37 protein-coding genes and 1 pseudogene are annotated in these 44,212 nt (G+C 70.0%); 19 read left to right on the forward strand and 19 right to left on the reverse strand.

Features of this window, described 5'->3' with window-relative positions; all coding sequences use genetic code 11:
• Nucleotides 1-69: 69 nt before the first annotated feature.
• The 5 genes from AB0M73_RS41730 to AB0M73_RS41750 form a co-directional block, all read right to left on the reverse strand.
• Entirely contained in the window at nucleotides 70-1,242 is a 1,173-nt protein-coding gene (locus AB0M73_RS41730; RefSeq protein WP_363903786.1) for an ROK family protein, read from the reverse strand.
• 30 nt (nucleotides 1,243-1,272) lie between these two features.
• Nucleotides 1,273-2,721, reverse strand: coding sequence for an ABC transporter permease (locus AB0M73_RS41735; protein WP_363903789.1), 1,449 nt, complete (start codon nucleotides 2,719-2,721; stop codon nucleotides 1,273-1,275).
• Between the two features lie 20 nt (nucleotides 2,722-2,741).
• A complete protein-coding gene (locus AB0M73_RS41740; protein ID WP_043723458.1) occupies nucleotides 2,742-3,518 on the reverse strand; it encodes an ATP-binding cassette domain-containing protein in 777 nt (258 codons plus the stop codon).
• A gap of 134 nt (nucleotides 3,519-3,652) precedes the next feature.
• A complete protein-coding gene (locus AB0M73_RS41745) occupies nucleotides 3,653-4,771 on the reverse strand; it encodes a substrate-binding domain-containing protein (protein WP_043723456.1) in 1,119 nt (372 codons plus the stop codon).
• A 345-nt stretch (nucleotides 4,772-5,116) separates the two neighbouring features.
• Nucleotides 5,117-6,838 (reverse strand): DEAD/DEAH box helicase, encoded by a 1,722-nt coding sequence (locus AB0M73_RS41750; protein ID WP_363903793.1) that lies wholly within the window; start codon nucleotides 6,836-6,838, stop codon nucleotides 5,117-5,119.
• A gap of 199 nt (nucleotides 6,839-7,037) precedes the next feature.
• Here AB0M73_RS41750 and AB0M73_RS41755 point away from each other — a divergent pair, with 199 nt between their 5' ends.
• Nucleotides 7,038-8,195: a YihY/virulence factor BrkB family protein gene (locus AB0M73_RS41755; protein ID WP_363903796.1), complete on the forward strand. Its 1,158-nt coding sequence runs from the start codon at nucleotides 7,038-7,040 to the stop codon at nucleotides 8,193-8,195.
• Nucleotides 8,196-8,275: 80 nt separating this feature from the next.
• Here the strand turns inward: AB0M73_RS41755 and AB0M73_RS41760 are convergent, their stop codons facing one another.
• Nucleotides 8,276-8,509 carry a DUF3039 domain-containing protein gene (locus AB0M73_RS41760; protein WP_363903879.1) on the reverse strand — a complete coding sequence of 78 codons (234 nt, stop codon included), beginning with the start codon at nucleotides 8,507-8,509 and terminating at the stop codon, nucleotides 8,276-8,278.
• A 54-nt stretch (nucleotides 8,510-8,563) separates the two neighbouring features.
• On the opposite strand from AB0M73_RS41760, the gene AB0M73_RS41765 reads away from it, so the two are divergent.
• A complete protein-coding gene (locus AB0M73_RS41765) occupies nucleotides 8,564-9,508 on the forward strand; it encodes a pseudouridine-5'-phosphate glycosidase (protein WP_363903799.1) in 945 nt (314 codons plus the stop codon).
• On the forward strand, nucleotides 9,505-10,383 hold the full coding sequence (locus tag AB0M73_RS41770) for a sugar kinase (protein ID WP_363903802.1): 879 nt from the start codon (nucleotides 9,505-9,507) through the stop codon (nucleotides 10,381-10,383). Before AB0M73_RS41765 ends, AB0M73_RS41770 begins: the two co-directional genes overlap by 4 nt.
• A gap of 185 nt (nucleotides 10,384-10,568) precedes the next feature.
• On the opposite strand, the gene AB0M73_RS41775 is transcribed toward AB0M73_RS41770, so the two are convergent.
• Nucleotides 10,569-10,937, reverse strand: coding sequence for a DUF3099 domain-containing protein (locus AB0M73_RS41775; protein WP_363903805.1), 369 nt, complete (start codon nucleotides 10,935-10,937; stop codon nucleotides 10,569-10,571).
• 52 nt (nucleotides 10,938-10,989) lie between these two features.
• Between AB0M73_RS41775 and AB0M73_RS41780 the strand changes: the two genes are divergently transcribed.
• The 5 genes from AB0M73_RS41780 (at nucleotide 10,990) to AB0M73_RS41800 (ending at nucleotide 16,267) form a co-directional block, all read left to right on the forward strand.
• Nucleotides 10,990-12,477 (forward strand): methyltransferase, encoded by a 1,488-nt coding sequence (locus AB0M73_RS41780; protein WP_363903882.1) that lies wholly within the window; start codon nucleotides 10,990-10,992, stop codon nucleotides 12,475-12,477.
• Nucleotides 12,474-12,899: a D-aminoacyl-tRNA deacylase gene (gene dtd, locus AB0M73_RS41785; RefSeq protein WP_363903808.1), complete on the forward strand. Its 426-nt coding sequence runs from the start codon at nucleotides 12,474-12,476 to the stop codon at nucleotides 12,897-12,899. The genes AB0M73_RS41780 and dtd overlap by 4 nt, the downstream gene beginning before the upstream one ends.
• Before the next feature lie 170 nt (nucleotides 12,900-13,069).
• Nucleotides 13,070-13,204: a hypothetical protein gene (locus tag AB0M73_RS41790; protein ID WP_255360959.1), complete on the forward strand. Its 135-nt coding sequence runs from the start codon at nucleotides 13,070-13,072 to the stop codon at nucleotides 13,202-13,204.
• 40 nt (nucleotides 13,205-13,244) lie between these two features.
• Nucleotides 13,245-14,213 carry a sigma-70 family RNA polymerase sigma factor gene (locus AB0M73_RS41795; protein ID WP_052395824.1) on the forward strand — a complete coding sequence of 323 codons (969 nt, stop codon included), beginning with the start codon at nucleotides 13,245-13,247 and terminating at the stop codon, nucleotides 14,211-14,213.
• 395 nt (nucleotides 14,214-14,608) lie between these two features.
• Nucleotides 14,609-16,267: a fumarate hydratase gene (locus AB0M73_RS41800; protein WP_363903813.1), complete on the forward strand. Its 1,659-nt coding sequence runs from the start codon at nucleotides 14,609-14,611 to the stop codon at nucleotides 16,265-16,267.
• A 141-nt stretch (nucleotides 16,268-16,408) separates the two neighbouring features.
• On the opposite strand, the gene AB0M73_RS41805 is transcribed toward AB0M73_RS41800, so the two are convergent.
• From AB0M73_RS41805 to AB0M73_RS41815, 3 genes are all read right to left on the reverse strand, one after another.
• On the reverse strand, nucleotides 16,409-16,933 hold the full coding sequence (locus AB0M73_RS41805; RefSeq protein ID WP_363903816.1) for a hypothetical protein: 525 nt from the start codon (nucleotides 16,931-16,933) through the stop codon (nucleotides 16,409-16,411).
• 132 nt (nucleotides 16,934-17,065) lie between these two features.
• Nucleotides 17,066-17,683 carry a hypothetical protein gene (locus tag AB0M73_RS41810; protein WP_363903819.1) on the reverse strand — a complete coding sequence of 206 codons (618 nt, stop codon included), beginning with the start codon at nucleotides 17,681-17,683 and terminating at the stop codon, nucleotides 17,066-17,068.
• Complete coding sequence (locus tag AB0M73_RS41815; RefSeq protein ID WP_363903822.1) at nucleotides 17,680-18,114, reverse strand: hypothetical protein; 435 nt, start codon at nucleotides 18,112-18,114, stop codon at nucleotides 17,680-17,682. Before AB0M73_RS41815 ends, AB0M73_RS41810 begins: the two co-directional genes overlap by 4 nt.
• Nucleotides 18,115-18,200: 86 nt before the next feature.
• Here AB0M73_RS41815 and AB0M73_RS41820 point away from each other — a divergent pair, with 86 nt between their 5' ends.
• Complete coding sequence (locus tag AB0M73_RS41820; protein WP_363903825.1) at nucleotides 18,201-18,674, forward strand: hypothetical protein; 474 nt, start codon at nucleotides 18,201-18,203, stop codon at nucleotides 18,672-18,674.
• On the opposite strand, the gene AB0M73_RS41825 is transcribed toward AB0M73_RS41820, so the two are convergent.
• From AB0M73_RS41825 to AB0M73_RS41840, 4 genes are all read right to left on the reverse strand, one after another.
• Nucleotides 18,663-19,250, reverse strand: a complete 588-nt coding sequence (locus AB0M73_RS41825) for a Uma2 family endonuclease (protein ID WP_363903828.1) — start codon at nucleotides 19,248-19,250, stop codon at nucleotides 18,663-18,665. The genes AB0M73_RS41820 and AB0M73_RS41825 overlap by 12 nt on opposite strands.
• A gap of 220 nt (nucleotides 19,251-19,470) precedes the next feature.
• Nucleotides 19,471-20,607: a hypothetical protein gene (locus tag AB0M73_RS41830; protein WP_363903832.1), complete on the reverse strand. Its 1,137-nt coding sequence runs from the start codon at nucleotides 20,605-20,607 to the stop codon at nucleotides 19,471-19,473.
• The gene (locus AB0M73_RS41835; protein WP_363903835.1) at nucleotides 20,604-21,863 is read right to left on the reverse strand and encodes a glucarate dehydratase family protein; all 1,260 of its coding nucleotides are present in this window, start codon (nucleotides 21,861-21,863) and stop codon (nucleotides 20,604-20,606) included. The genes AB0M73_RS41830 and AB0M73_RS41835 overlap by 4 nt, the downstream gene beginning before the upstream one ends.
• Complete coding sequence (locus AB0M73_RS41840) at nucleotides 21,860-22,765, reverse strand: 5-dehydro-4-deoxyglucarate dehydratase (RefSeq protein WP_363903838.1); 906 nt, start codon at nucleotides 22,763-22,765, stop codon at nucleotides 21,860-21,862. Before AB0M73_RS41840 ends, AB0M73_RS41835 begins: the two co-directional genes overlap by 4 nt.
• Before the next feature lie 405 nt (nucleotides 22,766-23,170).
• On the opposite strand from AB0M73_RS41840, the gene AB0M73_RS41845 reads away from it, so the two are divergent.
• Genes AB0M73_RS41845 through AB0M73_RS41855 form a run of 3 tightly spaced genes read left to right on the forward strand, consistent with a single transcriptional unit; the run spans nucleotide 23,171 to nucleotide 26,312 of the window.
• Nucleotides 23,171-23,962: an IclR family transcriptional regulator gene (locus AB0M73_RS41845; RefSeq protein WP_363903841.1), complete on the forward strand. Its 792-nt coding sequence runs from the start codon at nucleotides 23,171-23,173 to the stop codon at nucleotides 23,960-23,962.
• A 50-nt stretch (nucleotides 23,963-24,012) separates the two neighbouring features.
• Nucleotides 24,013-24,837 (forward strand): NAD(P)-dependent oxidoreductase, encoded by an 825-nt coding sequence (locus AB0M73_RS41850; RefSeq protein ID WP_363903844.1) that lies wholly within the window; start codon nucleotides 24,013-24,015, stop codon nucleotides 24,835-24,837.
• Nucleotides 24,834-26,312: an aldehyde dehydrogenase (NADP(+)) gene (locus AB0M73_RS41855; RefSeq protein ID WP_363903847.1), complete on the forward strand. Its 1,479-nt coding sequence runs from the start codon at nucleotides 24,834-24,836 to the stop codon at nucleotides 26,310-26,312. The genes AB0M73_RS41850 and AB0M73_RS41855 overlap by 4 nt, the downstream gene beginning before the upstream one ends.
• Before the next feature lie 78 nt (nucleotides 26,313-26,390).
• Here the strand turns inward: AB0M73_RS41855 and AB0M73_RS41860 are convergent, their stop codons facing one another.
• Complete coding sequence (locus AB0M73_RS41860) at nucleotides 26,391-27,683, reverse strand: MFS transporter (protein ID WP_363903850.1); 1,293 nt, start codon at nucleotides 27,681-27,683, stop codon at nucleotides 26,391-26,393.
• Between the two features lie 239 nt (nucleotides 27,684-27,922).
• On the opposite strand from AB0M73_RS41860, the gene AB0M73_RS41865 reads away from it, so the two are divergent.
• Complete coding sequence (locus AB0M73_RS41865) at nucleotides 27,923-31,051, forward strand: S8 family peptidase (RefSeq protein WP_363903853.1); 3,129 nt, start codon at nucleotides 27,923-27,925, stop codon at nucleotides 31,049-31,051.
• 96 nt (nucleotides 31,052-31,147) lie between these two features.
• On the forward strand, nucleotides 31,148-32,320 hold the full coding sequence (locus AB0M73_RS41870) for an RtcB family protein (RefSeq protein ID WP_363903885.1): 1,173 nt from the start codon (nucleotides 31,148-31,150) through the stop codon (nucleotides 32,318-32,320).
• Nucleotides 32,321-32,339: 19 nt separating this feature from the next.
• Here the strand turns inward: AB0M73_RS41870 and AB0M73_RS41875 are convergent, their stop codons facing one another.
• Together AB0M73_RS41875 and AB0M73_RS41880 are read right to left on the reverse strand one after the other, a co-directional pair.
• Entirely contained in the window at nucleotides 32,340-32,900 is a 561-nt protein-coding gene (locus tag AB0M73_RS41875; RefSeq protein ID WP_363903856.1) for a histidine phosphatase family protein, read from the reverse strand.
• Nucleotides 32,900-35,320 carry an alkaline phosphatase family protein gene (locus AB0M73_RS41880; protein WP_363903859.1) on the reverse strand — a complete coding sequence of 807 codons (2,421 nt, stop codon included), beginning with the start codon at nucleotides 35,318-35,320 and terminating at the stop codon, nucleotides 32,900-32,902. The genes AB0M73_RS41875 and AB0M73_RS41880 overlap by 1 nt, the downstream gene beginning before the upstream one ends.
• A 212-nt stretch (nucleotides 35,321-35,532) precedes the next feature.
• On the opposite strand from AB0M73_RS41880, the gene AB0M73_RS41885 reads away from it, so the two are divergent.
• Both AB0M73_RS41885 and AB0M73_RS41890 read left to right on the forward strand, forming a co-directional pair.
• Nucleotides 35,533-36,753 carry a glycosyl hydrolase family 8 gene (locus AB0M73_RS41885; protein ID WP_363903862.1) on the forward strand — a complete coding sequence of 407 codons (1,221 nt, stop codon included), beginning with the start codon at nucleotides 35,533-35,535 and terminating at the stop codon, nucleotides 36,751-36,753.
• 96 nt (nucleotides 36,754-36,849) lie between these two features.
• The gene (locus tag AB0M73_RS41890) at nucleotides 36,850-37,728 is read left to right on the forward strand and encodes an aminoglycoside phosphotransferase family protein (protein WP_363903865.1); all 879 of its coding nucleotides are present in this window, start codon (nucleotides 36,850-36,852) and stop codon (nucleotides 37,726-37,728) included.
• A 2-nt stretch (nucleotides 37,729-37,730) separates the two neighbouring features.
• Here the strand turns inward: AB0M73_RS41890 and AB0M73_RS41895 are convergent, their stop codons facing one another.
• A complete protein-coding gene (locus AB0M73_RS41895) occupies nucleotides 37,731-40,130 on the reverse strand; it encodes an alpha-L-rhamnosidase C-terminal domain-containing protein (protein ID WP_363903868.1) in 2,400 nt (799 codons plus the stop codon).
• Between the two features lie 184 nt (nucleotides 40,131-40,314).
• Nucleotides 40,315-41,790, reverse strand: coding sequence for a pyridoxal-dependent decarboxylase (locus tag AB0M73_RS41900; protein WP_363903870.1), 1,476 nt, complete (start codon nucleotides 41,788-41,790; stop codon nucleotides 40,315-40,317).
• A 106-nt stretch (nucleotides 41,791-41,896) separates the two neighbouring features.
• Between AB0M73_RS41900 and AB0M73_RS41905 the strand changes: the two genes are divergently transcribed.
• From AB0M73_RS41905 to AB0M73_RS41915, 3 genes and pseudogenes are all read left to right on the forward strand, one after another.
• On the forward strand, nucleotides 41,897-42,346 hold the full coding sequence (locus AB0M73_RS41905; protein ID WP_363903873.1) for an Lrp/AsnC family transcriptional regulator: 450 nt from the start codon (nucleotides 41,897-41,899) through the stop codon (nucleotides 42,344-42,346).
• Between the two features lie 110 nt (nucleotides 42,347-42,456).
• The gene (locus AB0M73_RS41910) at nucleotides 42,457-43,785 is read left to right on the forward strand and encodes a glycoside hydrolase family 27 protein (RefSeq protein WP_363903876.1); all 1,329 of its coding nucleotides are present in this window, start codon (nucleotides 42,457-42,459) and stop codon (nucleotides 43,783-43,785) included.
• A gap of 205 nt (nucleotides 43,786-43,990) precedes the next feature.
• Nucleotides 43,991-44,212: pseudogene (locus tag AB0M73_RS41915) on the forward strand (chitinase); the annotation flags it as partial.

The raw sequence follows: 44,212 nt of genomic DNA on the forward strand, positions 1-44,212 counted from the left end.
TGCAGGGAAGGACGCCTTACCCTCGTTGAACGCGGGTAAGGCGTCCTTCCCTGCATCACATCGAGCGGCTCAGCCGGACAGGGCCTGTTGGAAGGCCAGCTCGGCGGCGCCGATGATCTTGGCTTCCTTGCCCAGCGGGGAGGCCACGATCCGGATCCCGCCGACGGCCCGGCTGACCAGGCTGCGTTCCCGCACGGTTTCGGCGGCCTCGTCGACGACCGCGTCGGGCAGCGCGGCCAGTAAATCGCCCAGCACGACCAGCTGCGGCCCGAGCAGGTTGACCACGTTGATCAGCCCGAGCCCCAGCCAGTCGGTGAACTCCCGCATCCGGGCCAACGCGACCTGCGGCTCCTCGCCGGCCAGCGAACGGAGCTCGCCGACCACGGCCTCCCGGGGCGACCCCTCGGGCAGCCCCAGCGCCCGGCACAGGGCGTCCTCGCCGATCTCGGTCTCCCAGCAGCCCTGGCACCCGCAGTAGCAGGGCCGGCCGCCGGGCCGAACCACCATGTGCCCCAGCTCGCCGACGTAGCCGCCGCTGCCCCGCAGCGCGGCCCGCTCGGAGATGACCCCGCCGCCGACCCCGACGTCGACCGACACGAACACCATGTCGGCGGCCTCGGTGGCGATGCCGCGAGTGTGCTCGGCCAGCGCCCCCAGCTCGGCGTCGTTGCCGACCAGGACCGGCCGGTTCAGGGCGGCGGACAGCCGCTCCCCCACCGGCACGCCCTCCCAGTGCAGGTTGGGCGCCTCGTGCACGTAGCCGTCACGACGGACGACACCCGGCACGGACACACCGACCCCGACGGGCTCGGAGCCGATCCGCTCGGCCAGCCGCCGGCCGGCCGCGCCGATCTTGGCCAGCAGGTCGTCCGGCGACCCGGAGCCGCGCGGCAGCGTCCAGCCCCGGGTGCCGAGCACCTCGCCGCCGAAGCCGACGGCCGCCACGGTGGTCTGCTCGACGCCGACGTCGACGGCGAGCACCCACAGCGACCGCGGCTGCGGCAGCACCAGCAGGGACGGCCGGCCGGCGCCGGTGCGCTTGACCGAGACCTGCTCGACCACCACCCCGGCCTCGGCCAGCCCGTCCACCAGCGCCTTGATCGTGCTGCGGTTGAGCCCCAACTCGGCGGCCAGTTCCGCCCTGGTGCACGGGCCGCCGACGTGCAGCCTGCGCAGCAGGGCGGTCCGGTTGTGCCTGCGGACCTCGTCGGGACGTGTACCCGCGGTTGGCGGACCGCTCACCGCACACCCCCTCGTGCCCCTGTGGGACGGCTAGTGACCGGTCGCCTTGGCCCGCCGACGGGACAGCGCGTCGACGCTGGCCGCCAGCAGCAGGACCGCACCGGTGACGATGCTGACCACGGCCGCGGGCGCGCCGATCAGGCCGAGGCCGTTGCTGACGATCTGGATCACGAAGCCACCGATGATGGCGTTGGACAGCCGGCCCTTGCCGCCGAACAGCGACGTGCCGCCGATGACCGCGGCGCCGACCGCGAACAGCAGCACGTTGCCGCCACCGGCGTTCGGGTCGACCGAGCCGACCTTGGACGAGTAGACGATGGCGCCGACCGCGGAGACGGTGGAGGCGATCACGAACACGCTCATCCGGATCTTGGGCACGTTGATGCCGGCGCGCCGCGCCGCCTCGGCGCTGCCGCCGACGGCGTAGATGTGCCGGCCGTACTTGGTGCGGTCGAGCACGAACGTGCCGGCCACCAGCAGCACCAGCACGATCGGCACCACGTAGGGCACACCGGCGATGGTGACGCGGTCCGGGTTGGGCGAGCGGTTGACCGTGAGCAGGTAGGTGGCCACCGCGCCGAGCACGACGACCGCGCCAACCTTGATCATCATCAGCGAGGTCGGCTGGGCGACCAGGCCGCGGCGGACCCGGCCGAAGTGGCGGAACAGCACCACGGCCGCGTAGCCGCCGGCGAAGATCACGAACAGCAGCCAGCTGCCGACGGTGCTCAGGTTGTTGTTGGCCACGCCGAACAGCACCGGGTCCTGGCTGATGGACAGCGTGCCGCCGTCGCCGATCAGCTTGAGGATCACGCCGCCCCAGGCCAGGAACAGGGCCAGGGTCACGACGAAGGACGGGATGCCGATCTTGGAGATCATCACGCCGGTGAGGCAGCCGATGACCGAGCCGACGCAGACGGCCAGCAGCATCTCGATCCACGGGTTGGCCGGCACGCCGAGCAACAGGATCAGCACCGCGACCGCGGACAGCACGGCGCCGAACCAGATCCGCTGCCAGACCGCGACGCCGATGGCCACCAGGCCGCCGATCACGAAGGCGTAGAAGACGGTGTCGCCCATGCCGGCCTGGAGGTTGCCGCCCTTGACGTAGTGCAGCGCCATCACGGCGGCGGCGACGCCGGAGCCGGTGCCGGCGGACAGGTCGATCTCGCCCAGCAGCAGCACGAACACCAGGCCCATCGCGATGATGGTGATGCCGGCGGCCTGCGCGAGCAGGTTGGCGATGTTGTTCAGGCCGAGGAACGTGCTCGACGACAGGCCGAACAGGATCACCAGCACGATCAGGCCGGCCAGGGCCGGCAGCGAGCCGAGCTCGCCGCCGCGGACGCGGTCGACGTAGTCGCGGACGGCCTGGCCGGTGGTGCGCCGGGTGGTGTCGATGCCGAAGTCGGCGACGGCCTGGTCCTGCGCGGCCTGCTTCTGGTCCGACGGCGGGGCGGCGGCGGGTGTGTCAGTCATTGGAGGAGATCCCTTGCGATTCAGACCGTGGCGACTTCGGGCTTGGCCAGGCCGATGTCGCCGGACCGGCCGGCGGTGATCAGCTCGACGACCTGCGTGTTGGTCAGGCTCTTGGTCGGCAGCTGGGCGACCATGCGGCCGAGGAAGAGCGTCGCCACGTTGTCGGCGACCTCGAAGACGTCGTTCATGTTGTGGCTGATGAGCACCACGCCCAGACCCTGGTCGGCCAACCGGCGCACCAGGTCGAGCACCTGGCGGGTCTGGGCCACGCCCAGCGCCGCGGTCGGCTCGTCCAGCAGCACGACCTTGCTGTCCCACAGCACGGCCTTGGCGATGGCCACGGTCTGCCGCTGGCCGCCGGACAGCGACGCCACCAGCGTGCGCACCGACTTGACCGTGCGGACCGACAGCGAGGCCAGCGTCTCGCGGGCGGCCTGCTCCATGTCGGTCTCGTCGAGCAGGCCGTGCTTGCCGCGCTCACGGCCGAGGAACATGTTCTGGACGATGTCGAGGTTGTCGCACAGCGCGAGGTCCTGGTAGACGACCTCGATGCCGTAGTCGGCGGCCTCACGGGGGCCGGAGATGTGCACCGGCTCGCCGTTGAACAGCACCTCGCCGGAGTCGATGCCGTGGATGCCGGCGATGCACTTGACCACCGTGGACTTGCCGGCGCCGTTGTCGCCGACGAGCGCGGTCACTTCGCCGGGGCGGATCACGAGGTCCACGTCGTGCAGCACGTGGACGGGTCCGAAGCTCTTGTTGATCCCGCGCAGTTCAAGGATCGGCTGCTCGGTCATGGGGGTCTTCTCCAGACTGTCACTGCCCGCCCCGGTGGCGGTGGGGTGCCGGGCATGGGAAGCCGCCGCGGCCGGCCCGGGTCGGGGGTCCGGGTCGACCACGGCGGCGGCCTTCGCATCAGGCCGTCAGCTGACTAGCTGATGCCGTTCTGGGCGCAGAGCGGGGCGACATCGCCGGTGCAGACGTCGGCCTTCGGCACGGCGCCGGCGGAGATGACGTCCTTGACCTTGTCCTTGGTGATCGACTGCGGGTCGAGCAGCAGGGACGGCACCGAGCGCTGGGTCTTCGGGTCCACGGTCTTCTGCGTGGCGATCTTGTCGGCGTCGGCCTTGCTGTTCTTCAACAGCGCGGTGGCCAGCTTGGCGGCCGCCTTGGCCTCCTGGTCGATCGGCTTGAAGACGGTCATGTACTGGTCGCCGCGCAGGATGGCCTTGAGGCCGTCGGCGGTGGCGTCCTGACCGGTCACCGGGACCGTGCCGTTGAGGTGGTTCTTCTGCAGCACGGCGATGACCGCGCCGGCCAGGCCGTCGTTGGCCGCGAGCACGCCGTCGACCTTGCCGCCGTTGGCGGTCAGGAAGTTCTCGAACGTGGAGCCACCGGTCTGGTTGTCCCACTTGTCGATGAACTGGCTCTTGACCAGCTTCAGCGTGCCGGCGTCGTAGAGCGGCTTGAGCACCTGCTCCTGGCCGTCGTGGAACAGGGTCGCGTTGTTGTCGGTCGGCGCGCCCTCGATCTCGATGACCTGGGCGCCCGGCTTGCTCTTGAGCGCGTCGGCGAGGGCCTGGCCCTGGAGCTTGCCCACGCCGGGGTTGTCGAACGAGACGTAGTAGTCGGCGCTGCCGCCGGCGTTGAGGCGGTCGTAGTCGATGACCGGAACGCCCTGGGCCTCGGCCTTCTTCTCGACCGCGGCGCCAACGTCGCCGGTGGTGGAGGCGAGGATCAGGACCTTGACGCCCTGGCTGAGCATCTGGTCGGCCAGCTGCGAGACCTTCTGGTCGTCGCCCTGCGCGTTCTGGATGATCGGGTCGAAGCCCTCGGCCTTGAGCGCGGCCTCCAGCAGCGGGTGGTCGAAACCCTCCCAGCGGGCGGACGTCGTGGTCTCGGGCAGGATCACGCCGACCTTGGCGCCGTTGCTGGCGCCGCTGCTGCCCGACGTCGGGCTGGAACCGCTGCTGCTGTTGGCTCCACACCCGGTGACCGCCAGCGCGAGCCCGGTGCTCGCGGCGAGCACGGCGAGAGTTCTGCTCCGCATCCGGCTGTTCCCTTCATCGTGGCGCGGGTCACTGAGAGAGCCCCGCGAAAATGTTGTGGCGCAGAACATATGCCCCTGAGCCTCGCTACGAAAGGTAGCTGAAGCGGTTAAGTTCGGTTCTGGCGACACGATGCGGCAACGACGCGGTAACCGGAAGGCCGCCGCTACACCGAACAGCCGCCTGTCAACTACGCGTTGTGACTAAATCGGGGTGAGGTGCCGCACGCTCATTGCACGGTTGGCCGCTTCTCCTGCGGCGAAAGGTTCACGGGTGTGATCACGGACAGGCATGAGAGCGCTACCAAGCGCCCTACGCCCATTCGGCCGTGCACGCTCGACCGGGTGTCACCACGAACGCAGCGTGGCGATCCGCTCCTCAAGCTGCTCGACCGAGGCCATCGCGGTGGGCGGGCCCCCGCAGTAGGCGCGCAACTCGCTGTGGATCTTGCCGTGCGGCTTCTTGGTCCGGTGGTGGTGCATCGACACCAGGGTGTTCAGCTCGCGCCGCAGCTCGGCCAGCCGCTCCTGGGTGGTGCGCACCTTGGCCGGCTGTGGCACGGCCGCCGGCTCGGCCGCCTTGCGCGCCGACACGTCGGCCAGCTGCTTGGCCTGCCGCTGGCGCAGCAGGTCCCGCACCTGGTCGGGGGCGAGCAGCCCGGGCAGCCCCAGGTAGTCCTGCTCCTCCTCGGTGCCGACCATGGCCGCCGTGCCGAACGAGGAGCCGTCGAAGATCAGCTGGTCCAGCTCGGCCGAGGCGCCCAGCGAGGTGTAGCCCTTCTCCTCCTCGCCGTCCTCGTCCTTGGCCCGGTTGGCGTCGGCCAGCAGCTCGTCGTCCCAGCCGTCCTTCTCACGGTGCGGCTTGCCCAGCACGTGGTCGCGCTCGGCCTCCAGCTCGGAGGCCAACTGGAGCAGCACGGGGACGCTGGGCAGGAACACGCTGGCCGTCTCGCCGGGGCGCCGCGACCGCACGAAGCGGCCGATCGCCTGCGCGAAGAACAGCGGCGTCGAGGAGCTCGTGGCGTACACGCCGACGGCCAGGCGCGGCACGTCGACGCCCTCACTGACCATGCGGACCGCGACCAGCCACCGGGCCTGGCCGGCCGAGTACTCGGCGATCCGGCCGGTGGCCTTGGGGTCGTCGGAGAGCACGACCGTCGGCTCCTCGCCGGTCAGCCGCTTGATGATCTCCGCGTAGGCCTTGGCCGACTCCTGGTCCGAGGCCAGCACCATGGCGCCGGCGTCCGGGATGGACTGGCGCACCTGGTTCAGCCGCTGGTCGGCGGCGCTGATCACGGCCGGCATCCACTCGCCGGTCGGGTCCAGCGCGGTGCGCCAGGCCCGGGCCGTCTGCTCCTGGGTCAGCGGTTCACCCAGTCGGGCGGTGAATTCCTCGCCCGCGCCGGTCCGCCAGCTCGCCTCACCCGAATAGGCCAGGAACAACACCGGCCGGACCACGCCGTCGCGCAACGCGTCGGAGTACCCGTACGAGTGATCCGCACGACTGCGCATCTGGCCGGCGCCGTCGGGTTCGTAGTTGACGAACGGGATCGGGCTGTCGTCGCTGCGGAACGGCGTGCCGGTCAGGGCCAGCCGGCGCACCGCGGGCGTGAACGACTCGCGAATGGCGTCGCCCCAGGACTTCGCGTCGCCGCCGTGGTGCACCTCGTCCAGGATCACCAGCGTCTTGCGGTTCTCGGTGCGCACGCGGTGCAGCGTCGGATGGGCCGCGACCTGGGCGTAGGTGACGGCGACCCCGTTGTAGTCGTTGGAGGTCTGGCCGGCGCCGTTGCGGAAGTTGGAGTCGATCGCGATGCCGGCCTCGGCCGCCGCCTTGGCCCACTGGTGCTTGAGGTGCTCGGTCGGCGTGACGATCGTGACCCGCTCGACCGTGCGGTCGGCCAGCAGCTCGGCGGCCACGCGCAGACCGAAGGTGGTCTTGCCGGCGCCCGGCGTGGCGACCGCGAGGAAGTCCTGCGGCCTGGTCGTCAGGTACCGGGTCAGCGCCCGGCGCTGCCAGGCCCGGAGCGGTCGTGCGGCGGTCGTCGTCGGGTTGAGGGTGTCCGTCAACGCCGTTCACCCTCCCTAGCTGCGACAACCTGCCGATGACGTGCGAATGCCCTCACGGTGGGGTTCCCTGAGGGCTGGTGCCACCTTACCCAACGGACCCGGACGGCACCGCCCGATGGGCTGTGCCGATGGCCACGAGATGACGTTTCGGGGGGTGATCCAGCCGCGGAACCCGTGATGCCGCATGCTTTGGGGTGCCATGGGTCAGCAGCCTGAGCAGGAGACCGGCGCGGTCGCACCCGACAAGCGGGGGCCGTGGCGGCTCACGGTGCGCACGGTCACCAAGGCCTGGTTCGGCGACATCTTCTCGGAGGCCGCGGAGGCGGCGTTCTGGCAGACGCTGTCGCTGCCGCCGCTGCTGCTGGGTCTGCTCGGCTGCCTGAGCTTCGTCGGCGACTGGTTCGGGCCGCAGATCGTCACCGCCGTGCAGTCCAAGATCCTTTCGTTCTGCCACACCATATTCAGTCCGAACGTCGTGGACCAAATCATCGCCCCCACGGTGGTGAGCATCCTCACCGGCGCGCACACCGAGGTGGCCTCGATCGGCTTCCTGATCTCGCTGTGGGCCGGCTCGTCGGCGATGGCCTCGTTCGTGGACGCGATCACCGCCGCCTACGGCCAGCACGACGTGCGGCATCCGGTGTGGCAGCGGATCTTCGCGCTGTTCATGTACATCGTCGGCCTGGTGCTGGCCGTGATCGGGCTGCCGCTGCTGGCCCTGGGGCCCGACCTGCTGGCCGCCGTCGTGCCCGGGCAGTGGCGGCCGATCGTGCAGCAGCTGCTGAGCACGTTCTACTACCCGGTGATGGCCGTGCTGCTGGTGTTGGCGCTGACCACGATGTACAAGGTCGCGCTGCCGCGGAAGCTGCCGTGGCACCGGGGTCTGCCCGGCGCGGCGCTGGCCATGGTGATGTTCCTGTTGTCCAGCATCGGGTTGCGGCTCTACATCTCGTGGATCACCAGCACCGGCTACACCTACGGCGCGCTGGCCACCCCGATCGCCTTCCTGCTGTTCACGTTCTTCCTCGGCATGGCCATCATCGTCGGCGCGCACTTCAACAGCGCCATCGAGGAGATGTGGCCGGCCAGGCTGACCCGCCGGCAGCGGCGCAAGTGGCGCCGGCTGGAGCTGGAGCGGGCCGCCGTCAAGATCCGGGCCGGCGAGCAGGCGGCGGCGTGGCTGGCCGAGCAGCCGGAGACCGAGGAGCTGGAGACCCCGGCAGCGGAGAAGACGGAGAAGACGAACGGGGCCGAGCCGCCCGACGGCCTCACCGAGAAGTGGCAGGCCCCGTCGCCCGCCGACGTCAACGACACCGAACAGCTGAGGCGTCCGTCGGCGGAGCGGCAGAACAAGTAGCCAGGCTCACGCGCCCGCCAGCGCAGCAGATCGCTCGGCTCGGAGGGGGTCGAGCCCCGTGCGGAACGCGCGGCAGAAATTCAGTCGTTCATCATCTCGTAGATCTTCTTGCACTCCGGGCAGACCGGGCTGCCGGGCTTGGGCGCCTTGGTGACGGGGAACACCTCGCCGCACAGCGCGACCACGTGATTGCCCATCACGGCACTCTCCGCGATCTTCGCCTTCTTCACGTAGTGGAACATCTTCGGCGTGTCGTCGCCGGTGGTCTCGTCGGCGTCGCGCCGGGTGTCGGTCTCGGGCAGCGTCTGGGTCATCGGGCTCACTCATTCATGATGCCTGATACACGCTGGACGTTGGAACGGGAGAGCATGGGTACACAACCGCAGGTCATCGCCCCAGACATCAACGAGGAGGTGGCGGCCGCGCTGGCCGAGGGCCGGGCCGTGGTGGCGTTGGAGAGCACGATCCTGGCCCACGGGCTGCCGCCGGGCCGCAACCGGGAGGTCGCGGCGCGGGTGGAGCAAGTGGTCCGGGACGCCGGGGCGGTGCCGGCGACGATCGCGGTGCTGGACGGGCGGCCGGTCGTCGGACTGGACGACAAGCAGCTGGACCGGGTGTGCGACCCGGCGTCGGGCCTGGTCAAGCTGTCGCGACGGGACCTGGGGCCGGCGATCGCGCTGGGCCGGGACGGGGCGACGACGGTGGCCGGCACGGCATCCATCGCGGCCAGGGCGGGGGTCGGCGTGTTCGCGACCGGCGGCCTCGGCGGGGTGCACCGGGGCGCGGCCGAGAGCTGGGACGTCTCGGCCGACCTGAGCGTGCTGGCCGAGACGCCGGTGCTGGTGGTGTGCTCGGGCGTGAAGTCGGTGCTGGACATCGGGGCCACGCTGGAGCTGCTGGAGACCAGCTCGGTGCCGGTGCTCGGCTACCGCACGGACCGGTTCCCGGCGTTCTACCTGCGTGAATCCGATTTCGACGTGCCGTGGCGGGTGGACGACCCGGCCCAGGCGGCGGCCGTGGTCGCGGCGCACCGGGCGCACGCCCCGGGGCGGTCCGGGGTGTTGCTGGCCAACCCGGTGCCGGTTGAGTACGAGATGGACCGCGAGCTGCACGACCGGCTGCTGGCCGAGGGCCTTGAGCTGCTGGTCACGCGGAACGTGCGGGGCAAGGATGTGACGCCGGTGCTGCTGGAGCACTTCCACTCGGCCAGCGGCGGCGTGAGTCTGGACACCAACGAGCAGCTGGTGCTGTCCAACGCGCGCGTGGCCGCCGCTGTGTCTGTTGAGCTGGGACGGGTGGAGCTCGCTCGATGACGGTCATCGTGGTCGGAGACGCGGCGATGGACGTCGTCGCCCGGCATCACAGCCCGATCGCCCACGCCGGCGACTCCCGGGCGGACATCGCGCTGGCGGTCGGCGGGGCGGGGGCCAATACCGCCGCTTGGCTGGCGTCGCTGGGCGTGGACACCGTGCTGGTGGGGCGGGTCGGCGACGACATGGCCGGCCGGCAGGTGCGGGCCGAGCTGGAGGTGTTCGGGGTGCGGTGCGCCTTCGCCACCGATCCGGCCGCCCCGACCTGCTGCGTCGTCGTCCTGGTCGACGGGGACGGGCAGCGGAGCATGCTGGCCGACCGGGGCGCGAACGCCCGGCTGGCCGGCTCGGACCTGTCCGTCCACGTGCTGGAGACGGCCAGTCATCTCCACCTGTCCGGTTACGTGCTGTTGGACCCCAAGTCGCGTGACGCCGGGCTGGAGATGCTCGCCGCCGCCCGCGGGGCGGGGCTGACGACCTCGGTGGACCCGCAGGCGGCGCTGCACATCGTCAACCAGGGGCCGGAGACGTTTCTGGCCATGGTGGCCGGTGTGGACCTGCTGCTGCCCAACTCCGAGGAGCTGGAGGCGCTGACCGGCTCCCGTGATCCGGCCGCCGCCGCCAAGCTGCTGGACCACGTGGGCGCGGTGGCCGTGACGACCGGGCCGGCCGGGGCCAGCTGGGTGGACCGGATCGGGCGCTGGGACGTGCCGGCCGTGGCGGCCGACTGCGTGGACTCCACCGGCGCCGGGGACGCCTTCGACGCCGGGCTGCTGGCGGCGTGGCTGAACGGGCAGCCGCCGCTGGAGGTGCTGCGGGCCGGCGTGACGGCGGGGTCGCGGGCGGTGTCCCGCGTGGGCGGCCAGCCGCCGGTGTGATCAGGACCCGAGCCCGGGCCGTTCAAGGCCGCGACCTGGGCTCGGGGTCCGGGGCGGAGCCCCGGCGTGGGGTGTGGGGGCCGGGCCCCCACGGGGCACAGCGAGCGATGATGGCCGCGTGGTCCGCGGGCACACCTCACCCAATCGCGAGCCGGCGGTCTGTTCTGCCGGCTGGAAGAGCCTTCTCAGCCCTCGATGGCCGGGGGCGGTTTCGGGGCGTCCTGCGGGCCGTTCTGCTGGGCGTCGGGCGAGACCTCTCGCGCCAGCGCCCGGCGGGCGGCCTTCTCCGCGTTGTAGCGGTTGATCTCCTCCTGCTTGCGTGGCGGGCGGTCGTTGGCGATCAGCACGGCCACCCACGGCAGGGGAATCGACAGCACCAGGAAGAACAGCGCCAGCCACCACACGTTGATGAACGCCACGGCCAGCAGCAGGCACGGCACGCGCAGCAGCATCATGATCGTGTACTTGCGCTTGCGTGCCCGGGACTCGTCCGCGTACGAGGGCGCGGCCCCGGTGATCAGAACCGGTGTGTCGTCCCGGTCAGAGCCCTTCACGACACCACCTCCTGCCGTTGATGCTAGTCGCCTTCGAGGACGTGCAAACATTCTGGTCGTGTTTTCCGACAAGTTCTGTGACCAGTTGCGGGACGCCTTCCGCGAAGCCCGCTACGAGCCGGACGCGGTCGTCGACCTGCTCGGCGCGCAGGCGCACGCGGCGCTCGGCCGTGGCGAGCCCGAACCGGCCCGTCGGGCCAGCGCCGACGGCGGCCCGCTCGGCAGCCTGATCCGCCTGTTCCTGCTCGGTGACGCCGTGTCGCCGACCGAGACCGCCGCCGCCCTGGGCACGCTGTCCGTGGCCGACGCCGTGACGGAGGGACTGCTCCGCGAGGTCGACGGGAACCTGCGCGCGGATCTCGACGTTCGACCGTACGGAGACGATCAGGGTTCCTGGTGGGTGGTGTCGGACCAGGACTCCGACCTGCGCGGCGCACCCGTCGGCCCGGACCACGTGCTGGGCGTCGGACACGCGTCTCTGAGCCTTGCTCGCGCCACGGCCCGACGGCCCGTGGACACCGTGCTGGATCTGGGAACCGGCTGCGGGGTGCAGGCGCTGCACGCCGCCCGCCACGCCAACCGCATCACCGCCACCGACCTGTCCGAACGGGCGCTTTCCCTTGCCTCGGCGACCTTCCGGCTCAACGAGCTGGACGTGGAGCTGGCCCGCGGCGAGTGGTTCCAGCCGGTCGCCGGCCGCCGCTTCGACCAGATCGTGTGCAACCCCCCGTTCGTCGTCGGCCCGGCCCGCGTCGACTACACCTACCGCGACTCCGGTCTGGCCGGGGACGACGCGAGCGCCTTGGTGGTACGGCAGTTGCCGGCGTTCCTCAACGAGGGTGGTGTCGGCCAACTGCTGGCGTCCTGGCTGCACCGCAAGGGTGAGGACTGGACCGACCGGGTCGCGTCCTGGCTGCCACGCGGCGGAGTCGACGCCTGGTTCGTGCAGCGCGATGTGGCCGAACCCTCGCTGTACGTGGGCACGTGGCTGCGCGACGCCGGCATCGACCCGCGCTCGGCCGAGGGCCGCGTGAAGGCGTCGGCGTGGCTGGACTGGTTCGAGGCCAACGATGTTCTCGGTGTCGGCTTCGGATTCGTCACGCTGCGTCGCACCTCGTCCGCGCACCCGGAGGTCGTCTGCGAAGACCTCCGCCACGCCTTCGACGACCCGCTGGGCCCGGAGGCCGCGGCGTGGCTGGATCGAGTGAGTTGGTTGCGGCAGCACGGATCCGCCGAGGAACTGCTGGCCACGCGGTTCCTGGTGCCGCCGACCGTGATGCTGGAAGAGGTGTCGCAGCCGGGCGACGAGGGCTGGGAGGCCGTCGTGCGGCGGCTGCACCGCACCGACGGACCCGGTTGGCAGCACGAGGTCGACGAGTTGGCGGCCGCGCTGCTGGCCGGTTGTCGCGGGGCGTTGCCGCTGGGTGACCTCTTGCACCTGTTGGCGTACGGGCACGGCCAGTCGGTCGACGACCTCGAACGCGCCGCGTTGCCGATCGTGCGCGATCTGATGCGGCACGGAATGGTTGTCGTGGCGTGAAAGCAGTTGTCATGCGGGTGACAAGGGCGAGCGTCACCGTCGGCGACGAGGTCGTCGGTGAGATCAAGGAACCCGGGTTGTTGGTGTTGTTGGGCATCACCCACACCGACGGGGTCGAACAGGTCGACACCATGGCGCGGAAGCTGCACGAGCTGCGAATACTCGACGAGGAGCAATCCTGTGCGAGCACAGGGGCTCCGCTGCTCGTGGTGAGCCAGTTCACGCTGTACGGCGACACCAGGAAGGGCCGCCGTCCATCGTGGACGAAGGCCGCGCCCGGTCCGGTCGCCGAGCCGCTGGTGGACGCGGTCGTCGACGCGCTGCGTGCGCGGGGCGCCACCGTGGCCACCGGTCGGTTCGGCGCCGACATGGCGGTGGAAAGCGTGAACGACGGTCCGTTCACGGTGCTTGTCGAAGTGTGATGATTCGCGGGTTTCCTTGTGAAGGAAACGTGCAGGCGCGCGATTCGGTTCAGTTGTCCAACATGGACTTCACGTTTCACCGGGACGGTTGCCGACTGAACGGGTGGAGGTGGCCCTCTCTCAGGGAAACCTCAGGTTCTCAGGGCAACCGCTCCGGGCGTGGAGACGTCATGAAGGGTGAGAAGACGGGAACGATTTCGCGATCGCTCGCGTTTTCACCAGTGTCCAGCCAGCAAGCGCAAGGCATTCCCGACCCGGGTGCCTCGCCCGAAAGGCTCGCCGCGCAACGCAGCGCCGGTGTGTGACGCGACGACACACCAGCCCGCGACCGGGGAGGGAGCACCCGTGACCATCCCACAGACCATCGACCACTTCGGGCCCGAGGCAGATCTCGACGCCCAGGGGCCCGCCGCCGACCTGGTGCGTGTGTACCTGAACGGCATCGGCAAGACCAAGCTGCTGACCGCCGAGCAGGAGGTGGGGCTGGCCAAGCGAATCGAGGCCGGCGTGTTCGCCCGCCACATGCTGGAGACGGCCAGGGTTCTGGACGCCACCAGGAAGTCCGAGCTGACCGCCCTGGTGCGTGACGGCGAGCGGGCCAAGAACCACCTGCTGGAGGCCAACCTCCGCCTCGTGGTGTCGCTGGCCAAGCGCTACACCGGGCGCGGCATGCCGCTGCTCGACCTGATCCAGGAGGGCAACCTCGGTCTGATCAGGGCCGTCGAGAAGTTCGACTACACCAAGGGCTTCAAGTTCTCCACGTACGCCACGTGGTGGATCCGCCAGGCCATCACGCGGGGCATGGCCGACCAGGGGCGCACCATCCGGCTGCCCGTCCACCTGGTTGAGCAGGTGAACAAGCTGGCCCGGATCAAGCGCGACCTGCACCAGCAGCTCGGCCGCGAGGCCACGCACGAGGAGCTGGCGCGGGAGTCCGGCATCGCCGAGTCCAAGATCGCCGATCTGCTCGACCACTCTCGCGACCCGGTGAGCCTGGACATGCCCGTCGGCACCGACGAGGACGCCCCGCTGGGCGACTTCATCGAGGACGCCGAGGCCACCGACGCCGAGAGCGCCGTCATCTCCAGCTTGCTGTCCGACGACCTGCGCCGCGTGCTGGCCACCCTGGACGAGCGGGAGCAGTCGGTCATCCGCCTGCGCTACGGCCTCGAGGACGGACAGCCCCGCACCCTCGACCAGATCGGCAAGCGCTTCGGCCTGTCCCGCGAGCGCGTCCGCCAGATCGAGCGTGAGGTCATGTCCAAGCTCCGCCAAGGCGACCGAGCCGAGCGGCTACGGGCCTACGCGAGTTGACCGGCCAGCGGGTGGATCTTCGCCCGATCAGCCGTCTTGACTTGTGATCTGTGTCACGGCACAGTTCACCGCACACAGAAGCTTCGCGGTGCGAACCATCGGGCGACCGACGATTCGCGACCGCACACCACAGGAGGCGGGGACGGCCGGGGGCCGCCCCCGTCTCTTGATTTGTGTGATGTCCGCCGTCACACCCGGGGACGGCGGCAGGCGCATGGGGGTCCGACGATACTGTGCCCTGAGCTGCCGACCCGCGAGGTCGCGCCGGTCTCTGGAGCCGCGGGCCGGGAAAATCGCGTCTTTTCAGCGATTTTCCCGGACTAGGCGAAGAGACCGGATCTTCAGCGACCTCGCCCCGCGCGGAACGCGCGGCACAAGCACAGGAGCCCGCGAACGTGACCACCACCTCGTTCCAGTACGTCGATCCGCTGCCGTTGGGCAAGGACACCACTACCGAGTACCGACTGGTCAGCCCGGACGGCGTCCGGGTGACGGAGGTGGCGGGGCGGCGCTTCCTCGAAGTGGAGCCCGAGGCGCTGCGGCTGCTGGCCCGTGAGGCGATCAAGGACATCCAGCACCTGCTGCGCACCAGCCACCTGCGGCAGCTGCGGGCCATCATCGACGACCCCGAGGCCAGCGGGAACGACCGGTTCGTGGCCACCGACCTGCTGCGCAACGCCTGCGTGTCGGCGGGCGGGGTGCTGCCGATGTGCCAGGACACGGGCACGGCGATCGTGGTGGGCAAGCGGACCGAGACGGTGCTCACCGGCGGTGACGACGAGGCGGCGCTGTCGGAGGGCATCTACGACGCCTACCAGCAGCTGAACCTGCGCTACTCGCAGATGTCGCCGACGACGTTCTGGGACGAGCGCAACACCGGCACCAACCTGCCGGCCCAGATCGAGCTGTACCACAAGGCGGGCCAGGAACCGGCCTACGAGTTCCTGTTCATGGCCAAGGGCGGCGGCAGCGCCAACAAGACGTTCCTGTACCAGGAGACCAAGGCGCTGCTGAACCCGACGCGGCTGGCCCGGTTCCTGGACGAGAAGCTGCGCTCGCTGGGCACGGCCGCCTGCCCGCCGTACCACCTGGCGATCGTGGTCGGCGGCACGTCGGCCGAGTACAACCTGAAGACGGCCAAGCTGGCCTCGGCCCGCTACCTGGACAACCTGCCCACCGAGGGCTCCGCCGACGGCCGCGCGTTCCGGGACACCGACCTGGAGCAGCAGGTGCTGGCCATGACCCGCGAGTTCGGCATCGGGGCCCAGTTCGGCGGCAAGTACTTCTGCCACGACGTCCGGGTCATTCGCCTTCCCCGGCACGGCGCCTCCTGCCCCGTCGGCATCGCGGTGTCCTGCTCGGCCGACCGCCAGGCCAAGGCCAAGATCACCGCCGAGGGCGTCTTCCTGGAGCAGCTGGAGCACGACCCGGCGCAGTTCCTGCCCGAGGTGCACGACGAGCAGCTGTCCGACGACGTGGTGCGCATCGACCTCAACCAGCCGATGGACGAGATCCGGCGCACCCTGGCGGCGCTGCCGGTCAAGACCCGGCTGTCGCTGACCGGCCCGCTGGTGGTGGCCCGGGACATCGCCCACGCCAAGATCAAGGAACGCCTGGACGCCGGCGAGGCCATGCCGCAGTACCTGCGCGACCACCCCGTCTACTACGCCGGCCCGGCCAAGACGCCCGAGGGCTACGCCTCCGGCTCCTTCGGCCCCACCACCGCCGGCCGCATGGACTCCTACGTCGAGCAGTTCCAGGCCGCCGGCGGCTCCCTGGTGATGCTGGCCAAGGGCAACCGCTCCAAGCAGGTCACCGACGCCTGCCAGTCCCACGGCGGCTTCTACCTCGGCTCCATCGGCGGCCCGGCCGCCCGTCTGGCCAAGGACTGCATCCGCAAGGTCGACGTGCTCGAATACGCCGAGCTGGGCATGGAAGCCGTCTGGAAGATCGAGGTCGAGGACTTCCCGGCCTTCATCGTCGTCGACGACAAGGGCAACGACTTCTTCTCCGAGACCTCCGCCCCGACCCTGCAGATCTCCTTCCGCCGCTAACCGGTCCCACGTGGACCGTGGTCGCCGGATCGGCGGCCACGGTCCGTCCGGGGATCCGGGTCAGCCCGGTCTCCCCCCGACGCGCGAGCGACGGCTCGGCTGGCATCACCGGCGAGGACATCACCGTGTCGGCGGGTGTGGTCATGTACTGACGGGGCGGGCCGCCACGACCCGAACCCGTTGCGCCGCCACGATCACGATGGCCAACAACGCGCCGATGGCCAACAGGCCGACGTACGGGTCGGGTGCCTCGATGCGGTTCTCCAGCAACGGATTCGCGGCGGCGGTGCCCGAGCCGACCATGTCCGGCACGAACCGTTCGGGCCCGTAGGAGACCAGCGCCCAGGCGGCGGCCGCGGTCAGCAGAACGGACGACATGGCCGCGTGCAGGGCCATGACCGGCTCACGGGTGATCCACAGCGCCACGGCCGCGCCGGCGGCGGCGAAGACCACGGCCAGGGCGATGGAGCCGGGCACCGGCGGGACGATCGCCACCAGGCCGAACAACAGTGCCGTAGCGGCAACGCCGATCCCGACGGCCGCCAGCCGCGGCCGTCCGTACAGGTACGCGGCCAGGTAGGCGGCCAGCATCACGCCGAAGACCGGGCCGCCCGCGGCCGCCTTGTCCGGCGACGCGACCAGCATGAGCACCACCAGCGTCGCCATGCCTGCCACCAGCAGACATCCCGCTACCCGTGCCGCCATCACGACCGCCTCTCGCCGAGGTCGCGTGTGGCCCCTTCCCGACCCCTGCCGCCGGAAAGGGGCCACACGCGGGTTCTATCGCCGGCGACGTCGTTAATGTTGCGTGCCGGTTTGGGCGGTCAGCACGAGCTTGCGGCTGCCCAGCGGTGCGTCGAGGTGGGCGGCGACGGGGACGTCGCGGACGTAGAGCGGGCAGATGCGGTGGGTCTGGGCGATGGTCAGCACGGTGATGTCGACCTCGTCGGCGGTCTGCTTGGCCACCTGGGCCTCGATCTTGACGCAGCCGCCCTCCTCCACCATGACGACGAGGGTCTTGCCGCCGTCCTGCTGCCACACGGTCTGGGGCACGCCGTCGGGCGGGGTGTAGCTGACCTGGTTGGGCGGCACGGTGGGACCGGTGGCCTTGGGCTGCGGCGTCTCCGAAGTGGCGGGAGGCGGGGCCGGGGCGCCTGAGGTCGTCGGCGGTGGCACGGAAGTGGAGGTGGTCGGTGCGGGCGAGACCGTGCTGGTCTGGTCCGGGCCGGTTTGCGCGGCGTTCGTCGCCGCGGGAGAACCGCAGGCGGCCAGGGCGAAGAGCCCGGCGCCCAGCGCCACGGTTCTCAGCCAGCGGTGACCTGACAACTGCGGCAGGGCGGCTCTCCGCCGGGAGTGGGGGCGGCGCCCGGCCGGCTGGGGCGAGCCGGCCAGGCGCCCGGGGATTGGCTTGGTCATGACCGCACCGTCCTCTGCTCCAGCACGACCTTGCGGTCGGCGAGTGGCTTGTCCAGCTGCACGGTCAGCTGCGTGAGCCGCAACTCCTTGGTGCAGACCCGGTTGGTGTCGGTGAGGTTCCGGATGAGCAGCACGTGCACGGCATCCGCGTCCTGAGCGGCCAGCTCCGCGCTCGAATGCTCGCACCCGCCCTCCTGACCCTGCACGGCCAGGGTGGCGCCGTTGTCGTCCAACTGGACCCGGGCGGGATAGCCCTGGGGCAGCTTGGACATGTCGACCTGCGTGGCCGGCACGTCGCGGAGGCTGCCGCCCTGGCCGGCGGGTGCGATGCCGTTGGCGCTGCCGGGCTGGGTCGTCGTCCGGGTCTGGCCGCAGGCGGCAAGCGCCAACACCAGCGCGCCCGCGCCGACCACTGTCGTCAGAGCCTTCATGCACCAGGGACGGAGCGACCACCGGGATGGGTTGCATCGCAGTAATCGGATAGCGCCGATGGCGTCACACGGCCATGATCCGGGGCGTGAACGTCGGCGTGAACGTGCTGATCGGCCTGGCGGTCCTGGCCCTGCTGCTGTGGCGGCAGCTGCAGCCGCGGCGGGTGCGCGAGGACGGCGGCATGCGGCTCACCGTGATCCTGCTGGTGGTCGGGGTTTTCCAGGCGTACCCGGTGCTGTCGGGTCATCCGCCGACGACGGTCGTGGTGCTGCTGTTGCTGGCCGGCCTGGTGTCGGGAGCGGTGTTCGGCACACTTCGGGCATATACGACGAAGCTGTGGATCCAGGACAACGAGGTCTGGCGGCGGGGCACCTGGGTCACGCTGGTGCTGTGGCTGGTGGCGGTCGGCCTGCACTTCGGCATCGACTACCTGTCCGAGCAGCAGGGCGCGCCGGCCGGGCTGGGGTCGTCGACGATCGTGCTCTACCTGGCGGTGACGCTGGGCATCCAGCGCTTCATCACGCAGCAGCGGGCCGTGCAGGTGCGGTCACAGGTCTAGCAGCTGGATGGGGTCGAAGGAGACCGGGAACGGCTCGGCGATCTCGAAGACGCCGCCGGTGTGGGCCACGGCGACCTCCTGGTACTCGCCGTCGGCCAGCCGGTAGAACCACAGGGTGGCGGTCTCGGTGCGCAGGTCGACCTCGCCGCGCAGGTAGTACGGGATGCCCTCGCGGGCACACATGGCCGGCTTGTCCAGCCGGTCGCGCTGGCGCGAGGAGGGCGACACGAACTCACCAACCACGATCGCGTCCGCCGCTTGGGCCCAGGTGCTCATCACCGGCGCGCGCATCACGGTGATGTCGGGCTGGATCCACCGCTGCGCGGTCATTTGGAGATTCACGGTGGTGTACACGCGCAGGCCGACGGCCCGGGCCGGCCCCTTGAACAGGCCGCGCAACTCGTCCGCGGCGTACACGTTCGGGCCTGCCTCGTACGGGCTCAAGATCAGGTTCCCGTCAACGCACTCGTACCTGCTCGGCAGCAGGCCGGGGTCCGGGAGGTAGCGCTCGGCCAGCTCCGTGGTCCACATGCCGGCCAGCTCGACGAGCGGGTCGAACGAGACCGAAGCGGACATGTGGTCACCTCCCAGGTGACCACATGGTACTGCGTTTTTGGCGCCGCCTCCGGCGTCGCGGCTCGGCCCCTCGTGACCGCTGCCTCGCCCTTGCTGGATTTCGACCGCCGCATCGGCCCAGGTTGTGGGTTGCGCCGGTTGGCGGCGGTCGAAATCCAGCAACCGTGCGAAGCACCGGCGGGGCCTCGCGTTGCTGCTGATCAGGCCCCGGTCACTGCGGTCATACGCGGGAGAGGGCGTCCCGGATGGCGTCCAAACGGCCCGGCGAGGCCAAGCCCGGGTGGTACACGTGCAGTTCGGAGGCGCCGGCGTCGAGGTACTGCTGCCATTCGGCGGCCAGGGCGGCGCCGTCGACCGGGCGGGGCGGCAGCGCGAGCACGTAGGCGGCGAGGGCCTTGTCGGTGATGCCCTGCAAGGCCTTCAGCACGGGCAGGGCGACGTCCGGCCCGGGCCACGCGGTGAAGGTCAAGGTGTCGACATCGGCCCCGACCCCGCCGGCCACGGTGGCGAACGGGCCGGTGGCCCACTCGTCGGCCGCGGCGTGGGCGACGATCTTGGCGTCCGGCAGCGTCGAACGGATCGTGCCGACCAGAAGCTCCCGCAGGCCACGGGAAAGCCCGGTCCTGACGCCGGAAACGGTGTCGGCGAGCTGCTCCCCCAGCGCCGCGCGGACGCTCTCGGCCTTGCCGTCGACGCCGGCCTTGACCGCGTTGCGGAACGCCACCACGTCGATGCCGGCGTCGCCGTAAAGGCCGATACAGGCCACGCAGAAGCACAGCGACAGCAACTGCGTCTGGGCCGGCGACCAGTCGGTGCCGTCGGTCTTCTCGTGGTGGCCGCCGTGCATGAAGCCCAGCGGCCCGCAGGCCTCCAGCACCACGCCATCCAACGGTCCACTGTGGACGATCTCCGAGACCAGGGTCTCGCAGTACTCCACGACATCCGCCTGCGCCGGGCACAACGCGTACGGATAGGAGTCGCCGAAAGCGTTCCGCACGACCAGATCCGGATTGGCGTCGCCGAGCCGGCTGGAGTGCGTCAGCACGGTCCAGGCGTGCACGGGCAACCCGACGCCCCGCAGCCGGTCGGCCGCCACCGCGAACGAGTCACCGTCCACCCAGGACGGTCCGGCCGGCGCGAGTCGCTTGCCCTGCCAGGCTTCCGAGCGCACCTGCGTGTACAGCGCGGCGTGCCGGGCGTCGACCATCCGGTGCCGCGGGTGCAGCGGCGTGGCGGCCCGGGTGGTGTGGTACGAAGCCGCCAGGGCGACCGCGCCGACACCGAGACCGGCGAAGCGTTCCGCCGCGGCGTCGTCGCCGACCAGGTCCCACGTGTAGGCGTGGGCAAGCGTGGTCACCACCGGGGGTTCTTCCTCTCGTACGACGGCACGACCTTCTGCATGTAGCCCGTGTCGTCCCGGCTGCGGATATCGGTGTCCAGGAAACGTTGATGCGCCACGGCAAGCGCGTCCCGATCGAGCTCGACCCCCAGGCCGGGCCCGCTCGGCACGGGCACCGCACCGTCCACGAAGGACAGTGCGCCCGGCTTCACGACGTCGTCCGCGCTGTTCCACGGATAGTGTGTGTCGCAGGCGTAGCGCAGGTTCGGGGTGGCGGCGGCCAGGTGCGTCATCGCCGCCAGGCTGATGCCCAGGTGCGAGTTGGAGTGCATGGACAGCCCGATGCCGAAGGTCTCGCACAACAGCGCGAGGCTCCGCGACCGGGTCAGCCCGCCCCAGTAGTGGTGGTCCGACAGCAGCACCTGGATGGCGTTCTGCCGGATCGCCGGCGGCAGGTGGTCGTAGGACACCACGCACATGTTGGTGGCCAAGGGCATGTCGATACGGCTTGCCACCTCGGCCATGCCTTCGATGTTCGCCGTCGGGTCTTCGAGGTACTCCAGCACGCCGTCGAGCTGCTCGTAGACCTTCACCGAGGTGTCCGGCGTCCACACCGCGTTGGGGTCCAGCCGCAGCGGAGTGTTCGGGAACGCCTCGTGCAGCGCGTGGATGGCCGCGATCTCTTCCTCGGGCGGGAAAACGCCGCCCTTGAGCTTGATCGAGCCGAAGCCGTACTCGTCGATCAGCTGGCGTGCCTGGGCCACGATGCCGGCCGGGTCGAGCGCCTCGCCCCACTGATCGGGTTCGGCGCCGGGGTGCCCGGCCCACTTGTAGAACAGGTAGGCGCTGTACGGCACGGCGTCGCGCACCTTGCCGCCCAACAGGTCCACCACCGGCCGCCCCTGGTGGCGGCCCTGGATGTCCAGGCAGGCCACCTCGAACGGGGAGAAGACCCGATCGACCGTGCCGATGCTGGACATCTGGCCGGTCAGGCCGTGCTGATCGGAGCCGATCACGCCGCCCAGCCCGGCGGCCACCGCCGCGTGCAGGCCGTTGAGGTCGTAGACGTCCAGCCCGATCAGGGACGGCACGACCTTGCGGGTGCGCTCCAGGTGCCCGGCGTCGCCGTAGGTCTCGCCGAGACCGCTGACACCCTCGTCGGTGTGGATCTCGACGATCGTGCGCAGGGCCAGCGGCTCGTGCACACCGACGGAGTTCAGCAGCGGCGGGTCGCGGAACGCGATCGGGGTCAGGACGATCTCGGTGATCTTCATTCGGCGATCAGCTTCCGGCCGGCCTCGATGATCCGGTCCAGCTCGGCCAGGTGCTCCTCGGTCGGGTCCAGCAGCGGCGGCCGCACGCCGCCGACGTCCAGCCCGCCGCGCGAGACGGCCGCCTTGACCAGGGACACGGCGTAGCCGGGCACCTTGTCGCGCAGCTCGACCAGCGGCTTGTAGAAGCCGTGCAGCAGGGCGTTGACCTTGTCGCTGTCGCCGGCCGTGACAGCCTTGTAGAACGCCAGGGAGATCTCCGGCGCGAAGCAGAACACGGCGGAGCTGTAGAGCTCGACGCCGATGCCGCGGTAGGCCGGCTGGGTCATCTCGGCGGTGGGCAGGCCGTTGAAGAACTGGAACGGCTTGTCCACGGCCTCACGCACGGACAGCACGATGCGCTGCATCAGGTCCAGGTCGCCGATGCCGTCCTTGAAGCCGATCACGTTGGGCAGCTTGGCCACCTCGACCGCGGCCTCGGGCGTGAAGACGGCGTTGTTGCGCTGGTAGACGATCACCGGCAGCTGGGTGGACGCCGCGACCTCGGTGACGTACCGGGCCACGCCGGGCGCCGGGCAGCCGACCAGGTACGGGGGCAGCAGCAGGATGCCGTCCGCACCCGCGCGCTCGGCGGCGGCCGCGAACTTGCGGGCCATCGGGAGGGAGCCGCCGGCGCCGGCGAAGACCGGCACGCGCCCGGCGGTCGCCTCGACGGCGACGCGCACCGTGCGCTCGAACTCCTCGGGCTCGAGGGCGTGGAACTCACCGGTGCCGCAGGCCACGAACACGCCGCCGGGGCCGGCCGCGACGCCGTGCTTGACGTGCTCGGCGAGCACGTCCTCCGCGACCTCCCCGTCGGGGGTGAACGGGGTCACCGGGAAGAACAGCACTCCATCCAGTTGCATTCCAGACCTCTCGACTTCGCCCTGTGACGGCATCCGTGACGATCGTTGCTTGTGAAAACGTTTACACGCCACGACGCGGTCATCCCTCGACCCAAAGGGTGGGTACCCGCGAGGCGGTGCGTCGGGCACCGCCTCGCGGGCTTGTGGGACTCAACGACACCGCCGCCGTTAGCCGTCGAGCCCACGCCTGTCGCGACCACATTCAGGTGATCCATCCTGAGGATGGGGCCCTGGCTGCGTCCGCGATCCCTGGCGCGGCCCGGTAGGCCGACTGCCTGGAGATCGGGGCTGCCATTGACCCTCTCCTCGCGGTTCACGTATCTGAATGCCGGTCGTACTTGTGAACGTTGGCACGGACTGTAAGAATCAGAACCACCGTGTGTCAAGGTCCTGGAGGCCGATCAGATGTCAGAGGCAGTCGACAGCACGGCCCCGACCAGGCCGGCGGCGGTGAAATCGGCGGATCGAACCGTCGAGTTGCTCGAGGTCATGTCCCGCTCCGAGCGCCAGCTCACGCTGACCGAGCTGCACAAGGAGCTCAGTTACCCCAAGTCCAGCCTGTACATGCTGCTCCAGACCCTGGTCAGCCGCGGCTGGGTGGAGGTCGACCCGCAGCGTGGCAGCTACGGCATCGGCGTGCGGGCGCTGCTGGTCGGCACGTCGTACCTGGACCACGACCCGGTCGTGCGCACCGCCATCCGGGTGATGGAGCAGGTCCGCCAGCAGATCAACGAGACCGTGCACCTGGCCCGCCTCGACGGCGCGGACGTGGTCTACCTGGCCAGCCGCGAGTCGGAGCACCACCTGCGCGTGGTGTCCCGCGTCGGCCGGCGGCTGCCCGCCCACGCCACCTCGCTGGGCAAGGCCGTGCTGGCCGAGCGCAGCCGTCCCGAGGTGGACGCGCTGCTGCCGGAGCACCTGGAACCGCTCACCCCGAACACCGTGACCGACCGCAACGAGCTGCACGCGCAACTCGCCCGGTTCCACGCCGAGGGCTACGCGCACGAGCGCGAGGAGAACACCCCCGGACTCGGCTGTTTCGCCGTCGCGCTGCCGTACCGCAACCCGGTCATCGACGCGATGAGCTGCTCGGTGCCGCTCGGCCGGCTGGACGCCGACCACGAGCGCCAGGTCGTCGGGGCGCTGCTCGCCGCCGCCCGGACCATCACCGAGGTCTTGCGTCAGTTCGGTCGCTGAGTACCGTTCTGAAGCAATTGTAAACGTTTGCAACATGGAGGCCACATCCCGTGACCGAACGCATCCTGATCACTGGCGCGGCCGGCGGCGTGGGCACGCTGATGCGGCCGAGGCTCGCCGCCGCCGGCCGGACCCTGCGGCTGCTGGACATCGGCGAGCTGCCGGCCGCCGCTGACGGCGAGAACGTCGAGCTGCTCACCGGCTCGGTGACCGACCAGGCCGCGATGGAGGCCGCCTGCAAGGGCGTCGACGCCGTCATCCACCTCGGCGGGCACAGCCTGGAACAGCCGTGGAAGGACATCCTGACCGTCAACATCGACGGCACCCACACGGTACTGGAGGCCGCGCGGCGCAACGGCGTCAAGCGCGTCATCCTGGCCAGCTCCAACCACGCCGCGGGCTACACCCGCCGCGGCGCGCAGGACACGCCCGACTACGCCTTCCCGCGCCCCGACACCTACTACGGCGTCAGCAAGGTCGCCGTGGAGGCCCTGGGCGCGCTGTACTCCGACCGCTACGGCCTCGACGTGATCGCCATCCGGATCGGCTCCTGCTTCGAGAAGCCGCGTGACGTCCGGATGCTGTCCACCTGGCTGTCGCCCGACGACTGCGCCCGCATGCTGGAGGCCTGTTTGGCCACCCCCTCGCCCGGGTACCGGGTCATCTGGGGCGTGTCCGACAACACCCGCCGCTGGGTATCGCTCGACGAGGCCAAAGCGTTGGGATATCAGTCGGAGGACGACTCGGAGCGGTACGCCGAGGAGGTCATCGCCGAGCACGGCATGCCCGCCCCGGACGGCCCCGAGCTGAACTACGTTGGCGGCGTCTGGGTGACTTCCGCCTGGGACACCGCCGTCAAGGAGGAAACCCGATGACCGCTGTGCAGGGCTACAACCCTCGCACCGGAGAGGCTTTCGGTTCGCCGATTCCGTCCACTTCGGACACGGAGCTGGACGCCATCGTCGCCAAGGCCGTCGCTTCCGGTTGGTCGGCAACGACTTCGGCCGAGCGGGCCGAGGCGCTGGAGCGGGTCGCCGACGCGCTGGACGCGGAGTCCGAGCTGCTGGTGTCCACTGCGGACAGTGAGACCGCGCTGGGCACCCCCCGCCTGTCGGGCGAGCTGAAGCGGACCACGAACCAGTTGCGGCTGTTCGCTTCCGTGCTGCGCGAGGGCAGCTACCTCGAAGCCACCCTCGACACCGCGGACGCCACCACCGTGCCGCCGCGGCCCGAGCTGCGCCGCATCCTGCGGCCGATCGGCGTCGTCGGCGTGTTCGCCGCGAGCAACTTCCCGTTCGCCTTCTCCGTCGCCGGTGGCGACACCGCCTCGGCGCTGGCCGCCGGGTCGCCGGTGATCGTCAAGGCGCACCCGTCGCACCCGACGACCTCGGCCGAGACGGCCCGGATCGTGGCGGCTTCGTTGCCGGACGGCGTGTTCGGCATCGTGCAGGGGCTGGAGGCCGGCCCAGCGCTGGTCAAGCACCCGTCGGTCAAGGCCGTCGGTTTCACCGGGTCCACCGGCGGCGGGCGGGCCCTGTTCGACCTGGCCAGCGGCCGTCCCGACCCGATCCCGTTCTACGGCGAGCTGGGCAGCGTCAACCCGACGGTGATCCTGCCGGGCGCGGCGACCCCGGAGACCGCCACCGGCTTCGCCGGGTCGCTGACCCTCGGCGTGGGCCAGTTCTGCACCAACCCGGGCCTGACGTTCGCGCCCGCGTCCATGGTCGAGGCGCTGGCCGCGGCGGTGTCGGCGTCCACCGGCGGCCCGATGCTCAACGAGCGCATGCAGCAGGGCTACCAGTCCGGGGTCGACTCGTTGGCCGCCGGCGATCTCGTCGAGCTGGCGGCGACGGGCGGTGACCCGGCCGAGGGCTTCTCCGTGGCGCCGAAGCTGTTCACCACCGAGCTGAAGACCTTCGCCGCCAACCTGGGCACCCTGTCCGAGGAGCACTTCGGGCCGGCCGGTGTGGTCGTCACCTACACCGATCCCGAGGAGCTGCTGGACGTTCTGCCCCAGCTGCCGGGGTCGCTGACCGCCACCGTGCACGCCTCTTCCGACGAGCACGCGCTGGCCGGCCGGATCGGCGGGGCCCTGCAGGCCGTCGCCGGGCGGCTGATCTTCAACGCCTGGCCGACCGGCGTGGCCGTGGCGTGGGGCATGCAGCACGGCGGCCCGTGGCCGGCCACGACCAACGCGCTGTTCACCTCCGTCGGCTCCACGGCGATCCGGCGCTGGCTGGTGCCGGTGTCGTACCAGAGCTGGCCCGAGGAGCTGCTCCCACCGGAGCTCCAGGCCGGCAACCCGCTCGGCATCCCCCGCCGCTTCGACGGCGTGCTGGGCACCAAGTAGCCAACGCCGCCTGACGGTTGGTCTGGCGTTCGGAAGGGACCATTCCTCCACTCGGAGTGGAGGAATGGTCCCTTCACGTCATTGGGTTTGCTCGGCGGTGGCTCGCTGGGGCAGGGCCAGCAGGGCGAGCATGGCCACGACGGCGCAGCCGACGATGTACCAACTGATCCACGTGCTGGAGTGGGTGTTGAGCAGGATGGCGGCGGCGATCAGCGGTGCCGGGCCGCCGGCGATGACCGAGGCCAGCTGGTAGCCGAGGCCGGCGCCGGAGTAGCGCACGTTGGCGCCGAAGGACTCGGCGATCAGGGCCGCCTGCGGGCCGTACTGCATGGCGTGCAGCACAAGGGAAACCACGATGCCGATCAGCACCAGGCCGGAGACCTTGGTGTCCAGCAGGCCGAAGTACGGGAACGCGTACAGACCGACGCACACGATTCCGATGCCGTACATGAGTTTCCGGCCAATGCGGTCGGACAGCCAGCCGAACAGGGGCACACAGATCACCCCGGCCGCGGCGGCGATCATCGTGTAACCCAGCAGATCGTCCTGCTTCAGGCCGAGCTGCTTGGTGCCGTAGGTCAGCACGAAGGTGATGAACAGGTAGAACGGCGCCTGCTCGGACATGCGCAGGAAGGCGGCGCTGAGGATCTCCCGCGGGTGCTCCACGATCGCCCGCCAGACCGGTTGGCGCACCACGGTTTCCTTGGCCACCACGGTCTCGAACTGCGGCGACTCCAGCACCCGCATCCGCACGTACAGACCGATGCCGATCAGCACCACGCTGAGCAGGAACGGGATCCGCCAGGCCCAGGCCAGGAAGCCGTCGCCGGCCCAGCTGGAGATCAGGCGCACCACGCCGGTCGACAGCAGCAGGCCGATCGGCACGCCCAGCTGCGGCAGACTGGCCATCAGTCCACGTTTGCGCTGGTCGCCCCACTCCATGGCCAGCAGCACGGAGCCGCCCCACTCGCCGCCGACACCGATGCCCTGGGCGATGCGCAGGACCGTCAGCAGGATCGGGGCCGCGACGCCGATCGAGCCGGCCGTGGGCAGGCAGCCGATCAGGAGCGTGCCGATGCCCATCGTCAGCAGCGTCCAGATCAGTGTGCCCCGGCGGCCGATCCGGTCCCCGAAGTGGCCGAACACCGCCGCGCCGATCGGCCGTGCGGCAAAGCCCACGAACTGCGTGCCGAACGCCGCCAGCACGCCGGCGTAGGGTGCGCTGTCCGGGAAGAACAGGTGCGGGAAGATCAGCGCCGCCGCGGTGCCGTAGAGGAAGAAGTCGTACCACTCGATGGATGTGCCGATGGTGCTCGCGACCGCGGCGCGCAGCCGCTGGGTGCGGATGAGAGCCACGTCACTGTCACTCATGCCGACACCTTGATCGCACACGGTTGCCGTGTCAAGAACGTGTGAATGTCCGCTCCGGGCCCACTGCGGCGGCCAGAAAATCAACCACTTTCTACAAGAGTTAAAACAAGTTGCGGAGAGTAGCCCGGACGGCGCTTGTGGATCCCATGACCGGCCCATTACGTTCCGGCAAACCCTGCTCACCGGGAGGTACTGTGCGCCGTCGGCGTGGTGGCATCTTGCTCGCGGCTTTCCTTGCCATGGCTGGGCTTCCGGCGGTAGCCGAGGCATCGTCGACACCGTCGCGGCCGGCCGAGGCGGTCACCCTGCTGACCGGGGACAAGGTCGTGCCGGCGGCGAACGGCGGCCCCGGCCGGCTGATGCCGGCCCCCGGCCGGGAGAACGTGCGGTTCTCCAGCTACCAGACCCCCGGCCACAGCTACGTGATCCCCGAGGACGCGATGCCGCTGCTGGCGGCCAAGACCGTCGACCCGCGGCTGTTCGACGTCGACGCGCTGCGGGCCTACCACGGCACGCTGCCGCTGATCGTCCAGTACTCGGGGTCGCAGCGGGCCCTGGCCCGGACGGCCGGTTCTCTGGATCTGTCGAGCATCAACAGCACGGCCGTGAAGGCGGATCCGGCCACGTTCTGGCACAGCTTGACCGGGTCGTCGCTGCGGAGCAACGCGGCTTTGAAGAGCAGCGGCATCGCCAAGATCTGGCTCGACGGCCAGCGACACGCCACCCTCGACCACAGCGTCCCGCAGATCGGCGCTCCGACGGCGTGGGCGGCCGGCTACACCGGCACCGGCGTGACCGTGGCCGTGCTCGACACGGGCGTGGACAACACCCACCCCGACCTGGCGACGCAGGAGATCGGCGAGAAGAACTTCTCCGGCTCCCCCGACGACAAGGACCACTTCGGCCACGGCACGCACGTGGCCTCGATCGTCGCCGGCACCGGCGCGAAGTCCGGCGGCAAGTACCGGGGCGTCGCCCCGGGCGCGCGCATTCTTGACGTGAAGGTGCTGGGGGACAACGGTTCCGGTGCCGACTCGGGCATCATCGAGGGCATGCAGTGGGCCGCCGAGAACGGCGCCAAGGTCATCAACATGAGCCTCGGCAGCGACAACGGCCCCGACATCGACCCGATCGAAGAGGCCGTCAACACGCTGTCGGCCAAGTACGGCACGCTTTTTGTGGTCGCCGCTGGCAACTACGGCCCGGTTACCGGCACCATCGACTCCCCCGGCAGCGCCGACGCCGCGCTGACGGTCGGCGCGGTCGACCGTGACAACAAGATCGCCGAGTTCTCCGGCCGCGGCCCGCGTATCGAGGGCGGCATGATCAAGCCCGACATCACCGCGCCCGGCGTGGACATCACCGCGGCCCTGAGCTCGACCGCCACCATCGGCGACCCGGCCGCCGACGGCTACACCAAGCTGTCCGGCACGTCCATGGCCACCCCGCACGTGGCCGGCGCGGCCGCGCTGCTGGCCCAGCAGCACCCCGACCTGAACGGCTCGCAGCTCAAGGCTCTGTTGGTCGGGGCGAGCACACCCACCCCGGGCGCGACCCCGTTCGAGCAGGGCGCCGGCCGCGTGGACTCGGCGAAGGTGCTCACCCAGACCGTGACCAGCCAGCCGGTCAGTCTCAGCTTCGGGCCCCAGCAGTGGCCGCACACCGGCAAGCCTGCGGCCACCAAGGACGTCACGTATGCCAACACCGGCACCGCGCCCGTGACGCTCGACCTGAAGATGGACACCAACGGCGGCGTGTTCAGCGTGTCGCCGGCCCAACTGGTCGTCCCGGCCGGCGGCACGGCCAAGGCCACCGTCACCGCCGAGGTGAGCAAGGCCCCGGCCGGCGGCAAGTTCGGCGGGGCCGTGGTCGCCAGCAGCGGCGCCACGAGCGTGCGCACGGCGGTCGAGATCGACCTCGAGGTCGAGAGCTACGACGTCACCTTCACCGCCCACGACCGCACCGGCGCCGCACCGTCCTTCGCCAACTTCTTCCTGTCCAATGTGGACACCGGCGAGGGCGTGTTCCCGGGCGACTTCGTGGACGGCAAGGTGGTTCAGCGCCTGCCGGCCAGCCGGTACCTGCTGTCCGGCTCCGTCGAGACGTCGTCGACCAACGGCTACGACGTGATCAGCGCACCCAACCTGAGCATCCGGGGGCCGATCACCATCGACCTCGACGCCCGCACAGCCAAGCCGCTCGACGTCAAGATGCCCGACCCCAGCGCGCAGCTGGCGCAGCTGAAGATCGGGTTCCAGCGCGTCGCCGGGGCCAACCGATGGACCATCACCAACCTCGAACGCAGCGGCTACATCGGCGACATCGGCTTCGCGCAGCTCGGTCCCGACGCCCCGGCCGGCGAGGCCACCGGCGAGGTGGCCACCACCTGGGCCGGCGACACCGGCTTCTACGGTCTGGCCTGGTACCGCAGGGGCGGCGCGCAGACCGGACTGTCCACAGTGGTCAAGGCCAAGGACCTCGCCACCGTCGACGTCGAGGTCGGCAACGTCACCGATCCGTCCTACGTGTGGCTGACCTCCATGCCGCACAACGCCCGCAACGAGTGGGGCTTCGACCAGCCCTTCGCCGTCAAGGCCGGCGTGCACAAGGAGTTCTTCGGCGGCGACAACGCCGACTGGGCCCGCCGCGTGAGCCTGCCCGGCGACAACTACGAGGACTTCGAGGGTCCGGTCAAGTCCTACGCCCCCGGCCACAGCTACTCGGAGTCCTTCTACCACGGCGTTTTCGGGCCCGCCTTCCCCGACACCCGGGACGACCTGTGGGTGCAGCAGCGTGGTGACCTCATGGTCGTGGCAACGCCCCTGTTCGGCGACGGCAGCGGTTACGCCGGCTTCTCCGCCACCACCTCGGCGTCGACCAAGCTGTACCGCGACGGTGTCCTGTTCGGCCAGACCGACCAGGCCGGCGTCGGCCGCTTCACCCTCCCCGCCGGCAAGGCCACCTACCGCGTGACCACCGAGGCCACCCGGACCGGTCACGCCCAGGCCACCAAGGTCAGCGCCACCTGGACCTTCCAGGGCGCTCCCAAGGCCGGCGTGTCCCAGTACCCCGTCTCCGCCGTGCGGTTCACGCCCACCCTGGACGCCAACGGCGCCGCCCCTCGCGGCCCCTTCCTGCTGCCCGTGTCCATACAGGACCAGCCCGGCACCTCTTCCAAGCAGCGCCTGCAATCCCTCCAGGTCTCCTACGACCAGGGCGCCACCTGGAAGCCCGCCCTGGCGGCCGGCGGCTACGCCGTCCTCAACCACCCCGACAACGCCAAGTCCGTCTCCCTCAAGGCCACCGCCGCCGACCGTGCCGGCAACTCGGTCGAGCAGACGATCATCGACGCCTACCTGCTGCGCTAGCCGTACGCGAGCCGCGTGGCCGATTCCGATCAGCCACGCGGCTTCTTAACTCGATCGCGTTCCGGCTCCTGGCGTCCTAGCCTGTGCGGCATGGCGATGACGACCGTGCCCGGGAAGCACGTGGACATCAAGATGTGGACGCGGGTCGACGAGGTCGAGCCCGCCGCTCTGCAGCAGCTGCGCAACATCTCGGCCCTGCCCTGGGTGGTCAAGCACGTCGCCGTGATGCCGGACGTCCACCTGGGCAAGGGGGCGACCGTGGGCTCGGTGATCGCGATGAAGGACGCGGTGTCGCCGGCGGCGGTGGGGGTGGACATCGGCTGCGGCATGACGGCGGTGCGGACCTCGTTGACGGCCAACGACCTGCCCGGTGATCTGGCGGGCATCCGCTCGGAGATCGAGAAGGCGGTGCCGGTCGGGTTCGGCGCGCACAAGGAGGCGGCGTTCGGGGAGCGGGACGCGGGCGACTGGAAGCAGTTCTGGGCCCGGTTCGAGGACCTGACGCCGGCGGTGAAGGCGCGCGCGGAGCGTGCGGTCAACCAGCTCGGCACGTTGGGCGGCGGGAACCACTTCATCGAGGTCTGCCTGGACACGTCCAAGCGGGTCTGGGTGATGCTGCACTCCGGCTCCCGCAACATCGGCAACGAGCTGGCGCAGCACCACATCGCGGTGGCCCGCACGCTGGCCCACAACGAGGAGCTGCCGGACCGCGAGCTGGCCGTGTTCCTGGCCGGCACGCCGGAGATGGCGTCCTACCGGCACGACCTGTACTGGGCGCAGGAGTACGCGCGGCGCAACCGCTCCGTCATGCTGCGCCTGATCAGCGACGTGCTGCGCAAGCGGTACAAGCACGTCCGCTTCGACGAGCCGATCAGCTGCCACCACAACTATGTGGCGGAGGAGAAGCACTTCGGGGAGGACGTGCTGGTCACCCGCAAGGGCGCGATCCGGGCGGGCAACGGGGACCTGGGCATCATCCCGGGTTCCATGGGCACCGGCTCCTACATCGTGCGCGGCCTGGGCAACCCGGACTCCTTCGAGTCGGCGTCGCACGGCGCCGGCCGCCGGATGTCCCGCACCAAGGCGCGCAAGATGTTCAAGCGCACCGACCTCATCGAGCAGACCAAGGGCGTCGAGTGCCGCAAGGACACCGGCGTCATCGACGAGATTCCGTCCGCGTACAAGGACATCAACGAAGTGATCGCGAACCAGGCGGATCTCGTGGAGGTCGTGGCCAAGCTGAAGCAGGTCATCTGCGTGAAGGGCTGAGCATCGGGCCGGGGCTGTGTCACAGCCCCGGCCCGATGATGTCGGTGTCGGTGATGCGGTAGATCGCCGGCGACGGCATGGCGCGGCTGAACGGCCAGTCGACGGGGGCGCCGAAGGCGAGCAGGGCGCGGGAGACGAAGGTGCCGTGGCTGCCGACGATGACCGGGCCGCCGAGGAGACCCGGGGCGGTCGCGGCGTGGGTGGCCAGGGAGCGCAGGGCGGTGACGGCGCGGGCGGTGAGCTGGTTGAGGCTTTCGCCGCCGGGGCGGGCGAAAGTGGGGTCGGCCCAGCTTTGTGCGTAGTGGCGGGCCCAGTCGGGAGTCGGGGGCAGGCCGGAATCCCATTCCCGCAGGGCGTGATCGGTGAGCACGGGTAGGCCCAAGGCGTCGGCGAGGGGCTGGACGGTCTGCACGGCCCGTAGGTAGGGGCTGCTGGCGATCGAGGTGGGACGGAGAGCGGCCAACTCGGCGACGAGGTCAGCGGCCTGGGCCAAACCGCACAAAGCCAGTGGGCGGTGGTAGTCGTCAGGGCCGTCCGGGGTCGGATGGACGGACTCGGCGTGGCGGACCAGGACGATCATCAGACCAGGGTAATGCCCGCCGGTTCGGTGCTGAGGCCGAGTTCGGTGGTGGCAACCACCTTCAACGTGGCGGCATCGATCTTGCTGACGGTGCTGGAGGCGTTGTTGGTGACCCAGATCTGGTCGTGGGTGGCGGTGATGCCGGTGGGGATGTGTCCAACCTGGACGGTGGCGGTGACGGCGCGGCGGGAGGTGTCGATCACGGAGACGGTGTCGGAGTTGGCGTTGGTGACGTAGGCGACGGAGCCGTCGGGGCGGAAGGCGATGTTCCACGGCGAGCGGCCGACGTCGATGGTGGCCTTCACGGCATGACTGGCGGAGTCCACAAGGGACACGCTGTCGTGCCAGGTGTTGGCCACGTACACGTGCCGGCCGCCGGGGCAGGCGGTGATGCCGTGGGCCTTGGCCAGACCGGGCAGGCAGGCCCGGACGCGACGGGAGGCGGTGTCGACGATCCACAGGCCGTCCTGGCACGAGACGTACAGGATCGAGCTGTCGGGGCTGACGGAAACCGACTGGGGCGCAAGGCCGACGCTGATCTCGCCGACCACGGTGTTGGTCCTGGCGTCGATCACGGACACCGACTCGGAGCCGCCCGCGCCGGTGTCGGGACCGGTGTTGGCGACGTACAGGAACCGGCCGTCGGGTGAGGCGGCGATGCCGTGCGGGTACAGGCCGACGGTGATGGTGCCGACGATGCCGCCGGTGCGGGTGCTGAGCACACACACCTTGTCGGCGCCGGATTCAGTGACGTACAGGTGCTGTCCGTCGGGCGAAGCCGCGATGCCGTAGGGATTGATGGGCCCCTGCACGGTGGACAACAGCTTGCCGGTGCCGGTGTCGATGACCGACACGCTGTAGGCGACGATGCCGGTGACGTAGGCCCGCTTGTCGGCCGGCGCGGCCTCGCCGGCGGCCTTGTTGCGGGCCAACAGTTGTGTGCCGGGGAAGCTGGTGCCGGCGACGCCGTGCGGGAAGTCGGCGGCATGGGTCGTGAGGGTCTCGTCGATACGGCTGCGAACGCCCTGGTGCGGCGGAGTCTGGGCGGCGCCGGGAATCTGGGCCCGTGGCAGGTGTTTGACGTTGTGCTCGGCCTGCCACAACGGGGCCTTGGTCGCAGGCAACGGCGGCAGGGGCTGGGCGCTGTGCCCGAGACCGAGGGCGGAAGTGAGGTCGCCGAAGGTCCGCCGGCGCCAGTCGCTGATGTTGGACTCACGAACACCCGTGACGGCTTCGATCAGGCGCAGCACGGACGTGTGGTCGAACGGTTCCGTGGCAACGTAACCTCCGCGGGTCCACGGCGAGACGATGGTGCACGGCACGCGGATGCCGGCGCCGATGGGCAGGCCGTTGACGAACTCGTCCGGCGTGCCGGCCGGCGGCATGGGCGGCACCATGTGGTCGAACAGGCCGTCGTTCTCGTCGTAGTTCAGCACCACCACGGTTGTGGCCCACACGTCGGGATTCGCCGCGATGGCATCGAGTTTGCCGGCCACGAAGTCGGCCCCGGCGGCCGGAATGTAGTCGGGGTGCTCACACTGCGGCGAGGTCGGGATGATCCACGAGACGGTCGGCAGCCGGTCGTGCCGCGCGTCGTACTCGAACCGGTCGGCCGGCCCGATGGCCAGACCGTGTTGGTGCAGCAGGGAGTTCGGCCCGGCGTCCTGGTAGGCCTTGAAGAACTCCAGCGGGTTGCAGCCGTAGTCGTCCTCCTGCTGGTACACGTGCCAGCTGACGCCGGCGGCGGTCAGCCGCTCCGGGTAGGTGGTCCAGGTGTACGGGGACGGCACGATGTTGCTGGTGATGGGCCCGCCGTGCCGGCCGGCCGGGTCGATGGTGCCGCTCCAGTGGTAGAGCCGGTTGGGCCAGGTGGGGCCGAGCACCGAGCAGAAGTAGGCGTCGCACACCGTGAACTCGCGGGCCAGCGCCCACTGGAACGGGATGTCGTCCTCGGTGTAGTAGCCCATGGTGTACGGGCCGTTGCCGTCACCGTCGGCGGCCCGGTGGGCGGGCAGCCAGTTGTCCATCTTGCCGCCGTTGACCGCCGAGTGCTGCACGGCGAAGGCGTGGCTGGTGGACGGAATGGCCTGCGAGCTGGTGCGCAGGGTGTCGAGGTGGAACGGCAGCAGGTAGCCGTCCGGGTTCTTGGCGTCGGGCTGGTAGAAGACCGAGCGGCCGGTGGACAGCGTGACGGCGTCCGGGTCGTCGAAGCCGCGAACACCCGGCATGGTGCCGAAGTAGTGGTCGAACGACCGGTTCTCCTGCATCAGGACCACGATGTGCTTGATGTCCCGCAGGGTCCCGGTCCCGGTGGCGGCCAGGGCCTTGCGGAGATTGGGCGGCAGCACGGACGCGAGCGCGCCGGCGCCGGCCACGCCGGCCACGGATCCCAGTAGGCGGCGACGCGAGATCCCGGCCATGGTGCTCCTGTCCTCCCGGTTCACACGGATGAACGCGCTCAGCAGACACCACGCCCGCGCCCGTCGCAATGGTTCACGGGCCGTTCGGACGAATGTTCCCCTCGGCCCACCCTTCCCAAGAGGTCTAGACCTCCCTTGACAGACAGCGACACCGCCGTCACTCTGACTAGGCCGCCGATTAGTTAAGAAACTTTCCTAACCAGGAGCGAGCGATGCGCGATCGATCCGGTCGGCTGGCGGCGGTGGCCGCCGCTGCCGCGACGATTTCCCTGTCCGTGCTGGTCTCCACGGCAGCCCCCGCCGCAGCCGCCGGCGTGAGCCACCCCTTCCCCACGCACGTCACGTACAAGACCGGGGTCATGCCTTCGGCCAGCGAGGCCGACCGGGACGCGGCGGTCAAGAAGCAGTACGACTCCTGGAAGAAGGCGTACCTGCGGTCGGCCTGTGGCGGCTACCTCGTCTACGCGACCGGCGACGCGCCGGGCAAGGGCACGGTGTCCGAGGCCCAGGGCTACGGCATGAACATCGTGCCGCTGATGGCCGGCTATGACGCCGACGCCAAGGCGGAGTTCGACGGCCTGTGGAAGGTCGTGCAGGACCACCGCGACAGCCAGGGCATGATGATGTGGGAGATCAACGGGTCCACCTGCAAGTACGCGGACTCCGGCACTCCCGACGCCGCCACCGACGGCGACCTGGACATCGGCTACGGCCTGATGCTGGCCGACAAGCAGTGGGGCGGCTACACCTCAGCGGCCAAGGACTGGCTGGCCAAGTTCTACGCCGCCGACGTGGCCCCGGACGGCCACCTCAAGTGCGAGGACGACGGCCCGAACACCGACACCCGGCCGTCCGACTTCATGCTGGACCACCTGCGGGCGTTCGCGGCCTACGACACCGCGCACGACTGGAACAAGGTGATCACCCGCACCGAGGCCGTGATCAAGGCGTTCACCGCCAAGTACTCGGCGACCGCCAACTTGTTGTCGGACTTCGTTGTCGGGGCCAACGGCAGCGCGCCGAAGCCGGCGCCGGCCAACTACCAGGAGAGCCAGCCGGACAACATCGTCGGCTACAACTCCGTGCGCGTGCCGTGGCACATGGGCACCGACGCGCTGGTCTACGGCAGCGCGGTGGCGAAGTCGGTGGCCACCAACGAGTCCAACAGCTACAAGGCCAAGGCCGGCGGCAACCCGGCCAAGATCTACCCGCACACCAAGCTGGACGGCACCCCGAGCAACACCGGTGACCAGTGCGAGTGCGCCAACGACCCGGTGGGCGTGGCCGCGATGGCCGCGGGCGACCAGGTGTGGACCGACGCGCTGTGGAAGTACCTGGCCACCAACCCGTTCCAGGACACCTACTACGGCGAGACGATCAAGATGCTCGTCTACATCGTGATGGCCGGCGACTACTGGACACCTGCGTCCTGATGTTCCGCCACTGAAGGGCCATCACTTCGGTCCACCTTCGGCGCTCCCCGAGCCGGAGGTGGACCGATTCAGTATTTTCGTCCACACTGTGCGCCCATGAGAGGCGGCACCGATGCCGACCGCGCGCTGCCGGTGATCGCGCAGGCGTGCGGTCTCGGTTTCAGCAGAGTCAAGCCCTTGTCCGGCGAGCACGGCGCGGTCGAGGCCACGGTCGCCGGCCGCGGCCGGTACGTGGTGAAGTGGACGTGGCATCCGCACTTGTGGCCGCACGAGGTGGTCGAAGTGACCTCACGCCTGCGGTCGCTGCGCTATCCCGTGCCGCGCGTGATCGCCGCCGACCGGCTCGACGACATCGCCTTCTACGTGCAGGAGAAGCTGCCGGGTTCGCCCTCCGACGAGCTGGACGTCGATCAGCTGGAGGCGCTCATCGACCTGGTCGAGCTGCACGCCGGCGCCGCTCAAGGGCTGTCGTCACCCCGCATGTCGTGGGGCGAGCAGATCCACCGCGACCTGGCCGATCCCGGCCACTGGACGCCACGAAAGCGCGCACTGGTCGCACATTCGCCACGAGCGGCCGATCTCGTTCGCCACATCGAGTCCTTCGCCGGCGGCCTGGACCTCTCCCGTCTGCCGGCCGACGACGTCGTGCACACCGACTACGGTCTCGGCAACATGCTCTTCCTCGCCGGCGGCCTGTCCGGCGTCATCGACTGGGACGGCTGGCGCCCCGGCGACCGCCGGGCCGACCTCGTCACCCTCTGGTTCGCCCTGCGCATCGGCACCGACCAGACCCGCACCTCGACCGAGCTCCGCCGTCACCTGCGCCGGGTCATGGAACCCGAGCTGCTGTGGGCCTACTCCGCCCACAACGTGCTGCGCACGCTGGGCTGGTTCGCCTTCCGTCACGGCAGCCTGCCCAGCCCGACCTGGCTGGCCGCCAGCGAGCTGCTGCTGCGCACCTCGCTGGCGGCCTGAGGTCATCGGACGGTGAGGGTGTGGCTGCCGCCGCCGACCGTGAAGGTGCGGCCGGCGAGCTGCACGGTGCCCTTGGTGCCGGGCGGCGCGGTGACGGTCAAGGTGATCGATCCGTTGCCCTGCTGCCAACTGACGGACAGCGGCCCGTGTGGCGTGGGCAGCTGGCCGCGAGCCCATGACACGGAACCGGGATGCGGTGCGACGGTCCACGTGGCGAAGCCGGGACTGGTCGGCGTCGCCCCGAGCAAGTCGTTGGTCAGGGCCGGCAGCACGCCGGTGGACCAGCCGTGCGCGGCCGAGGTGTAGGCGCCCTCGTAGAGCGAGCCGCCGGCTCCGATGCCCTCCCAGTCGGTGTGGCCGGGGTCGTGGCCGGCCATCCAGCCGTACAGGCGCTTGATCTCGTCGATGGCCGAATTCGCCTGTCCGGCCAGGAATCTGGCCTCGATCTCCGGGTACGAGGTGAAGGCGTACACCCGCTGCGAGCCGTCGGGCACGAGCGTGTTGTCGTCCATGAACGAGTTCCCGTACGGCAGTGCCGTGTGGGCGGCCAGGTAGTTCAACGCCGTCGTGGCCCGGCCGGCGTCGGCGACACCGGCGACGATGGCGATGCCGTTGCCGTCCTGGCCGTGCCGGGACGTGCCCGCCGCGTCGACATAGGCGGAGCCGTCCCAGGCGGTGGCGTTGACCGCCGCCGACACGGCGGCCGCCCGCTGCTGCCACCGTGTGACGTCGGCGTTGTGCCCCAACGACTTCGCCAACTGGGCGGCATCCTTCAGCGCCTGCACGTAGAGGGCGTTGTAGTACGTGACCTCGCCGTCGCGGGGCAGGAACGCGTAGTCGCCGTAGCCGGCGGGGCGGGACAGCAGGCCGCGCGAGTCGGTGACCGACGGGTACCAGCCGTCCAACAGCTTGGCCACCCTGGCGTAGTACTGGGCGCCGTAGCCGGTGTCGCCGGTGTAGAGCACGTAGTCCCAGCTCGCGGTGACCCACCACAGTGGATAGTCGAACAGCGGGAGGGTGTAGCCGTTGATCGAGGCCGGCGGGATCCAGCCGTCGGCCCGCTGGTGGTCGGCCAGGTCGGCGAGCACGTTGCGGGCGGCGACGGCGGCGTCGTGGGTGAGGTAGGTGGTGCGGCCGGACACCGCGATGTCGCCAACGTACGGGTCACGGTCACGCTTGGCCCCGTCGTGCAGGACCAGCTTGCCGTCCAGGGTCGGACTGTCGGCGCCGCGCGGCTCGATGTCGGTCGGCCGGAAGGTGTCGATCACCAGCTCGTTGGTGTACGCGGCGTCGTACCAGTACTGGTTGAGCTGCGTGTCGGACGACTCGAACCAGCCGGTGTAGTCGCCGATGAAGCCGGTGAAGTCCAGCGAGACGCCGGATATGCCGACCTCGCCGCTGGGTTGGGCGTCGGGGGCGTCGCCGGGCAGCGCGTCGAGGGTGATCTTGACGTAGCGGAAGCCGTGCAGGCCGTCGGCGCAGACCTTGCCGTCGGCCAGGCAGCCCGCGGTGTCCGTCCAGGTGCTGGCCCCGGTCGGCACGGCGTGTTGGTCGGTGCCGGGTCCGCCGGCGAAGTCGGAGCGGGTGAAGTCGGACCGGTCGCCCAGGTACTGCGTGCTCTCGGAGAACGCCAGTCGCAGGCCCGGGTGGTTGGCCGAAGCTCCGGCGAAGGCCAGCTTCGGATAGCCGACGACCACCTTGCCGAAGTCCACCACCACCGACGGCGCGACGGGGTCGGCGACCAGGCCCGGCCAGACCTCGTTGACGCGGGTGAACTCGCCTTTGCCGGTGGACTGGTCCCGGGTGATGGTGATGCGGAACCGGGTCGTCGTCGCCGGTTGCTCGAAACGGACCGCCAGCTGGAGCCGGGTGTTCCCGGTGACGGTGGCCAGCGTGGCGCCGTCCGCGTCCTGCACGGTGAAGTCCTGCGGCACGCCGTCGGCGTTGAACTGCATCGTGATGCCGGATTCGGTGACGGCCGAGGGCGTGGTCAGGGTCAGCACGTCCGGGTAGGCGGCGAGGGTGTCGTCGTTCCAGAACGTGTCGGTGCTGCCGTCGATGGCGTTGGCGGCGTCGTAGGTGCGGGGCCGGCCGTCGTTGCCGTTGTTGGGGGCGTGCGAACTGGAGGCGCTGGCCGTCGTGCCGGACGGCCAGGCGGCCCGTGCCGGGGGACCGGGCCGGCGCAGTGTGGTGACGCCGGCGCCGAGCAGACCGTCGGGATTGGTGACGTCGCCGGTGGCGGACAGCACGCGCACCGGGTGGACGTCCCGGCTGGTCGGTCCGACGACGTACTGCCGCCAGGACGGGGCGGCGGTCGCCGTCGGGGTCAGGCTCGCCACCAGGACCAGGGCGGCGATCAGGGATAACTCGAGGCGGTGCGACTTCGTGTTTCGGGCTCGCATGCAGGGGCTCCCGATTCCGAGTTGAATCGTTTCACGAATCAGCGCCAGCCTAGGCGTGCTGTCAAGTGATCACGTCATCTAGCTGCCCCAACCGATGCGCCTACACAGTGGATGTAACCGTCTACATTTTGCCGAAAAAGAAAGGCGAGGATTCCGCCACGGCAGCCTGCCCAGCGCCACTTGGTCAGCTGCCAGCGAGTTGTTGCTGCGGACGGCCCTGGCGGCCTGACTCGACGGACCTGGCCAGCTCGCACAGCCGGTCGACCACCAGGTCGATGTCCTCACGGCGAGTGCGGTAGTTGGTGACGCACGCGCGGATTCCCATGCGGCCGTTGACATTGGCCGGTCCGAGCAGCGCGGTGCCCTCACGGGCCAGCTGGGCCAGGATCTCCGTGTGGTCGGTGTCAGTGGCGCCACGAAGGCGGATGCACACGGCCGTCAGCGGAACCGGGGCCATGAGCTCCAACTCCTCGGCGCGGCGGACGCGCTCGGCGAGGTGCTGGGCGAGCTCCAACGTCTGGTCCACGGCGGCACGGAAGGCATCGGTTCCGAAGGCCTGCAAGGCGGTCCACACCTTCAACGCCTTGAAGCCGCGGGACAGCTGCGGGCCGTAGTCCATGAAGTCGACCATCACGGGATGCTCGGCGATGGTCAGGTAGGACGAGTTGAAGGCGAACGCGTCGCGCAATCGCTTGCGGTCCCGCACCAGCAGGCACCCGGCCTCCAGCGAGGCGAACAGCATCTTGTGCGGGTCCAAGGTGATCGAGTCCGCGCGCTCGATTCCGTCCAGCAGGTCACGGGTGGTCGTGCCGAGGCGGAACAGCGCACCGTAGGCCCCATCCACGTGCAGCCACAGCTCTTCGCGCTCGCACAGGTCGGCGATGGCGTTGAGCGGATCCACCGAGCCGGTGGTGACCGTGCCCGAGGTGGCGACCACGCAGAACGGCGCCAGCCCGGCCTGTCGGTCGGCCGCGATCGCCTCGGCCAGCGCGTCGACCCGCGTGCGGTGCTGGTCGTCGACCGGGATGTGCCGGACGTGGTCGAGGCCGATGCCCAGGATCGCCGCGGCCTTGTCGACGCTGCGATGCGCCTCGGTCGAGGTGTAGACGACCGCGGGGGCCGATCGAGCCTGCAGACCGTTGGCCCGGAAGTCTGGGTCGACGGCGTTGAGAGCGGTGACCAGGGCGTTGAGCGTGGCGATCGATCCGCCGCCGGTGAGAATGCCGCCCGCGTCCGGCGGATAGCCGACGAGTTCGGCCAGCCACCGGAGCACCGCCCGCTCGACCACGCTGGCCGCCGGCCCGAGCTGCCAGAAGTTGCAGTTCTGGTTGAGGGCCGCGGCGATCGCCTCCGCGTACGGCGCGATTCCGTTGGGCGGGCCCGACACGTAGGCCAGGAACCGGGGGCTGGCCAGCGCCGTGGAATTGGGAATGATCTTGTTCTTGATCTCGGCGAACACCCCCTCGACGCCGATGCCCTCACGGGAAATGGGCGCGGACAACAGATCCGTCAGCGCCTCCTCGTCGAACTCCGGGACGAGCGGCGCGGTCGGCAGGCCCCGCTCGTAGTCGTCGAGCAGCGTGAGCAGCAGTTCACCGGCGCGGGCCCGATCCTCGGGCGTGAGCGCGAGCACGGGAGTGACCACGGTGTTCGTGGGCATGGAAATCACCTCGATCGATCGGCTTCCCTGGTCAAATTAGCCAATAAGAGGCGGCATAGGATGCCAAAGTTGCTCACGAATGGCCTCGTTCTTAGCATGATTCACCATGGACAAGATCGACCGAGCGATCATCGCCGAGCTTCAGGCGGACGGGCGGCTGGCCAACACCGAACTGGCCGACCGGGTCGGACTGTCGCCGTCCCCGTGCCTGCGGCGGGTGCGCATCCTGGAGAGCCACGGCGTGATCACCGGCTATCACGCGACCGTGGACCCGATCGCGCTCGGCCAGGGCTTCAGCGTGCTGGTGCACATCGAGATGGCCAACCAGTCGCGGTCGACGATCGAGGCGTTCGAGGCCGAGGTCGTGCGGATCGAGGCGGTGCTGGAGTGCCGGCGCATGTTCGGCCAACCCGACTACCTGCTCTGGGTCGGGGTCAAAGACCTGGCCGCCTACGAAAAGCTCTACATGACCCGGTTGACCGGCCTGCCCGGCGTCGCTCGGGCCATCTCGCAGTTCACCATGCGGGTGATCAAGAGCCGCGGCGCGACGCCGTGACCGCCACACATCGGATGTAACCGTCTACATCTTGCCGAAACAAGCAGAAAGGGCGAGGATTCACCCGATGACCCGTCCGCCGCCGGGCACCTTCGACGAAGGAGCAACGCATGACCAGGTGGCGGATCGGCGCTGCCCTGCTCACCGCGGCGGCACTGCTCGCGACGGGCGGGCCGGCGATGGCACAACCGCAGACCTCCGAGGACCGGGGGCACCACCCGACGATCTCCAGAACCCCGCCGATGGGGTGGAGCAGCTGGAGCTCGCTGCACGGAAACATCTCGGAAGCGATCATCGAGGCGCAAGCCAAGGTCCAGCACGACGTGCTGCAGAAACACGGCTACCAGTACGTCAACATCGACGCGGGCTGGACGGCCGGCGTGGACCAGTACGGCCGGAACGCCTGGGACACCACGAAGTTCCCCGACGGGATTCCGGCGGTGGCGAAGTACGTGCACGGCCTCGACCTGAAGTTCGGCATCTACATGGTGCCGGGCGTGCCGAAGGCGGCGGTGGCGGCGAACTCGCCGATCAAGGGAACTCCGTACCACATACAGGATGTCATCGACCCGACACAGCCGGGCAACACGGCGGCCGACGGCGCGGGCAAGCTGGACTTCAGCAAGCCGGGGGCGGCGGCCTACGTGCAGTCGCAGGCCGATCTGTTGGCGTCCTGGGGGGTTGACTACATCAAGATGGACTTCGTCGGCCCGGGCGGCGGCCGCGTACCGACGGACAACCGCACGGACGTGCAGCAGTGGCGCAAGGCGCTGGACGCCACCCACCGGCCGATCCACCTGGAGCTGTCGAACTCACTGAGCTTCGAGAACGCGGCGGTGTGGCAGAAGTACAGCAACGGCTGGCGCATCGAGGGCGATATCGAGTGCTACTCACATTGTGTCGGCCTGACCAACTGGGGCGTGCGGGCCTCGCTGCGCTGGGACGACGCGCCGAAGTGGGTGCCGTTCGCGGGACCGGGCCACTGGAACGACCTGGACTCGCTGGAGATCGGCAACGGCGCGACCGACGGTCTCAGCACGGACGAGAAGCAGTCGGTGATGACGCTGTGGGCGATCGAGGCCTCGCCGCTGCTGCTGGGCACCGACCTGACCAAGCTGGTGCCCGACGACGTCAAGATGATCACCAATGACGAGGTGATCGCGGTCGACCAGGCCGGCCGGGTCGCGCACCCGCTCTCGCAGGCGACCAAGCAGCAGGTCTGGGTGAGCGACAACCACAACGGCAGCTACACCGTCGCCCTGTTCAACCTCGGCGACGCGCCGGCCACCGTGACCGCCAACTGGACCGATCTAGCACCCCATCGGCACAGTGCCTTCGTCCGAGACGTCTGGACGCACAGGAATCTCGGCGTGGCCCGCGACAGCTTCTCGGCCACGCTCGCGCCGCACGCATCGCGCCTGTTGACGGTATGGCTCTGAGATACAAAGGCAATACCACGGGGCCCGCATTCGGCGGGCCCCGTTCCGTTTTGCGACCAACGGCGGGGGCCGAACGGAGTAGTCACCTCACAGTCTGCCTATTGGTCTAGGCCAAAGCCTTGACACCTTCAATGGTCTAGTCCACATTTCTGAACACCGGGCCCGGCGAAAGACGAACGTGCAGTGCCTTCGACGAGGAGGACATATGCAGCGAGCCAAACTCGCCGCGACCGCGTTGGCAGCGGTCGCCGTGGCGGGCGTCGCCGCGGCTGTAGCCGCCAACGCCAGCACGGCTCAGGTCCAGCCGGCCGCTTCCGCCGCCGCGCTGGCCCCGAACGCCCTGTCCAACAACTGGTACGCCTCGGCGCCGTACCTCATGCCGGTCAGCAACAACCCGCCCGACCCGACCGTCGTGATGGCCGCGACC

Source organism: Kutzneria sp. NPDC051319 (assembly GCF_040682195.1).
Taxonomy (GTDB): Bacteria; Actinomycetota; Actinomycetes; order Mycobacteriales; family Pseudonocardiaceae; genus Kutzneria.

What these genes read in the sequence shown, in the direction of transcription:
- AB0M73_RS41735 (WP_363903789.1), bottom strand. Translation starts at nt 2,721, where the DNA reads ATGACTGACACACCCGCCGCCGCCCCGCCGTCGGACCAGAAGCAGGCC.
- AB0M73_RS41740 (WP_043723458.1), bottom strand. Translation starts at nt 3,518, where the DNA reads ATGACCGAGCAGCCGATCCTTGAACTGCGCGGGATCAACAAGAGCTTC.
- AB0M73_RS41745 (WP_043723456.1), bottom strand. Translation starts at nt 4,771, where the DNA reads ATGCGGAGCAGAACTCTCGCCGTGCTCGCCGCGAGCACCGGGCTCGCG.
- AB0M73_RS41755 (WP_363903796.1), top strand. Translation starts at nt 7,038, where the DNA reads ATGGGTCAGCAGCCTGAGCAGGAGACCGGCGCGGTCGCACCCGACAAG.
- AB0M73_RS41760 (WP_363903879.1), bottom strand. Translation starts at nt 8,509, where the DNA reads ATGACCCAGACGCTGCCCGAGACCGACACCCGGCGCGACGCCGACGAG.
- AB0M73_RS41765 (WP_363903799.1), top strand. Translation starts at nt 8,564, where the DNA reads ATGGGTACACAACCGCAGGTCATCGCCCCAGACATCAACGAGGAGGTG.
- AB0M73_RS41770 (WP_363903802.1), top strand. Translation starts at nt 9,505, where the DNA reads ATGACGGTCATCGTGGTCGGAGACGCGGCGATGGACGTCGTCGCCCGG.
- AB0M73_RS41790 (WP_255360959.1), top strand. Translation starts at nt 13,070, where the DNA reads ATGAAGGGTGAGAAGACGGGAACGATTTCGCGATCGCTCGCGTTTTCA.
- AB0M73_RS41805 (WP_363903816.1), bottom strand. Translation starts at nt 16,933, where the DNA reads ATGGCGACGCTGGTGGTGCTCATGCTGGTCGCGTCGCCGGACAAGGCG.
- AB0M73_RS41810 (WP_363903819.1), bottom strand. Translation starts at nt 17,683, where the DNA reads ATGACCAAGCCAATCCCCGGGCGCCTGGCCGGCTCGCCCCAGCCGGCC.
- AB0M73_RS41815 (WP_363903822.1), bottom strand. Translation starts at nt 18,114, where the DNA reads ATGAAGGCTCTGACGACAGTGGTCGGCGCGGGCGCGCTGGTGTTGGCG.
- AB0M73_RS41825 (WP_363903828.1), bottom strand. Translation starts at nt 19,250, where the DNA reads ATGTCCGCTTCGGTCTCGTTCGACCCGCTCGTCGAGCTGGCCGGCATG.
- AB0M73_RS41835 (WP_363903835.1), bottom strand. Translation starts at nt 21,863, where the DNA reads ATGAAGATCACCGAGATCGTCCTGACCCCGATCGCGTTCCGCGACCCG.
- AB0M73_RS41840 (WP_363903838.1), bottom strand. Translation starts at nt 22,765, where the DNA reads ATGCAACTGGATGGAGTGCTGTTCTTCCCGGTGACCCCGTTCACCCCC.
- AB0M73_RS41845 (WP_363903841.1), top strand. Translation starts at nt 23,171, where the DNA reads ATGTCAGAGGCAGTCGACAGCACGGCCCCGACCAGGCCGGCGGCGGTG.
- AB0M73_RS41855 (WP_363903847.1), top strand. Translation starts at nt 24,834, where the DNA reads ATGACCGCTGTGCAGGGCTACAACCCTCGCACCGGAGAGGCTTTCGGT.
- AB0M73_RS41860 (WP_363903850.1), bottom strand. Translation starts at nt 27,683, where the DNA reads ATGAGTGACAGTGACGTGGCTCTCATCCGCACCCAGCGGCTGCGCGCC.
- AB0M73_RS41865 (WP_363903853.1), top strand. Translation starts at nt 27,923, where the DNA reads ATGGCTGGGCTTCCGGCGGTAGCCGAGGCATCGTCGACACCGTCGCGG.
- AB0M73_RS41870 (WP_363903885.1), top strand. Translation starts at nt 31,148, where the DNA reads ATGACGACCGTGCCCGGGAAGCACGTGGACATCAAGATGTGGACGCGG.
- AB0M73_RS41875 (WP_363903856.1), bottom strand. Translation starts at nt 32,900, where the DNA reads ATGATCGTCCTGGTCCGCCACGCCGAGTCCGTCCATCCGACCCCGGAC.
- AB0M73_RS41880 (WP_363903859.1), bottom strand. Translation starts at nt 35,320, where the DNA reads ATGGCCGGGATCTCGCGTCGCCGCCTACTGGGATCCGTGGCCGGCGTG.
- AB0M73_RS41885 (WP_363903862.1), top strand. Translation starts at nt 35,533, where the DNA reads ATGCGCGATCGATCCGGTCGGCTGGCGGCGGTGGCCGCCGCTGCCGCG.
- AB0M73_RS41890 (WP_363903865.1), top strand. Translation starts at nt 36,850, where the DNA reads ATGAGAGGCGGCACCGATGCCGACCGCGCGCTGCCGGTGATCGCGCAG.
- AB0M73_RS41895 (WP_363903868.1), bottom strand. Translation starts at nt 40,130, where the DNA reads ATGCGAGCCCGAAACACGAAGTCGCACCGCCTCGAGTTATCCCTGATC.
- AB0M73_RS41900 (WP_363903870.1), bottom strand. Translation starts at nt 41,790, where the DNA reads ATGCCCACGAACACCGTGGTCACTCCCGTGCTCGCGCTCACGCCCGAG.
- AB0M73_RS41905 (WP_363903873.1), top strand. Translation starts at nt 41,897, where the DNA reads ATGGACAAGATCGACCGAGCGATCATCGCCGAGCTTCAGGCGGACGGG.
- AB0M73_RS41910 (WP_363903876.1), top strand. Translation starts at nt 42,457, where the DNA reads ATGACCAGGTGGCGGATCGGCGCTGCCCTGCTCACCGCGGCGGCACTG.